Genomic DNA, 56,926 nt, shown 5'->3' with positions numbered 1-56,926 from the left:
GGCCCCCTGGTCCTTGACGAGTTCGATGCCCATGAACAGGCCGTCGCCGCGAACATCGCCGATCCAAGGATGCTTGCGCGCCATCTCGCGGAACTTATCCCGCAGATAGGCGCCCGTGCGCGCCGCGTTTGCCTGCAGGCCTTCGTCCTGGATGACATCCAGCGTCGCCAGCGCCGCCGCGCTGGAGACCGGATTGCCACCGAACGTGTTGAAGTAGCGCGCGTCGCGGCCGAAGCGTTCGAAGATCTCGGGACGCGCCACCACACCGGCTATCGGATGGCCGTTGCCCATGGGTTTGCCCATGGTGACGATGTCGGGCACCAGGCCATGGCGCTGGAAGCCCCACATGCATGAACCGGTGCGCGCGAAACCCGCCTGCACTTCGTCGGCGATGAACAGGCCGCCGGCGGCGCGGATGGCCTCGACGGCGGGCGCCAGGAACGGCGCGGGATCGGTATAGACACCATCGCTGGAGAAGACCGTATCCACCAGCAGCGCCGCCGGACGTATGCCATGGCGCAACATATCGTCGATGGCCTCCTGCACCCGGGCGGCAAACCACGCGCCGATCGTCGCGGGATCGTGCCGGTAGGTGTCGGGCGCGCTCACGGCACGCACGTCGACGCCCAACGGCACGGTCTTGCCCAGCGAGGGCGACACCGCCGCGACAGCGGCCGTGACGCCGTGGTAGGCCAGTTCCGTCACGATGACGCCGCTGGCGCCCGTGTGGCTGCGCGCAATGCGCAGCGCCAGGTCGTTGGCCTCGCTGCCGGTGCACGTGAACATCGCTTGCGACAGCGCGGACGGAAACGTGGCCACGAGGCGCTCGGCGTATTCCACCACGCCGTCGTGCAGATAGCGCGTATGCGTGTTGAGCACCGCGGCCTGCTCGGCAATGGCCGCGACCACGCGCGGATGGCTGTGGCCCACCGACGCCACATTGTTGTAGGCGTCCAGGTAGCGTTCTCCGGCGGCGTCATAAAGCCACACGCCCTCGCCGCGCACGATGTGCAGCGGATTGTCATAGAACAGCCGATAGGCCGTTCCGAGAACGCGCTGGCGCCGTTCGATCAGGGCACGCTCGGCGGCGGGCAGGCTGCCGGCGGCAGCGGGGTCGAATGCGTTCAACATGGCCTTGTCTTTGCTCATGCGGGATTCTCCAAAGTGGCGCCGCAGGCCCGCGACAGAATGTCCCGGGCGCGCCCTTGCGGCAAGGCCGCGAGTCGCGCCAGGCCGATCCAGGCGGGGGCGTTGTTGCGCAGGATGTAGGTACGGTTTTCGGGGTGCTGCTTGGCACGCCAGCCCGTGATGGCCACGGTAAGAAGCAGGCGCGTGGCAATCAGGTCCGGCAGCAGCGCGATCTCCGGATCCGTCAGCGGATTCAAGCGGTGGTAGCGGGCCACGCACAGTGCAGCGCGATCCAGCGGGCTGGCCGAATCTTCCAGCAGGTACGAGCAGGCCACTGCAAGGTCCTGCACAAGCGGCGCCTGCACCATGTCGCCGAAATCGAGGATGGCCGAAATACGGTCGGGCTGCGCCGCGTCCACGAGGACGTTGTAGGGGTTCAAATCATTGTGGATGACCTGGCGGCGCAGGCCCGGCAGCGCCGGCCGGACATGCGCCATGAACCGCGCCAGGGTGCGCTCGGCCAGCGCGCGCTGGCCGGCGTCTTCAATGCCGGCCAGCAGATCCGCCACCTGTTCCGCGTGCTGCAGGTCCCACAACAGCGTGTGGTTCGCAGTCGGATGTTCGAACCCCCGCAAGGCCAGATCGAAGCCCGCCAGCGCATGGCCCAGGGCTTGCGCCTGCGACGCGCTGCGTGGGGTCCTGTAGAGCGGCGTGCCGGATAGAAAGGTGATCACCCGGATGGCGCGGCGTACGCCCGCCGGCCCGTCGTGCCGATGCACGTGGCGGCCGTCGCGCGTCAACAGCAGGTGCGGTACCGGCAGGCTGCTGTCGGCGCGCATCAGGTGAAGCTGTGCCTGCGTCTGGAAGTCCGTCACCGCCGGATCCTCGGCGGGATGAGTGGCTTTCAGGACATAGGCGCTGCCATCGTCCAGGCGCAGGTGAAAGTTCTGGTCGCGCTCGCTGCTCAGCAATTCCGCCTGGGTACGCAGCCCGAAGACGTCCCAGGCAATCGCCCGGGCATCGTCGATGGTCAGTTTCGGGGCTTCGGCCGCAAAGAGCGCCTGTTCGGCCGTCGGGGTCGCCGTGCTGCGGATCGTCATGCGGCGATCTCTTCCAGGCCGCACCATTCGGCAATGAACAATGCGATGGTCTGCGTCACCTTGCGCACCGATTCCAGGTTCACCGACTCGTCGTTGCCGTGCGGCATGCGGCATTCCGGGCCGTAGACGATGGCCGGCGTATCGGCGTAGAGGCCGTAGAACCGGGCGTCGGTCGCGGCCGAGGTGACGTATTCCTGCAGCGGCTCGTTGAAGACCGCCTCATGGCTGACTCGCAGCGCCGCCTCGACGTCCTCGGAATCCTTCAGTTCATAGCCTTCGGCCATGAAGCCGTGGTAGATCACCTTGGGCGGATGCTTGGCGAGGAAGGGATCACGCGCGGCCACTTCCGCGACGAACGCTTCGATCTCGGCACGGGCGGCCTCCAGGCTCTGGCCCGGGAACACCGCGACGCGCATGTCGAAGGTACACCAGGCGGGCACGCTCGAGGGCCAGTCGCCGCCGGCGATCTTGCCCAGGTTGAAGCGGATGGGATGCGGGTGGTCGCAGAAATGGGTGTGCTCGCATTTGCGGCCGTTCCAGCGTTCCTCCAGTTCGTCCATCGCCTGGATCATGAAGATGGCTTTCTGGATGGCGTTGGCGCCTGCGCCCGAAAACGCCGCCGACGCGTGCTGCGGATCGCCGTCGACCTGCACCTGGAACCACATGGGCCCGACCTGGGCCCGCATCAGCATCGGCAGCAGGGGTTCGGGAATGAATGCGGCATCGGCGCGGTAGCCGCGCTGCAGGCAGGCCAACGCGCCGTTGCCGGTGCATTCCTCTTCCACCACGGATTGCAGGAACACGTCCGCCGCCGGCTGCAGCCCGACCCGGCGCAGCGCGTCCAGCGCCGCCATGCAGGCGACAAGGCCCGATTTCATGTCGCCCGCGCCGCGTCCGTGCATCCAGCCGTCGATGATGGCCGGGTCATAGGGGTCGCGGCTCCATTGCGACCGGGGCCCCACGGGCACCACGTCGATATGGCCGTTCAGGATCAGCGACCGGCCCTGGCGCGTTCGCGAGCGGTGGGTGCCCACCACGTTGAACGCGTTGTCGTACGAGATGGCTACCGGCGAGAAACCCGGCATGTGCTTGATGGCATCGATGTCGATCTGCCAGCGGTCCACCTCATAGCCCCGCGCCGCATACTGCGCCGCCATGAAATCCTGCGCGGCCGCCTCTTCGCCGCGCTGGGACGGGATTCGGACCAACTGCGCCAGCGTATCGGTCTGGTCGGCATAGCCGTCATTGACGGCCGCGAGAATGCGCGCTTTCAGCGCTTGGGTCAGCTCGGGCATGGATGTTCCACGGTTAGGGACAATGCCAAAGATGATAGGGGAAACTGGCGCTAAGTCAGATAGCCAATCCCAAGCATTTCATATAGCCACTTTTGGGTATTCCCCTCACCGTCTCCCGCATGCCCGTCCGCCTGCCGCGCGCGGTGTGGGCGGCGCCGCGCAAAGCTCGGCCTGCGCCACACCGCAACGCGGATGATGGCGCCGCGGCCCTGCGCCGGGATCTCATCCGTGCGCAGGGTCACTGATAGCGTTCGCGATAGCCGACGGGCGACATGCCGCAGTATTTGTTGAAAATGTCGCGAAACGCCTTGGTGTCGTTGTAGCCGACCTCGTACATCACTTCCGACACGCTTTTGCGCGAGCTCTCCAGCCGCTTCTTCGCGGCCTCGACACGGACCCGCTGCACGTATTCCACGATGCTGTTCCCCGTGGCTTGCCGGAACCGGCGTTCCAACGTGCGACGGCCCATCGCGTGGCGGTCGGCCAGGTCTTCCACGGTGATCTTCTCCGTGTAGCGGCCTTCGATGTCAGTCTGCACGGCCCGCACGACGTCGTCGGCGTGGCCCTTCTGCCCCGTGAACACCGAGAACGGCAGCTGGCTCTGCCGGCTCCAGTCCAACTGGAAGTATTTGGCGCACCAGATGGCGGTGTCGCGGTCAGTGTATTTTTCGATCAGATGCAGCACCAGGTGCGCGGCCGAAAACGCGCCGCCGCTCGTGTAGATGCCGTTGTCGGCCATGACGACGCGGTCGCTGACCCACTGCACGTTCGGGAACAGGCTGGCGTACAGGTTTTGCGCCACCCAATGCACCACGGCTTGCTGCCCGTCCAGCACCCCGCCCGCCGCCAGCAGCGCGGCGCCCATGCACAGGCTGGCGACTTCGCCGCCCTCGCGGTGATGGCGCGACAACCAGTCGATCAGTTCGCGGTTGGACAGGACCGCATCGGACACGGCGCCCAGCAACGGCGGTGCGATGCAGATATCGATGTCAAGCGCGTCGGCCAGCACCAGGTCGGCCTGCACTTTGATACGCCCGTCGTCCAGGCTGACCTCGCGGGTCAACGCCAGCGTGCGCACCCGGAAACGCGGTTCACGGCCATGCGCGGCCAGGTATTCGTTGGCGACCAGGAAGCCATGGCGCGCAGTCTCCAGGGAAGCGATGTTCGCTCCCGTCGGCAGTAGGAAAGCGACGTTTTTCATTGGGGCGGAAAGTCCGGGCGGCGGGAGCCGCGGAGCGGCGTTTTTCATGACGCCAAGCATACGCTTGTGCACTGTCGCAATCCACCCGCAAGAATGTCGCAATCCCCTATCTGAAACCTGCCCCAATCCCGATACAGTGACATCTGCCGGCTTCAAGGCCGGACGGCTGCGGGCGTGACCAGCGGGCACGCCTGGCGCCGGATAGAACAACATGGATCAAAGGAGTGTTTGATGGAAAAGTACATAGATGGTTACCTTCTCGCCGTCCCCAAGGCGAACCTGCCGGCGTACAAGAAAATGGCGGAGCAGGCCAAGGTCGTCTGGATCGAGCACGGGGCGCTGGACTACCGCGAATGCGTCGCCGACGACATCGACATGGAAGGGTTCGGCTCGTTCACGGCGGCCGCTGGCGCGAAGGCAGACGAAACGGTGGTGTTCGCCTGGGTCTTGTTCGAAAGCAAGCCCGAGCGCGACCGGATCAACGCCAAAGTCATGGCGGACCCCCGGTTGAGCAACATGTCCTGCGAAGGCGTGTTCGATTTCAAACGCATGTGCCTGGGCGGCTTCAACACGCTGGTCGCCAAGTAAAAAAAACCGGGCGCCCTGTCGAAACCGGCATCGCCCGTTCGTCGTATAGGCAGGAGCCGCTGGACCGCACCGGCCCCGGCGCTCCGTCCCCCCGACAGTCAACGATTCTGGAGACTCACCATGGCCACCCCTGCAAAACAGCCCATTCCCGACGGCATGCACACGCTGACCTCGCATATCGTGTGCGAAGGCGCGTCGGATGCCATCGCCTTCTACAAGAAGGCCTTCAACGCCGAAGAGCTCGCGCGCCTGCCCGGGCCCAACGGCAAGATCATGCATGCCGCCATCCGCATCGGCGATTCCGTGCTGATGCTGATGGACGACTTCCCCGAATGGGGCAGCCTGGGGCCCAAGGCATTGAAGGGCTCGCCCGTGACGCTGCACCTGTACATGAACGACGTGGACGCCGCGATGAAGCAGGCCGTGGCCGCCGGCGCCACCGTGACGATGCCCGTCGCGGACATGTTCTGGGGCGACCGTTACGGCCAGGTGGTGGACCCGTTCGGCCACCGCTGGTCCATCGCCACGCACAAGTTCAACTACTCGCCCGAGGAAATCCAGCAGAACATGGCCAAGATGGGCGACATGACCGGCTGCGGCGATGCCGCGGCAGCCGCGGCCGCCAAGCAATAAGCGCGTCGCGCCGGCACGCAGGAAAAAGCCCGCAGCGGCCGGACTCGAAAGGATCCGGCCGCTGCGGGCTTTTTTACGTCTGCCCGAGACTTACTGCGAATATGGGCCCAGGAAATCCAGCTTGCCGATCTTCACGCCGGCGTTGCGCAAGATCGCATAGGCGGTCGTGATGTGGAAATAGAAGTTGGGCAACGCGAACGTCAGCAGGTAGCCGTCGCCCTGGAATTCCGGTTTGAAGTCGCCGAAGTTCACGACGATCTTGCGGCTTTCGGCGCCCTCCACCTGGTCAGGCGTCACGCTTTGCAGATAGGCGATGGTGTCGGCGATGCGTTGCTGCAACTGCTCGAACGTCGTCTCTTCGTCGGGAAACTTCGGCGCCTGCCCCTGGGACAGTCGCTGGACCGCGAATTTGGCGGCGTCGCTGGCGCGTTGGACCTGGCCTGACAACGGATACATGTCGGGCGCCAGGCGCGCATTGACGAGCGCGGCGGGATCAAGCCCTTCGGCCTGGGCATGGGCGACGGCCTTTTCCAGCAGGTCGGCCAGCACGGTCATGCCGCGAACGAAGACGGGCACGGATGCCTGATAGATAGAGAGGGACATGGCGCAGATTTCCAAAAAGCCAGCTTGGGCAGGGCACGCGCTCCGCCTGGATCTGGAATGCGGCGATCTTACCGCCGCACCGTGTCGTTTCCATAGCCGCCGGCCTCGACAACTGCATTCCCGATTCGCGAACAATGGCGACGGCCCGATGGCGCCTGCCCACGGATACCTATGCTTCCCGCTGCTCCGCGCCCGTCCGGCGCAAGCCCTGAAAAAACCGCCATACCAGAGCCGAGGCGTCGGGGCCGCCCCGCGCGTGGTACTTCACCGACGCGTCGCCGCCGCTCCAGGCATGCTCCAGGCGCGTGATTTCGCACAGGCGCAATACCGTCTTGCGCCCGCGCAGCAGGTCCATGCGGCGATACGCCTTGTCGGTGCCCAGCCCCAGCACGCGCTCGACCGGAAGAGCTTCCGGACCCAGGCCGTTCAAGGCGCGGAACTGTTCGAACAACTGCTTGCCGTTGCGCGGTGCCACCGCCGGATCCAGCTGCCCCTGCAGGATCAAGGCGGGCATGCCCAGGCGGAATACGGCGGGATCCGCCACGCCTTCCAGCAACGGCAGCAACGGTTTGAGGCTGCCGCGCCGCATCGTGCCGATGCCGCTGGCCGCGCTGTGCGCGTCGCCCACGACGGGGCCGGAATGCATGGCCACCGCGGCAATCAGCGAGGGATGCCGCAACGCCACCAGCGCCGCCATGCCCGCGCCCGCCGACAACCCCGCGATGTAGACCCGTTCCGGATCCAGGTCATGCCGTGCGACTTCCGACCGGATCAGCGCCGCGATCAGATCGGCCTCGGCGCCGCCATGCTGGGCATCGGGCTGGAACCAGCGCCAGCAGCGCTGGACCTGACGGGTCATGGACTGCTGCGGATACAGCACCATGAAGCCGCCGGCATCCGCCCATTGGTTCATGCGCGTGCCGCGCGCGAACGCCAACGACGTCTGCCGGCAACCATGCAGCATCACGACCACCGGCATGCCGGCGCGTGGCGCGGGCGCCGGCGTATAGCGCGCGAAGGCCAACTGGCGTCCCGCGCCGTCGGAGAACTGCCGTGACGCCTCCCAACGCCCGCCGCCCAGGGACGACACGGCCGGTGGGCGGGGGGTTGCAGCCGGCGGCGCAAGCTTGACCGCCGTCTTGCGCGCCGATGCGGTGCGTTTCCTGGTGGCTTTGGGGGCCGCCATGCGCAGCGCCGCGCGCTGGAGTTTGCTTAGTTTCTTTGCGGCTTTGAAAAACAGACTGGTAAAACTGCGCGCCATTGCTAGGCCTCGGCCAGTAAACCTTCTTGACTTCGCGCCGGCGCCGTGGCGCCGCGGGGCCGCTCGCTGCGGCACGCCGGCCATCGCGCCCGCACGGTCACGGACGCCTGGAACTCAGAATCTTGGAGCCGGACCGGCGCCACCCGTCAACAATTGCAGACAGGACATCAGCGCCACGGCGATGGTCAGTATGGACAATACCCTGACCACTTTACTGGCGTCGGGACGCGTCAGCATGGCGGTCATCCGAGTGATGATGTATGCGCCCACCATCAGGCCGATTGCCGGAATCATCAGAGTCTCCCCTTAGAGTATCTGTTGCGCGGGCGCGCACGCGCAGCCGCGGACGCGAGCCTGGGACAAGAACATGCGCCGCCTCTTCGGGCGGATTTATTTGTGCGTGAAATGTATCACAGAGTAACTTCCTACCTGCATATTTCCTTGCGCCGGACATGGGTGGCATTTGAACAAAATCAAGCCGCGCCGCATCAGCCTCGCCGAGCGCCTGCGGCCCCTTGAGCGCGCGGCGCAAAGCGCCTATGGTGTAAGCCTCGCTTCAACAAGACGCATTCATGTTCCCCAACGACAGACCCCAGACCCTGGGCGAAGAAATCGCCAACACCATCAGCCACGGCGTGGGCGCGGCCGGTGCCGTGGCCGCCGCCCCCTTCCTGATCATCGCCGCCGTGCGCCAGGGCGACGCCGCCTTCATCGCGGGCGCCGCCGTCTTCGCCGCCTCGATGTGCCTGCTGTATCTGGCATCCACCATCTATCACGCGCTGCCGCTTTGCCGTGCCAAGCAGATCTTCAACGTGCTGGACCATTCGGCCATCTACCTGCTGATCGCCGGCACCTATACGCCGTTTGCGCTGGGCGCGTTGCGCGGCCCATGGGGCTGGACCCTGTTCGGCCTGGTGTGGGGGCTGGCCCTGCTGGGCGTCGGGCTGAAGGCCAGCAAACGCCTGAACCGCCCGGCCATCTCCACCGGGCTGTACCTGGCGATGGGCTGGCTGGTGATCATCGCGGTGAATCCGCTGATCGAACGCGTCCCGACCGGCGGGCTGTGGTGGCTGGTGGCGGGCGGCCTGGCCTATACCGGCGGCGTAGTGTTCTTCGTATTCGACAACCGCTGGCGCTACAGCCATTTCGTGTGGCACCTGTTCGTGCTTGCCGGCACCGTCTGCCATTTCTTCGCGGTGCTGTGGTACGCCGCCTGACGGCGATTCAACGGCGGCGGGCCGCTTCCGCTTCGGGCATGGCCAGCAAGCCGCGCTTCATCAATCCGCGAACCCCGGGCACCAGCAGCGAGCCGCCGAACAGCAGGTCACGCCACAGCCCCGGCCCCGAAGACTGGAAACACGGCGTCAAGGCGCGGCTCAAGGTCTGGTACATGCGCGACGGCAGCAGCCGGCTGCGCGCATAGCGCGCCGGCCCCTCGGCCGCGCCGTACTGCCCCAGCGCACGAGCCAGCGCCAACGCATCCAGCACGGCCAGCGTCGCACCCAGACCCAGTTGCGGGCTCATCGCGTGGCCGGCGTCGCCCACCGCGCAATATGGCCCGGCGGCCAGCCCCCGCGGCCAGGTATGGCGGTAGGTGGCCACCGCCAAATCCTCGTGCCGGGATACTTGCTGAACCACCGGCGCCGCTTCAGGCCACAATGCCAGCAGTTGCTTCTTCCATTTCCCGATCGGCGCCGCACGCCAGGCGGGCAATGCGTCGTGGCGGATGCTCCAGAACAGCGACAGCCGGACACCCTGCGGGCCGATCTCGGTGGGCAGCAGGCCCATCATTTGCCGGGTGCCGCGAAAACGCTGCAGCAACTGCGTCGCGCCCGGCCAGTCCGGCGCCCAGAACTGCCCCCACAACGCGCCCCACTGGTAGACGCGGGAACGCGAGGCCAGCCCGACCTGTTCGCGCAGCGCGGACGCGGCGCCGTCGGCCACCACGAACACGTCGAACGCGGATTCTGCCTGGCCGCTGCCCTCGCCATGGACCACGCGCGCCCTGCCCGCCTGGCTAGCCAGCGTCTGGACCGGACAGCCGAACGAGAACGCGACCCCCGCTCGCTGGCAAGCGTCGAACAACACGCGGCCCAACGCCGCCCGGGTCACTGCGCGCGCGCCGTCGCCCACGTAATCGATATCGACGATGCGCCACCCGCGATGCGACAGGCCCAGCAGGCCATCGATCGGCGCGCCGACGTTCAGCGCGGCCACGTCCACCCCTAGCGTGCGCAGCGCGCGCACCCCCGGCGGCTGAAGCAGCAAGCCCGCGCCCATCGTCGTGAAATCCGGGTGCTTTTCAAAGACGCGCACCTGATGCCCGGCCTGGGCCAGCGCCAGCGCGGTCGCCAGCCCGGCGCTGCCCGCGCCGGCGATTCCCACGGAAAGCGGAGATTGCGGCAAGGTTTGGAATCCGTATCGGCGGCGGGCCCGGCATGGGCCGCCCTTCGTGCCGCGATAGTACCAACAGACTAGTCCTGCCGCAGGTACTCGGTAGGAGGCCGCCCCAGCACGCGACGGAACATCGTGGAGAACGCCGCCGGGCTTTGATAGCCGAAGTCCAGCGCGATGACGGTCACCGGTTGCCCGGCGGCCAGCCGCGCCAGGGCCAGCACCACGCAGGCACGCTGCCGCCACGCCGAAAACGGCATCCCCGTCTGCTGGCTGAAGTGACGGCTGAAGGTCCGCAGGCTCATGTGCAGGCGGTCGGCCCAAGCCTGCGGCGGCACCCGCGCGTCGGGCGCGGCGATGAAGGCCCGGCACAGCGGCGCCAGCCGCTTGTCGCGCGGCAACGGGATATGCAAGGGCAGCACCGGCGCGCGATCGACCTCATGCAGCAGCAGGGCCGCCAGCGCCCCGTCGCGCCCATCGGGGTCGTAGGCGGCGGGCATGTCGACGGCTTCCAGCAGCAGTTGCCGCAACAGCGGCGACACCTCGATCACTTCGCAGGCGTCCCGGCCCGTCCGCGCGGCGCCGGGTTCGATGTAGGCGCTGCGCGTGCTGACGTCCAGCATCCGCACCTGATGCGTCACGCCGGCGGGGATCCACACGGCGCGCTGTGGCGGCACGACCCAGTTGCCGTCGCGCGTCTCGACCTGCATGACGCCGGTGGCGCCGTACAGCAGTTGCGCGCGGCGGTGGGCGTGCGCCGGCAGCAGGTGGCCCGGCGGGTAGTCGTTGCCGATGGCGACCACGGTGCGGTCCAGCGAGTCGTAGCGGTCGATATGGGTATTGCGCATGGGCGGAATGGACGGAATGGGGGCAAAAGCGCCGTCCGGTCTGGCCGAAACTAAAACATTATTGTCCCATCCTATAAAGCAGGCCAACCCGGCACGCCTTACCGTGACGGTTTTCCCGCGAAAGGAAGGACGGCATGCTGTATCTCATATTGGCCCTTTTCGGCTGCGTCAGCGGTGTCACCACGGTCCTGTTCGGCTTCGGCGGCGGCTTTGTGGTGGTGCCGGTGCTGTACGGCGTGCTGACGGCCACGCATGGCGCCGGCGACCCCATCGGCCAATCCGCCATGCATATCGCGGTGGCGACTTCAACTTGCGTGATGATCGTGAATTCCATCGCCGCGACGCGCAAGCACCGGCGCGCCGGCAATATCGTGCGCGCCTACGTCTGGCCGCTGGCCGCCTTTATCGCGGCGGGCGCGCTGCTTGGCGCGTGGGCCGCCACCCGCGCCAGCGGCGACCTGGTGCGCGGGGCCTTCATCGCCTATCTGGGCGTGACGATCCTGGACTGCCTGCTGCGCCAAGGCTTCCTGGCGCAGCACGACGCGCAAACGCCGCAACCCCTGGGGCAAGGCGTCGTGGTGGGCGGCGGCGTGGCCATCGGCGCCATCGCCACCTTCCTGGGCGTGGGCGGCAGCGTGATGACCGTGCCGCTGCTGCGCCGGCGCGGGCTGCCCATGGCCAAAGCCGCCGCCATGGCGAACCCGCTGACGCTGCCGGTGGCCATCGTGGGCACGCTGGCCTACATGGCGGCCGCGCGCGGGCTTCCCGCCGCGCTGGCGCCATGGATCGTCGGGTATGTCGACCTGCTGGCGTTCGCGGCGCTGGCCCTGGGTTCGCTGGCGGGCATCCGCCTTGCCGCGCCGCTGATCCCCCGGATCCCCGACCGCCTGCATGCCCGGGTCTACGTCCTGCTGCTCGCCCTTGTCATGCTGAGCATGCTGCTGATCTGACAGCGTGCTGATCCGACTGCGGGCGCGCAACCGGCGCCGCCCGCGCAAACCTAAGGACACATCGCGGCCAGCAGCGACTACGAAACCGCGCAAAACGTTTCCGGCGCCCGCCCTGGGGCCGCCCTCCCACGCCGCGCCCGGATCCCGTGGCCTGCCGACACAGGAAAACACATCGCGAAACTTGTCCCGCGCCGGGTCCCGTCGTCATCATGGTCGGACATTAACCGGAACAAGGAGGTTTCATGCAGCGTTCCACTTACGCATTCCTATCCGCCGCCATTCTGACGACGGCGCTGTCCGGTGCCCCCGCCCTGGCGCAGAACGCTAGCCAGCCGCCGGCTCAACCGCAAATGGCCCCCGCCATCACCCAGCCCACCGACCAGCAGCTGCAACGCTTCGCTTCGGCATCGCAGAAGGTGTCCGGCGTGGTCGACGAATACCGTCCCAAGGTCGACGCCGCGAAGTCGGACGACGCCAAGCAGAAGGTCGTCCAGGAAGCGGACGCCAAGATGGTGCAGCTGGTGCGCGCGGACGGACTGACCGTCGAAGAATTCAATGGCATCGGCCAGGCCGTGCAGCAGGACCCGCAGTTGAAGCAGCGGGTCATGAACATGAGCCAGGGCGCGCCGAAGTAACCCAAGGCCGGACCGGGGATTGTCCGGCCTGCGCCACGCGACCCTCGGGCGCGTGGCGCTTTTTCGTTGCGCGTTTTCGTGGCGATTTTCTTTGTACGCCGCCACGCCGGGAACGGCGTTATCCTGACGGCCATCCCCTTCCACAGGCAAGCCCCGAGGAGCGCGGCATCTTGACCCCGGATCTCACCCTCTACGATTTGGCCGGCGCCGACGCGTCGCTGCGCTTCAGCCCGCATTGCTGGAAAACGCACATGGCGCTGGCCCACAAGGGCCTGTCCGCCAAGACCGTGCCCTGGCGCTTCACCGAAAAGGAAGACATCGGCTTTTCCGGCCAGAAGCTCGTTCCGGTCCTGGTGCACGACACGCACGTCGTCAGCGACTCGTGGCAGATCGCCTGCTACCTGGAAGACACCTTTCCCGAACGGCCGTCGCTGTTCGGCGGACCGGGCGGCCGCGCGGTCACGCTGTTCACGAACGCCTGGGCCGACACCACGCTGGTGCCGGTGCTGGCGCGCCTGCTGCTGCCCGCCATCCACGGCCTGATCCACGAGAAAGACCAGGACTACTTCCGCGCTTCGCGGGAAAAGCGCTTCGGCAAGCTGGAAGACCTGCCCGCGGGCTACGCCGACCAGATCGCCGCGCTGCGGGCCGCGCTGCTGCCGCTGCGCCTGACGCTGGGCAAGCAGCCGTTCCTGGCGGGCAGCCAGCACGGGTATGCCGACTATGCGGTGTTCGGCATGTTCATGTGGGCCCGCTGCACCAGCCCGCTGGAACTGCTGGCCGAAGACGACCCCGTCCATGCATGGCGCGAACGGATGCTGGATGCCTTTGACGGCATGGCCCGCCGCGCGCCCCTCGCCGCGGGCTGATCAGGTCTTCAGCCGGTAACCCGTCTTGAAGATCCAGCGCACGCCGATCAGGCACGCCACGAGGAACACCAGCGTCATGCCCACGCTGACGCCCAAGCTGACGTCCGACACGCCGTAGAACGCCCAGCGGAACCCGCTGACCAGGTAGACCACCGGATTGAACAAGGTGGCGGTTTGCCAGAACGGCGGCAGCATCTTGATGGAATAGAAGGTGCCGCCCAGGAAGGTCAGCGGCGTGACGATCATCAGGGGAATGATCTGCAGCTTCTCGAAACCGTCGGCCCAGACGCCGATGATGAAGCCGAACAGGCTGAACGTGACGGCGGTCAGCACCAGGAAGCCCAGCATCCAGATAGGATGCGCGACCTCGAACGACACGAACAGGCGCGCCGTGGCCAGCATGATCAACCCGAGGATGATGGACTTGCTGGCGGCCGCCCCCACGTAGCCCATGACGATTTCCACATACGAGATGGGCGCGGAATGGATTTCGTAGATGGTGCCCGAGAACCGCGGCATGTAGATGCCGAAGGACGCGTTGGCGATGCTTTGGGTCAAGAGCGACAGCATGATCATGCCCGGCACGATGAACGCGCCGTAGCTGACCCCGTCGATCTCGACCATGTGCGAGCCGATGGCCGAGCCGAACACCACGAAGTACAGCGACGTGGAAATCACCGGCGACAACACGCTTTGCATCAGCGTGCGCCAGGCGCGGGCCATTTCAAACAGGTAGATAGCGCGGATGGCGTAGAAGTTCATGATTGACCGTGTACCAGGCTGACAAAGATATCCTCAAGCGAGCTTTCCGATGAATTCAGATCCGTGAATTCGATCTCGAGCCGGCTCAGGTCGTGCAGCAGCTGGGAAATCTGGCCGCCACCCTGGTTGTCGTAGGTATAGACCAGCTTGTAGCCGTCGGTGGACAAGTCCAGCTGATAGGCGTCCAGCGCGGTCGGGATGCCCGGCAACGGCGCTTTCAAGGTCAGGCTCAGCTGGCGCTTGCCCAGCTTGGCCATCAGCGCGTCCTTTTCTTCCACCAGGATGATCTCGCCCTTGCGGATCACGCCGATGCGGTCGGCCATTTCCTGCGCTTCTTCGATGTAGTGCGTGGTCAGGATGATCGTGACGCCGCTTTCGCGCAGGCGCCGCACCATTTCCCACATGCCCCGGCGCAGCTCCACGTCGACGCCCGCCGTGGGCTCGTCCAGGAACAGGATGGCGGGCTCGTGAGACAGCGCCTTGGCGATCATCACGCGGCGCTTCATGCCCCCCGACAGCGCCATGATGCGGCTGTCCTTCTTGTCCCACAGCGACAGGTCGCGCAGCACCTTTTCGATATAGGCGGGGTTGGCCGGCTTGCCGAAGAGGCCGCGGCTGAACGTGACGGTGTTCCAGACGCTTTCGAACGCGTCGGTCGAGATCTCTTGCGGCACCAGGCCGATCTTGGAACGCGCGGCGCGGAAATCCGACACGATGTCGTGGCCGTCGGCCAGCACCCGGCCGTCGGTGGGATTGACGATGCCGCAGATGATGCTGATCAGCGTCGTCTTGCCCGCGCCGTTTGGTCCGAGCAACGCGAAGATCTCGCCACGCTGGATTTCCAGGTTGACGCTCTTTAGCGCCTGGAACCCCGACGCGTACCGCTTGGATAACCCTTGAACTGATATGACCGGCTGCACTCGAGCCCCCGACGTGATCGATAGCCGGAGATTTTACCCGCCACGCCGTTACCGCTTGTTCGGCGTGGCGGAACGCAGTGTTCAGGTTTTGGCGATTAACGTCCCCAGCGCAGCACCAGGGGATCCAATCGGCGGGCGGTTTCCAGCAGGCCCTGGCGGACCTCGGCGCGCATGGGCGGGAACGGATGCCTGGGCGCCTCGCAATCGATCACGCCGCCCGCCTTCATCAGGGCCTTCGCCGTCAGGATGCCGCCCTGGCGGTTTTCATAGTTGATCAGGGGCAGCCAGCGCTCGTACAGGCGGCAGGCCTCGTCGCGCCGGCCCGCGCGGTGCGCCTCGATGATGGGGCGGATGCCGTCGGCAAAGCCGCCGCCCGTCATCGAACCCGTGGCCCCCGCCTCCAGGTCGGGCAGCAGGGTGATGGCCTCTTCACCATCCCAGGGCCCTTCCACCGCCGCCCCGCCCAGCGCGATCAGGTCGCGCAGTTTGGAGGCGGCGCCCGCCGTCTCGATCTTGAAATACGACACCTGCGGGATCTCGCGCGCCATCTTCGCCAGCAGCGCGGCCGGCAACGGCGTGCCCGCCACCGGCGCGTCCTGGATCATGATGGGGATGTCCACCGCGTCCGACACCTGCTGGAAAAACGCCTCGACCTGCGCTTCCGGCACGCGGATCGTGGCCCCGTGGTACGGCGGCATGATCATCAGCATGGCGGCGCCCTGCTCCTGCGCCCGCCGGCTGCGCGCCGCGCAGACGCGGGTGCTGAAGTGCGTGGTCGTCACGATGACGGGCACGCGGCCCGCCACGTGTTCCAGGATGGTCCGCGTCAGCACCTCGCGTTCCTCGTCCGACAGCACGAACTGTTCGGAGAAGTTCGCCAGGATGCACAGGCCGTCCACGCCCGAATCGATCATGAAGTCGACCGCGCGCTTCTGGCTGGGCAAATCCAGTTCGCCCGATTCGGTGAAGGGGGTGGGCACCACCGGAAAGATGCCGCGGTAGCGCGGCGCCTGGGTCGTCGGGGTCGTTGTCGGAATCATGGCGGCCCTATTCGATGATGTTGAAATCGTTCAGGTAATCGGTTTTGAGCGTCAGCCCCAGGCCCGGCTTGTCGTCGTCCAGGTCGATGAAGCCTTCTTTGGCCACCGGCTCGCCGTCGAAGATGTAGTAGAACAGCTCGTTGCCGACCTCCACGTCGAACATCGGGAAGTACTCGCTCATCGGCGACGCCAACGTGCTCATCGTCAGATGGTAGTTGTGCATCTGCCCGGCATGCGGCACGACCGGCACGCTGTAGGCCTCGCACAGCGCGTTGATCTTGTGCGCCGCCGTAATGCCGCCCACGCGGTTCGTGTCGTACTGCACCACCGACACCGCCTTCCGGTCCAGCAGCTGCTTGAATCCGTACAGCGAGAATTCGTGCTCGCCGCCCGAGATCGGGATCGACGTCAGCTGGTTCAATTCCGCGTAGCCGTCGATATCGTCGGCGATGACGGGCTCCTCCAGCCAGCGCGGCTCGAACTTTTCCAGCTTGGGCAGGATGCGCTTGGCGTATTCCACGTTCCAGCCCATGTAGCATTCCAGCATCAGGTCCGTGTCGTACCCGATGACTTCGCGCACGGCCTCGACCGACTTCAGGTTCTCGGCCACGCCCTTCTGCAGGTGCGCCGGCCCATAGCCGAAACGCATCTTGAACGCGGTGAAACCCTGATCCAGGTAGGTCTGCGCCTCTTCCTGCATGGCCTTCAGGTCCGTGCGGTACAGCTTGGAGTAGTAGACGGGGATCTTCTCTTTGGTACGGCCGCCCAGCAGCTTGAAGACGGGCTTGCCCACCGACTTGCCCAAGATGTCCCAGATGGCCAGGTCCACGCCCGAAATCGCGGCCATGGTCACGCCCTTGCGGCCCCAGGCGTGAGTGGCGCGGTACATGCGCTGCCACAGGTATTCGTAGTCCCAGGGGTCATGGCCCACCACCAGCGGCGCCAGGTACTGGTCGATGATGGCCTTGGCCACGCGCGGGGCCAGCGCCACATTGCCCAGGCCCACGATGCCGTCGTCCGTCTCCACTTCGACGACGGTCCAGCCGTGGAAGCGGAACGTGCTCATGGTCTCTTGCCTGGAGTACAGCAGGTCCATGGCGTTGGAGCAGAAGTTGCCTTGCGGCGGCACGGTCTTGCCGGTCCATTCGAAAACGCGGGCGCGGACGGATTTGATCTTCATGTCGAGTTCCTACTTGGAAGAAGCGAAGCGGTGCGACGCACCCATGCGGCAGGCGATCAGGAAGGCCTGCCAGGTGGCCTCCACATTGGCGCGGCCCTGGCCCGCGATGTCGTAGGCGGTGCCGTGGGCAGGCGTGGTGATCGGGATCGGCAAGCCGCCCTGCACCGTCACCCCGCGCGAAAATCCCAGCAGCTTGATCGCGATCTGCCCCTGGTCGTGATACATGGTGACGATCGCCTGGAATTCGCCCGCCTGCGCCCGCAGGAAGATGGTGTCCGCCGGGAAAGGCCCCTGCACGGGCAGCCCTTCCGCATTCAACTCGCGCACGGCGGGCGCGATGATGTCGACCTCTTCTCGCCCGCAGGTGCCGCCGTCGCCGCCATGCGGGTTGAAGGCGGCGACCGCCACGCGCGGCTCGGCGATGCCGTTGGCCTGCAGCGACCGGTAGATCAGCCGCGTCGCCGCCTTGATGCCGTCGACGCTGAGCGCCGCCGCGGCGTCTTTCAGCGGAATGTGCGACGACACGCGCGACGTCCACAGCTCACCCAGCGTGTTGAATTCGCAGAAGTAGCCGGTGACGCCCAGATATTGCGCGAAGTGGTGCAGTTCGTCATCGTGGTTCAGCCCGCCCAGCTTCATCGCGTACTTGTTCAGCGGCGCGAAGCAGATCGCGTCGGCGTGCCCGGCGCGCGCGGCGTCCATGCAGGCGTCCAGCACGCGCAACACCGACGCGCCGCCCGACGCCTGCGCCTGGCCCACCGTCACCTGGCCGGGCGCGATCGTGTCCATGTCCAGCCAGGCCGGCAGGCGCGTGTCCGGCCGATCGCGCACCGCTTCGAAACTGTCCACGGGCTGGGTCTCCACCTGCACGCCCGCCACGCGCTGGCCTTCGCGCCAGAGCCAGGCGTCGCCCACCAGCACGATGTTGGCGCGCTGGCAGGGTTCCGGCTTGGCCAGCAGGCGCGCGATCAGTTCGGCGCCGATGCCGGCGGGGTCGCCCAGGGTCAGGGCAATAACGGGTTGTGGCTGCAGATTCATGCTGAGGTCATTCCACGGAAATGTTGTTTTTCTTGATGATGCCGGCATAGCGCTGGTTCTCGGCCTTATGGAACTGCGCAAACTGCTCCTGGCTCATCGGGGTGATGTCGGCGCCGATCGCCAGCAGGCGCGTCTGCGTTTCAGGCAGCGCCAGGATCTGGTTGACGTCGTCATGGATGCGTTTCTGGATGGCGGCGGGCGTGGCGCTGGGCATGTAGATGCCGTACCAGGCGCTCATTTCCACGCCCGGCACGCCGGCTTCGGCCATCGTCGGCACATCGGGCAACTGGGCGTTGCGGCGCGCGCTCAGCACCGCCAGCGCGCGCACCTTGCCACTCTTGATATGCGGGATGACCGACGACGCGGTCTCGAACGCGATCTGCACCTGGCCGCCCATCAGGTCCACCATGGCCGGGCCGCTGCCGCGATACGGGATATGCGTCATCTGCACGCCGGTGGCGTCCTTGAACAGTTCGGCCGCGATGTGCTGGGTGCTGCCCGATCCGCTGCTGGCGAAGTTGTAGTCGCCGGGCTTGCGCTTCAACAGCGCGATCAGCTCCTGCACCGATTTCGCAGGCACCTGGTTGTTCACCACCAGGATGTTCGGCACCGCGCCCACGAACACCACAGGCGTCAGGTCACGGTCATTGTCGTAGCCCAGTTTCAGCAGATGAGGCGCGATCGCGTGGGCGGTCGACACACCCATCACCATGGTGTGGCTGTCCGCCGACTTCGCCGCCAGATCGGCGGCCAGCGTGTTCGAGGCGCCGGGCTTGTTCTCGACCACGACCGTGTGCTTGAGCATCGGGCCCAGCTTGTCGGCCACGGCGCGCGCCATGGCGTCGGTGCCGCCCCCGGGCGCGGACCCGACCAGCAGGCGCAGCGGTTTGGTGGGCCAGTCGGCGGCTTGCGACTGGGCCTGTGCCGGCCCCGAAGCCAGGGTGGACAGACACAGGGCGCCCGCCGCAATGGCGGCCAATACGCGGATCTTCATGGTTGTCTCCTTGATGGATTCTTTGCCGTTGACGGGCAATTTGTTGTGAAAGCATCTTATGAAGAACATCCGTTTCCGTAAAATGAAACTTTTGCACCAACCGTTCACCTCAGGCGATCAATCATGGAACGCAACCTGAACGTCCCCGCCCTGCTGGCCCGGCTGCGCATGCGCCAGGTCGTGCTGCTGCTGGCCATCGACGACCGCGGCACGCTGCGCGCCGCCGCGCAGCAACTGAACATGACGCAGTCCGCCGCCAGCAAGATGCTGCACGAACTGGAATCGGCGCTGGGGCAACCCTTGTTTGAGCGCGTGGGCCGCGGGCTGGCGTTGACGCCAGCTGGCGAATGCGTCATGGGGCATTTCCGCGGCATGCGCGGAACGGTGTCGTCGCTGGCGCGCGAACTCGATGAATTGCGGCTGGGCAGCGCCGGCAAGCTCTTCATCGGCAGCATCATGGCGGCCTCGCCCAGCCACTTGACCGACGCGCTGCTGCGCCTGAAGCAGACGTATCCGCTGCTGGCCGTGGAAATCTCCACCGGCACCAGCGACTTGCTGATCGCGCAGTTGAACGCGGGCAAGCTGGATGTGGTGATCGGCCGCATGCTGACCCTGTCGGACCGCAACTACGTGTTCCGCCCCATCGGCGACGAGGCCCTGTCGGTGATCGCGGCGGTGGACCATCCGCTGGCCCGCAAGCGGCGTGTCGGTTTCGAGGCGATGCAGGCGTATCCCTGGATCCTGCAGCCGCAGGGCAGCCCGATGCGCGAAGTGATCGAACACGAGTTCCGCACCCACAATACGGCCATGCCGGCGGGGCTGATTGAATCCGCGTCCATCCTGACGACCACCAACCTGTCCATGAAGTCGCACATGCTGGGGGTGATCCCGGAATCGGTCGCCAGCCGCTATGCCCGGCACGGCCTGCTGGCGATCCTGCCCTATCAGATCCGGCACACGCTGGCGGCGTTCGGCAGCATCGTCCCGCGGGACCGCCCCTTAAGCGCCGCCGGGCAGCACTTTGTCGACTTGCTGCATGAAAATACCTGAAGATGAATACGCGTTACGGGCAAAAAGCAGTGCCCGGAACCGTACAATCATGCATTGCGCGATTCGCGCGTTTCACCTGAGGTCACCCCGTGAGTGCATTGCCCGCCTGTCCGATATGCCAATCCGAATTCACGTATGAAGACGGCGGCGGCTACGTCTGCCCGGAATGCGCGCATGAATGGTCGGCGCAAGACGCCGCGCCGTCCGACGACGACGCTCGCGTCTACCGCGATTCGGCCGGCAACGTCCTGCAGGACGGCGACACCGTCACCGTCATCAAAGACCTGAAGCTCAAGGGGTCGGGCGGCGTGGTCAAGATGGGCACGAAGGTCAAGGGCATCCGTCTGGTCGACAGCGACCACGACATCGATTGCAAGATCGACGGCTTCGGGCAGATGAGCCTGAAGTCGGAATTCGTCAAGAAAGTCTGACGCGGCGCCCGCCGGCCTGGCGGGCACCCTCTTGCTGCCGCACGCCGGGGCGGCAGGCTACAGCGGCTCGTCCTCGGCCGCTTTCGGCATCAGGAACGCCGTCAGCGCGCTGGACAGGCCGGCCATCACCCACAGCACGAAGAACGACACCGTGTAGAAGCCCATGCGCCCGGTGGGGACGTGCCCGAAGATCGATACGTCCAACGGGTCGATCAGGGCAAAAATGACGGCGCTTCCCGCCGCAGCCGCCAGGAACGACGGCCACAAAATCCACATCAATGAACGCAAGCCCATTTGTGCCCCCCTCAGGGATTGGCGCGCACGGCGCCTGCGCCTTCGCCGGCCTTCGGCGCGGCCTGTTCAATCACCAGGCCGCGTTTGACCACGCCGTCCAGGATCGGCTCGTGAGTGAAATTGGAATAGGCGAAATAGATCGTGATGAAGCATCCGATCATGGCGGCGAACGGGCCGGCCATGAGGATCCAGGGCCACGGTTCGTGGTACCAGGGCTTGGACGCCGGGGCGGTTTGTGCGAGGGTCATGAGGTTTGTCCTTTGCGTCGTCAATCGGGCACGTAGAAGCTGGCGGGTTCGTCGGTTTCGATCGGCTGGTTTTCACCGTCGTGGCCGCGCGCGCGCAACGTGATGGCATGCGCGCCGGGTTCGGCGCCGGCGGGCGCCCGGATCACCATGGGAACCAGCTTGTTGGCGGCGGGTTCCACGTCCACCACGTCCGACCCCTGCTGGCCCATCATCACGGCCAGTCCCGGCATGCCGTCGGCCGACAGCCGCAGGCGCATCGCGGTGTCCGACGTGTTGATGATCTGCAGCCGGTAGACGTTCTCGATCTGGCCGCCGGCCACTTCGCGGCCCAGCGCGCCGCGGTCGCGGATGATGTCCACGCGCAACGGGTTGCGCATGGCCAGCGACGCCACGAACGCCACCGCCATGATCAGGATAAGCGCGCCGTAGATCAGCACGCGCGGACGCAGCAGATGCGAACGCGCGCTTTTCGCCGACAAGCCGTCCTGCATGGCGCGGTCCGACGTGTAGCGGATCAGGCCGGAGTCATATTGCATCTTGTCCATGACCTGCTCGCAGGCGTCGATACAGGCGCCGCAGCCGATGCACATGTATTGCAGGCCTTCGCGGATGTCGATGCCGGTGGGGCAGACCTGCACGCACAGGCTGCAGTCCACGCAATCACCCAGGCCAGCCGCCTTGTGGTCGACCTTGCGCGACCGGCTGCCTCGCGGATCGCCGCGGCGCTTGTCGTAGGTGACGACAAAGGTGTCCGGGTCCACCATCACGCTCTGGAAGCGGGCGTAGGGGCACATGTACTTGCAGACGGACTCGCGCATGAAGCCCGCGTTGCCCCAGGTGGCGAAACCGTAGAACAGCATCCAGAACCATTGCCATGGCCCCAGCTGCAGCGTGAACAATTCGTGGCCCAGTTCGCGGATCGGCGCGAAATAGCCGATGAACGTGGACCCGGTCCACCAGGCCAGCGCGATCCACAGGAAATGCTTGGTGAATTTCAGGCGCACCTTGCGCCAGCTCCAGGGCGATTCGTCCAGGCGGATCCGCGCGATGCGGTCGCCTTCGACCTTGCGTTCGATCCACATGAAGATTTCGGTGTAGACCGTTTGCGGACAGGCGTAGCCACAGAACAGCCGGCCCGCCACCGCCGTGAACAGGAACAGCGCCAGCGCCGAGATCACCAGCAGCACGGCCAGATAGACGACGTCCTGCGGCCACAGCACCAAGCCGAACAGGTAGAACTTGCGTGCGCCCAGGTCGAACAACACGGCTTGCCGGCCGTTCCATTGCAGCCAGGGCAGCCCGTAGAAAATCAGTTGGGTGAGAAAGACGAAAGCGATGCGCCAGCGGGCGAAGACGCCACTGACGGATCGCGGATAGATCTTGCTGCGCACTCCCGCCAGGGTCTGCTCCAGCGTTTCCTGGCCGGGACGCGGCGGCCGCGAGTACGGCCGCCAGGGCGGCGGGTCGCCGCCAGGCTGCGTGCCGACGTTTGCGGTTGACCCATCTTCCATTTGCTGCTCCGTACGGTAAGTCCAATGATATGGGGGCCGCATGACGCGCCCCCCACTTAAGCACCGCGGTCCGTCTTACTGGGCGACGGCATTGCCCGCCGTGTTGGCGGCAGCCGGCGCGGCCGTCGCCGCAGCGGATCCCGGCTTGTTCGACAGCCCCCACACCCAGGCCGTCAGCACTTTGATCTGCTCGGGGTTCAGGATGTGTTCGTGCGCCGGCATGCGGTTGTCGCGGCCATCCAGGATCGTCTTGACGATCGTGGCTTCCGAACTGCCGTACAGCCAGACGTCGTCCGTCAGGTTGGGCGCGCCCAACAGCGGGTTGCCCTTGCCGTCCACGCCGTGACAGGCCACGCAGTAGTTGGCGAACTCGCGCTTGCCGCGGAACACGCGGATGTCATCCGATGTCAGGCCCGACAACGAGCGCACGTACTGGGCGATATCGCCGGCGGTCTTGGCGTCGATCGCGGCTTTCCAAGGCGGCATCACGCCATGGCGGCCCTTGGTGATGGTCTCCATGATGATTTCCGGCGATCCGCCATACAGCCAGTCGCCGTCGGTCAGGTTGGGAAAGCTGGGTCCGCCCTTCGCGTCCGAGCCGTGGCATTGCGCGCAGGTGTTCAGGAACAGGCGCTGCCCCATTTCCAGGGCGGCCGGGTCCTGCGCCACCTGCGGCACCGTCATGGTTTCGAAGCGCGCGTAGATCGGGCGCACGGCCTCGGCCATCTGCGCCTGGTGCCGCGCGACTTCCTCGGTGCTGCTGTAGCCCAGTTGGCCCTTGTACGAACCCAGTCCCGGCATGAAGAACAGGTAGCCCAGCGCGAACACGCACGCCAGCAGGTACATCCAGGTCCACCAGGTGGGAACCGGGTTGTTGAGCTCGGTCAGGTCGCCGTCCCAGACATGGCCCGTGTCTTCGACCTGGCCGTTGGCGGGCTTGGTGCCGAGCCAGCGGCGCTGCGTGTACAGCAGCCACAGGCACCAGACCACGCCGCCCACGGCGACGACCGAGATGAAATATCCCCAGAAGCCATTGACGAAATCGCTCATGACCGATTCGCTCCATCTTGTTGTTCCTGGCCGAACTCGTCGGGCAGGGCGAACGGCAGCATGGCCGATTCGCGGTTGGCGCCCTGGCGGCCGCGCGAGCAGGCCCACCAGACGATGCCGAAAAAGGTTGCCATCGAAATGGCGGTGACGATCGCGCTCAGGTAGCCCACCATGATCAGCCTCCCGTTGCCGCTTGCGCGGCGGGTTGCGCCGCCGACTGCGCGGTCGGCTGAGCGGCCTTCTTGGCGTCCTCGGCCTTTTTGGCGTCTTCAGCCATCTTGGCCTGGGCCTTGCGCACGCCTACGCCCAGCGCTTGCAGGTAGGCGACCAGCGCGTCCTCTTCCGTCTTGCCCTCGATGGCCTTGGGTGCGGCCTCGATGTCGGCGTCGGTGTAGGGCACGCCCAGGACGCGCAGCGCCCGCATGCGGTCGGCTACGTTCTGGCCGGTGATGACCGTTTTTTCCAGCCAGGGATAGGCGGGCATGTTCGACTCGGGCACCACCTTGCGCGGATCGCGCAAGTGGATGCGGTGCCAGTCGTCGGAGTAGCGCTCGCCCACGCGGGCCAGGTCCGGGCCGGTGCGCTTGGAACCCCACAGGAACGGATGGTCGAAGACCGATTCCGCCGCCGTCGAGTACGAGCCGTAGCGCTGCACTTCCGCCGCCAGCACGCGGATCTGCTGCGAGTGGCAGCCGACACAGCCTTCGCGGATGTACACGTCGCGGCCCATCAGCCGCAGCGGGCTGTAGGGCTCGACGCCTGGGACGGGCTGGGTCGTGCTGTGCTGGAAGAACAGCGGAACGATCTGGACCAGGCCCGCGAAGGACACCACCAGAATGCTGGCGATGATCATCCAGCCGATGTTCTTTTCAAGCGTCGTGTGAGAAAAGAAGCCAGGTTTCTTGTTGGCCATGATGTCCTCGTCAAACAGTAGCCGGCGCGGCGGTCGCAGCGACCGGCGGGCGAGCGGCATGGGGATCGTCTTGCGGAATGGCGGGGTTGACCGGTTGCGCACCGCGCACTGTCATCCACACGTTCCAGGCCATGACGAACACGCCGGACAGGAACAACGTGCCACCCAGCAAACGGATCAGGTAGTACGGGACGCGCGTCTTCAGTTCTTCGACGAAGCTGTAGACCAGCGTGCCGTCCGAAGCCGTATCGCGCCACATCAGGCCCTGCTGCACCCCGGCGATCCACATGGCGGCGATGTACAGCACCACGCCGATGGTCGCGATCCAGAAGTGCAGTTCGATCGCCTTCACGCTGTGCATCTTTTCGCGGCCATACAGGCGCGGGATCAGGTAGTACAGGGAACCGAACGAAATCATGGCGACCCAGCCCAACGCACCGGAGTGCACGTGGCCGATGGTCCAGTCCGTGTAGTGCGACAGCGCGTTGACCGTGCGGATCGACATCATCGAGCCTTCGAAGGTCGACATGCCGTAGAACGAGAGCGCCGTCACCATGAACTTCAGGATCGGATCGGTGCGCAGCTTGTGCCAGGCGCCCTGCAAGGTCATGATGCCGTTGATCATGCCGCCCCACGAAGGCGCCAGCAGAATCAGCGAGAACGTCATGCCCAGCGACTGGGTCCAGTCCGGCAGCGACGTATAAAGCAGGTGGTGCGGGCCCGCCCACATGTACGTGAAGGCCAGCGCCCAGAAGTGGACGATGGACAGGCGGTACGAATAGATCGGACGGCCGGCCTGCTTGGGCACGAAGTAATACATCATGCCCAGGAAGCTGGTGGTCAGGAAGAAGCCCACCGCATTATGGCCGTACCACCACTGCACCATGGCATCCTGCACGCCGGCGTATGCCGAGTACGACTTCCACAGCGACACCGGCATTTCGATGTTGTTGAAGATGTGCAGGATGGCGATGGTCAGGATGTACGAGCCGAAGAACCAGTTGGCCACGTAGATGTGTTTGGACCGGCGCTTGATGATCGTGCCGAAGAACACGATGGCGTAGGCCACCCAGACCAGCGTGATCAGGATGTCGATCGGCCATTCGAGTTCGGCGTATTCCTTGCTGCTGGTGAAGCCCATCGGCAGCGTGATCGCCGCGGCGACGATGACGATCTGCCAGCCCCAGAACGTGAAAGCGGCCAGCGGGCCACAGAACAGGCGGGCCTGACAGGTGCGCTGGACGACGTAGTATGAGGTCGTGAACAGCGCGCTGCCGCCGAAGGCGAAGATCACGGCGTTCGTGTGCAGCGGGCGCAGGCGGCCATAGCTCAGCCATGCGGTGTCAAAGTTCAACTGAGGCCAAATCAGCTGCGCGGCGATAAAAACGCCCACAGCCATGCCGACAATGCCCCAAACCACCGTCATGAGCGCGAACTGCCTCACGATCTTGTAGTTGAAGGTATCGGCCTTGCTTGCGATTGCGGCGCAATCGTTCATCACCCTTCCCCTAAAGTAACAAATAGCTCCAGGCTCAGATGATGGGACTAGTCACACAAGTCGGCGTTGATATGGATCAAGCGCGGATCGGACCGTCAGGGAACGCGGCGCGACCACAACGAAACCACAGGGAAATAAGCGGATATTGCAGCCAATCACCGCCAAACCGCCTTCACCCGCGGCTGGCGGGCCCGCTGTCGTCGTCGCGCAGGATGGCGGTTCCGGCGTTGTCGGTATCGTCGTACTGGCCGTTGAATACGGCCCACCACAGCGATATGCCGATGGCCAGCACGAACAGCAGGGACAGCGGCAGCAAGAGGTACAGGATGGTCATTGCGCGGCTTCCAGCATGCCGGACGGCGCGGCGCCGCCGGACCAGTCGCGGCGGCACAGGCGCCAGGAGTTGTAGGCCACCGCCAGCGACGACACCAGCATGGTGATCGCGGCCAGCCAGGGCGTGACCCAGCCCACCAGCGCAAGCGGCGTCATGAGCAGGTGCCAGACCAGCGACCCGTTGAGGTTCTGGCGAGCCTTGTGGCGCGCCTGCTGCAAGAGCGCGTCCAGTGAGGCGTCGGGCATGTTGGGATGCGCCGCCAGCGCCGAGTGCGCCGACGCCATGGCCGTGGGCACCGCCATCGACATGGCGCAGGGGCAGCTCATGACCAGCAGTGCCACCATGACCGGGATGCTGTGCGCGGGATCGATGTAGGCCCAGACGGCCCCCGCGGCAAGCGCCAAGGCCACCTGCGCCATGACGAAGCGCGATGCCAGGCGGTCGGCGCGGGCGCCCAGGTCCAGGCGCTGGGCCTCGACGCGCTCGTGCCGCAGGCCGCCTGAGGCGCCGCCGAAGGATTGGCGGGCGCAAAGCTCCAGATAGCGCGCAGTCAGCAGGAAGGCCACGAACATCGTGACGGAATCGAAATAGACCTCGCCGCGGCCCGTCCAGGTGGCGTGAACGCTGGGGAGGAAGGCGGCGACGATGCCAAGGGCGACCGGCACGTCCATGCCCGCGCGGCCGTGGCGCAGGTTATCGCCTGCATGGCGCCAGATGGGCCAGGCCGAATACAGCACCACGGGAATAGTCAGCGCGAAGCTGGCCCAGTTCATCAGCACGATGGCCCAATCCAGCGTTTCGAGGGCGTCGGCGGGCATGCTGTCGTGCCGCAGGTAACCCGGCCACGCGAACATCATGACCTGCATCATCGCCAGCCATGCCAGCGACAGGCGCACCAGCGCATGGCGGCGCTGCTGGCGGTCGGCATCGGGCAGACAGGCAGGAACGGCGAAAATCGATTTTGCTCGCATGCGCCGATGCTACCCAGCGCCCCGGACACGCGCCTTGATCTGAATCAAGGTGCCCGCCCGGGGCGGGGCCGGATCAGGGGCGCTGCTGGCGCAGCACGTCCACCACGGCGCGCATCAACGCGGCCAGTTCGTCGTCGGCGATGGTCAATGCCGGCGTCAGATAGACCACATTGCCGAACGGACGCACCCAGACGCCGGCCTCGACCAGCCGGCGCTTCAGGGCTTCGCGGTCGGCGATGCCGTCCAGTTCCACCACGCCGATCGCGCCCAGCACGCGCACGTCGCGCACCCAGGGCAGGTCGCGGCAAGGCGCCAGACCGGCCGCCAGCGCCGTCGACAGGGCTTGCGCCTGCGCCAGCCGGGGCTCGGATTCGAACAGGTCCAGCGACGCGTTGGCGGCGGCGCAGGCCAATGCGTTGCCCATGAAGGTGGGGCCGTGCATCAGTGCGTGCGCCGGATCGTCGGACCAGAACGCGTCGAACACCCGGTTGCTGGCCACCGTGGCGGCCAAGGGCAGCGTGCCGCCCGTCAGCGCTTTGGACAAGGTGATGATGTCAGGCCGGATGCCGGCCTGCTCGAACGCGAACATCGTGCCCGTGCGCCCGAACCCCGTGAAGATCTCGTCGAAGATCAGCAGCAGGCCGTGGCGGTCCGCCAAACGGCGCAGGCGGCGCAGCACTTCCGGATCGTGCAGCAGCATGCCGCCGGCGCCCTGCACCAGCGGTTCGACCAGGATACCGGCCAGTTGCGGCCCGCGCGTCTCCAGGAACGAGTCCAGCGCCGCCATCGCGGCCTCGTCGCGCGGCAGGTCGACGATATCGTGTTCGGCCAGCATGCCCCGGTACAGGCTGTGCATGCCTTCGTCGGGATCGCAGACCGCCATGGTGCCGAACGTGTCGCCATGGTAGCCGCCGCGGAACGCCAGGAAGCGGCTGCGGCCGCGTTCGCCCTGGTTCAGCCAGTACTGCACCGCCATTTTCATGGCGACTTCCACCGCGACTGAGCCGGAATCGGTATAGAAGACCCGGTCCAGCCCCGGCCCCAGCAGGCCGGCCAGCCGGCGCGCCAGTGTCAGCGCGGGTTCGTGGGTCAACCCGCCGAACATCACGTGCGGCATCGCGTCCAGCTGCGCGCGCACCGCCTCGGCGATGTGGGGATGGTTGTAGCCGTGGCAGGCCGTCCACCAGGACGCCACGCCGTCGATCAGGCTGCGGCCGTCGGCCAGTTCCAGCCGGCTGCCGTGGCTGCGCACGACCGCGAGCGGCGGCGTGGCCGTCTTCATTTGGGCATAGGGAAGCCAGATGTGGGGCTGGCCCTGGGCCACCCAGTCGGGCGTGTGCATGATTGGACTCCGCGAAAACCGGCGGCGGCCCGGGTGGTTCCAGAGGGGTTTGCCCCCGAAAACCGCCGCGCGCGCCTCCACTACAATGGCCCGCATTCTACGGCCTGGCGCGGGCATCCCCCTCTGCCCGGCCGCTGCCGGATCGATTGATGTCAAAGCTGGATTCCCTGTTTTCCTCCGAGTTGGCCGCCGCCGACGCCCGTCGCGTACGCCGCCGCCTCCGCACCGCCACGGCTGCGCCGCCCGGCCGGATCGTGCTGAACGGCACGCCCATGCTGAATTTCTCAAGCAACGACTATCTGGGCCTGTCCAGGCACCCGTTGCTGGTCGAACGCGCCCGGGAATGGGCGGCGCGACATGGGGCCGGCGCCCAGGCCTCGCGCCTGGTCTGCGGCAATCTGGACCTGCACGAACAGGTGGAAGCCAAGCTCGCCCGCCTGAAAGGCACCGAGGCCGCGCTGCTGCTGGCCTCCGGCTGGCAGGCCAACGCCGCCGTGCTGCCCGCCCTGCTGCGCGCCGCCGCGACCCAGGGCGAGGTCGAGCTCTATGCCGACAAGCTGAACCACGCCAGCCTGCACCATGGCTGCCAGGCGGCCGGCGTGAAGCAGATCCGTTTCCGGCACAACGACCTGGACCATCTGGAGCAGCTGCTGGCGGCCAGGGCTGAACCAGGCGGGGACAAGCCCGTCGCCAGATTCATCGTCACGGAAAGCGTGTTCAGCATGGATGGGGACCGGACCGATGTCGTCCGGCTGGCCGATCTGGCCGACCGCTATCAGGCCTTCGCCTATCTGGACGAAGCCCACGCCACGGGCGTGCTCGGCCCCGGTGGCATGGGACTGGCCGGCTTGGCGCCGGGCCGCATCGACCTGGCCATGGGCACGTTCAGCAAGGCGTTGGGCGGATTCGGCGCGTATGTGGCGGGGTCGCGGGCGCTGTGCGATTACTTGATCAATGCGTGCTCCGGCTTCATCTACACCACGGCGCTGCCGCCCGCGGTGCTGGGCGCGATGGACGCGGCGCTGGACCTCGTGCCCACGCTGGATGCGGAACGCGCCCGGTTGGCGGCCGCGGGCGACCACTTGCGCGCCGCCCTCCAGGGCCTGGGGTTGGACACCGGCGCGTCTTCCACCCAGATCGTGCCCGCCATCGTGGGCGACGAAGGCCGCGCGCTGGCAATGGCCGCCAGCCTGGAACGCCAGGGGCTGTTGGCCGTGGCGATCCGCCCGCCCACGGTGCCCGCGGGCACCAGCCGGCTGCGCGTGACGCTCAGCGCCGCGCACCGCGACGCCGACGTGGCGCAACTCGTCGCCGGTTTTGCGGCGGCGCTGGCATGACGGGCGCCCGCGCCCTGCCCGCGCGCCCCACCTTGCTGTTCGTCCACGGCTGGGCCTTCGACGCCTCGGTCTGGGCGCCGCTGCGCGCCGAACTGCGCGATTGGCCGCACATGACTACCGACGCCGGCTACTTCGGGCCCGGCCACGAACCGAAAGCCGATGGCCCGGTCATTGCCATCGGACACTCGATGGGCCTGCTGCGATTGCTGCGCAGGCTGCCCGCAGGCTGCATCGGCCTGGTGTCGATCAACGGCTTCCCGCGCTTTGGCGCCGGGCCGGACTTCGACGCCGGCGTGCCGCGCCGCATGCTCGACCGCATGGTGAAGCGCCTGTCCGCCGACCCGTCCGCCGTCTTGCAGGACTTCCGCCAGCGCTGCGGCGATGCCTCCGCCTTCGGCGAGCCGCGGCTGGCGCCGTTGTCGCAAGACCTGGAAGCCCTGCGCGACGAGAATCAACGCGACGCGCTGGCGGCCCTGTCCGTCCCGCTACTGGTCCTGGCGGGCCAGGACGACCCGATCGTCCCGGCGTCGATGACGCAGGCCGCATTCGGTGGACGGCCAGACGACGAACACCATGAGCGGGAACAAGGCGGCCACCTGTTGCCAGTGTCGGACGCGCCGTGGTGCGCACGGCATATCGCCGGATTCATCGCGCGATTGACGCACGCTCCGCGCGCGCCGCGCAAGCCGCAAGTCGCCGCCCGCTTCGGCGCGGCCGCGCACCGGTATGACGACCATGCGCCCATCCAGCGCGTCACGGCGCAACGGCTGGCCGGCGATATCGCCCGGCTTCGATTGCCCGCCCGCCCCCGCATCCTGGAAATCGGCTGCGGCACCGGACTGCTGACCCAGGCGCTGGCGCGCCGGCTGGGGCCGGCCGACTGGACGGTCACCGACATCTCGCCCGCGATGCTGGCGGCGGCCCAGCGCGGGCCGGCGCTGCCCGGCACGGCCAGGTACCAGGTACTGGACGGCGAACATCCCGGCGCCCTGACCGGGCCCTACGATCTGATCTGCTCCAGCCTGGCCGTGCAATGGTTTACGGATTTGAACGCCGGCCTGGGCAAGTTGGCCGCGCTGCTGGCGCCGGGCGGCCATCTGGCCGTGGCGACGCTGGCCGACGGTACCTTCGGCGAATGGCGCGCCGCGCATCGGGCCGCGGGCCTCGTGGCCGCCACGCCACACTATCCCGCCCGCGCCGCCATCCATCCGGCCATGGGCAATCTGGCCGGTGGCGTGCACAGCGAACGGCTGATACAAAATCATCCTGACGGCCTGACTTTCCTGAAAGGCCTGAAAGGCATCGGCGCCACCACGCCGGCCCCCGGACGCCCGCCGCTCGGCCCGGCGGCCCTGCGCCGCGTGCTGGCGGCATTCGACGAACAAGGAGCCACGGTGACGTATCACCTGGCCTACGGTATGTGGAAAAAATCGACGCAACGCCCCGCGGGGGTTTTCGTGACCGGGACGGATACCGGCATCGGCAAGACGCTGGTGTCCGCCATCCTTGCGCGCGCCTGGAACGCCGACTACTGGAAACCGGTGCAGACCGGCGTATCTGAAGATCCCGGCGACACCGAGACCGTCGCCCAACTGGCCCAACTGCCGCCCGAGCGCCTGCATCTGCCCGCCTACGTGCTGCAGGCGCCGCTTTCGCCCTGGGCCGCCGCCACGCTGGAAGACACGGTCGTGGATGCGACCACCATCGTGCCGCCGTCCACCCGCGCCCCCTTGATCGTGGAAGGCGCAGGCGGCCTGTACGTGCCCATCGACGACACGCACATGATGATCGACCTGATCGCCCGCCTGGACATGCCGGTGGTGCTGGCCGCGCGCAGCGGCCTGGGGACCATCAACCACACGCTGCTGAGCCTGGAAGCGCTTAAGCGCCGCGGCATCCCCGTGCTGGGCGTCGTCATGAGCGGCCCGCTGTCGGCCGGCAACAAGGAGGCCATCGAGCGCTTCGGCGACGTGCGCGTGCTGGCCGAGATCCCGCCCTTGGCCAAAGTCGACGCCGCCGCCGTCGACGCGCTGGCGCGAGATATTCCCCCGCTGGAAGAATGCCTGGCGGCATTGGGCGGAACTCCCGCGGTGGCGGGCTAGGCGTTCGGCCTCATCCCAGCGCGCCGCGGTCTCGCAATGCCGCCACCCGCTCCGCCGACATCCCCGCCTCCGCCAGCACCGCCTCGCTGTGTTCGCCGAACGCCGGCGCGGCGCGGGGCGTGTCCGGTTGGCTGCGGCCGAACTTGATGGCCTGGGCGAATCCCCGGTAGCTGCCCACCACGGGGTGCGTGAAGGTCGAAACCATCTGCTCGGCCTGCACCTGCGGAAAATCGAACATGTCTTCCACGCCGCGCGCGGCGGCGCAGGGGACCTCTTCGCCGAACCATGCTTCCCACTCCAGCGCGGTGCGCGCGCGAAGCGCCTCGTGCAGGCGCGGCACGATCTCGTCGCGGTGTTCGGCGCGCTTGCGCACGGAATCGTAGCGTTCGCTGGCGGCAAGTTCCGGCAAGCCGGTCTTGGCGCATAGCGCCTGCCAGAAATGCGGCGTGTTCGCCGAGATGTACAGATAGCCTTCGCCGGTGGGATGGATGCCCGTGATGCCGCCGGAACGCATATCGCGGCCGACGTCGCGCGGTTCGCCTTCGGCCCAGACGAGCCTTGCCGACTGCAGGGCCAGCGCGCTGCGCAGCAGCGATACCCCCACGAACTGGCCCCGCCCGCTGCGTTCGCGTTCATACAGCGCCGAGGCCACGCCGGCCGCCACCATGGACGAGGCGTAGTAATCCACCACCGATCCGTACAGGATCTCGGGCGGCCCCTCGGCCTTGCCCTGCAAGGCGCACATGCCCGTCATCGTCTGCAGCACCTGGTCATAGCCCGCCTTGTCCTTCAGCGGCCCTGTTTCGCCATAGCCGGTGACGGCGCAGTAGATCAGGCGCGGGCTGATGTCGGCCAATTGCTCATAGGCAATGCCCAGGCGCGCCGGCACGCTGGGGCGGAAGTTGTGCACCAGCACGTCCGCCTGCCGCGCCAGGTCGCGCAGCACGGCCAGCGCATCCGGATTCTTCAAGTCCAGGACCAATCCGCGCTTGCCGCGGTTCACGCCCAGAAAGGCGCGGCTCTCGGCCTCCAGCGTGGACGGGTACTTGCGCAGGTTGTCGCCACTGGGGGGCTCGACCTTGATGACGTCCGCCCCCTGATCCGCCAGGAGCGCGCAGCCATACGGCCCGGCGATATAGGCGCTCAGGTCCAGCACACGGACGCCCGCCAGCGGGCCGCCGGCCGATTGCGTGGCGGGGGCCGTCATTGGGCCTGCGCCGGGTTGGCCGCTTCCGCAAGTCCCAGACCCGCCGCTGCCCGCAATATCGCTTCAGCGCGGCGCAGGAAGGGGCCGTCGATCATGCGCCCATCCACCACGAACGCGGCCACGCCCTGGGCGGACGCGTCCCGCGCGGCCCGTACCACCCGGCCGGCGTGCGCGATCTCTTCATCGGTGGGATGGAACGCCGCATTGGCCAATGGCACCTGGCGCGGGTGGATGCAGCTCTTGCCGATATAGCCCAGGCTGCGGGCCAGTTCCGCTTCGGCCCGATAGCCGGCTTCGTCGTCGATGTTGGCGAAGGCGGAGTCGTAGGCGAACACGCCCGCCTCGGCCGCCGCCATGCGCAGCGCGAACATCGCCTGCTGCACCGCGGCCGGTTCGCGGCGGGCGATGCCGGCAGGTTCGAACAAGTCGCCCAGCCCCAATTGCAGACCCGCCACGCCGGGATGCGCCGCCGCCAGGCTGGCCGCCCGGCGCAATGCGCGCGGCGACTCGATGTTCAGCAGCAGCCCCACCGGGCTGTCCACGCCATTGGCGCGGCATGCTTGCTCGACGGCGCTGGCTGCCGCCACCACATCGGCCTCGCATTCCGCCTTGGGCAGGTTCACCAGATGCAGCCCCGGCCGCACGACCGCCTGCACATCGGCATGGAACTGGCCGGAATCCAGCGCATTGACGCGCACGATCAGCGTCTTGCCCGATGCGGCGGCTTCAGGCTGCGCCAGCATGCGGGCCAGATGGCCGCGCGCCTCGGCCTTGCGCGACGGGGCCACGGCGTCCTCCAGGTCGAACGACAAGGCGTCGGCGGCGCCCGCCAGCGCTTTGGCGAACAACTCGGGGCGCGATCCGGGTACGAACAGTTTGCTTCTCATGCTTGCCACTCAAGGAATCAGGGGTTGATGCGGACAGGTCGTCTACTGGATGGAGATGTTGCGGTCGCGGGCCACCTGCTTCCACTTGGCGGCGTCGGCCTGGACCAGTTCCGCGAATTGCGGCACGGTCAGTTCCGCGGGCACGGCGCTTTCTTCCGCGAACATGGCGCGCATCTTCTGGTCGTTGACGATGCCGCGGATCTCGGCGTTCAGCTTGTCCACCAAGGGCGCGGGCGTGCCCGCAGGCGCCAGCACGCCCCACCAGAGCTCCACCGAATAACCCGGCTGGCCTTCGCCGATCGTGGGCAGAGCCGGATAGAACTTCGACCGCTCGGGCGAGGTCACGGCCAGCACGCGCAGCTTGCCGCCCTTGAGCAGCGAGGCCGTCGACGCGAAGCTGCCGATCACGAAGTCGACCCGCCCGCCGGCCAGGTCGTTCAGCGCATGCGACATGCCTTTGTAGGGCACATGCGTGAACGACGTCTTTTCGCCACCCGCCAGGATTTCGCTGGCCATCTGGTTGACCGACCCCAGGCCGGCGCTGCCGTACGTCAGCTTGCCGGGTTCCTTGCGGCCGGCCGCCAGCAGGTCGGCCATGGACTGATAGGGCGAGTCCTTGCCCACCACCAGCGCCATCGGGCTGCGCGCCAGCATCGCCACCGGGGCAAAGCTGCGCACCACGTCGTACTTCAAGTTGGTCTGCACGGCGGCGTTGGTGGTCAGCGTGGACGACGACAGCATCAGCACGGAACCGTCCTTGGGCGCACGGGCCACATACTCGGCGCCGATCGCGCCGCCCGCGCCGGGCCGGTTTTCGACGATCACCGTGGTCGACAGGCGAGCGCCCAGCTTTTCCGCCAGCACCCGGGCGAACACGTCGTTGCTGCCTCCCGGCGGGAACGGCACCACCATCGTGATGGTCGCGGGAACGGCAGGCGCAACCTGCGCCGCGGCCAGGCCCGGGGCGCCCAGCGCAACGGTCAACGCCAAGGCGGGCAGTAAGGGGGACAGCAAGGCGGCGCGTAAGCCGGCAAGGGTCTTCGTCATGGGGGTCTCCTCGATCGCGATCTGGCCGCCCGGCGTCACCCGCCTGCGATCCTGCCGCTTGTCGTTTTGTCTGAAGCGAATACTAGGGCCCGCGCCTGATGATATAAAGCGAGGATTCTTAAAACACTACGTGAGGATTTCTGATGAAGATCGAATCTTTCCGTACGCTCAACGCCGTGCTGCGGGGCGGCAGCTTCGCGGCGGGCGCGGCGGACATGAGCCTGTCGCCTAGCGCCGTCAGCCTGCAGATGAAGCAGATGGAGGAGTACTTCGGCCAGCCGCTGTTCGACCGCTCCGCGCTGCAAGTGCGGCCCAACGCCTTTGCGGCCGAAGTGGACGCCGTGCTGCAGGACGCGCTGGCGCGGCTGGACGAACTGCGGCGGCGCAGCACGCCGGCCGTGGAAGGCCGGGTGCGCCTGGGCACCATCGAACCGCTGCAGGTGACCCTCTTGCCGCCGCTGCTGCGCACGTTGCGTGAACGCTATCCCCTGCTGGACGTGCGACTGGTGCGGGGACGCGCCACGGAACTGACCGACAAGCTGAAAAAAGGCGAGATCGACGCCGCCATCATCACGCAGCCCGAAACGGGCGGCTCCAGCCGCCTGGCCTGGACACCGCTGTTCCGCGAAACGCTGGTGCTGATCGCGCCGCCCGACTCGCACGGAACGCGCATCGCCGATTTGTTCCAGCAGTACGAATGGATCCGGTTCGACAAGACCACCATCGGCGGCCGGCTGGCCGCGCGCTATGTGGCGCAGCACGCGCCGCACGCGCGCTGCCGCATCGAGATGCAGTCGCTGGCCGCGCTGACGGCGTTGGTGTCGGCCGGGCTGGGCGTGTGCGTACTGCCCGAACCCGGTCCGAACCTGCTGAACGTGCACCCGGTGCGCGTGCTGCCGCTGGGCAAACAAGCGCCCTACCGCCAGATCTCGTTCGTATGCCGCCAGACGGATCAGGACAACCGACTGGTGCAGGCCTTGCTGGAAGGCGCGCGGCCGGGCCCGTAAAACGTCAAGGCACGGCCGTGCTCAGCCGCCGCCCTCCAGCCTGGCCATGTCGATGAACGCCCGCAACGCGGACGACACCCGCCGCTGGCGCGGGTAATACAGCATGAAGCCCGGGATCGTCGGGCACCAGTCTTCCAACAGGCGCACCAGCCGGCCTGCCGCCAGCAGATCGTTCACGTAGTATTCCGGCACGCTGCCGATCCCGATGCCGTCGACAGCCGCGCGCACCTCGGCGTGCACATCGCTCAAGGCAATGCGCCCCGGAACATCCAGTTCGATGGCCACGCCGTCTTTCTCGAATTCCCATTTGTAGAACCGGCCGCTGGCGAAGCGGTAGCGCACGCACTCGTGCCGCATCAGTTCGTGGGGATGGCGGGGAATCTCGCGCCCTGCCAAATAGGCCGGCGACGCCACGACCGCCGAACGCAGGCTGGGGCCGATCTGCACGGCCACCATGTCTTCAGGCACCGCCTCCAGCAGACGCACGCCCGCGTCGAAACCCGAGGCGACGATATCGACAAAGCTGTCGTCTTCGCCGATGTCCAGCCGGATGTCCGGATAGGCCGCCAGGAAGCGGGCGGCAAATGGCATCAACAGCATGTAGGACGCCGCGCGCGACGTATTGATGCGCAAGGTGCCGGAGGCCGAGCCGCGGAAGTGGTTCATTTCTTCAAGCGCGTCGCCCAGGTCGTGCAGCACCGGCAGCAGGCGCTCTGCCAAACGCTGGCCGGCGTCGGTCAACGCCACGCTGCGCGTGGTCCGGTTGAACAGGTTCACCCCCAGCCGTTCCTCCAGATTGCGGATGGCGTAGCTGACCGCCGAGGTCGACAACCCCAGTTCCTCTCCCGCGCGGCGAAAGCTGCTGTGCCGGGCGACCGCCGAAAAAGCGGCCAGGTGCGACAGGTTATCGGGCAGCATGATTATGCGAATTCTTCGAACAAAGCATGCGGAAATTCTACCTTGATCCCCGGGTTTCACCGGAATATTGTGAACACCTGCTCAATAGAATTCATACGAGACCCCCATGATCCAAGCCCGAGGCTATGCCGCCCACAGCACCGACACCCCGCTGGTTCCGTTCAGCTTCACCCGGCGCGAACCCGGCGACGACGACGTCCTGATCGAGATCCTCTACAGCGGCATCTGCCATTCCGACCTGCACCAGGCTCGCGGCGATTGGGGCAATTCCGTCTACCCGATGGTGCCGGGCCACGAAATCGTGGGCCGCGTCGCCCAGGTCGGCAAGAACGTCACCAAATTCAAAGCCGGCGACTACGCGGGCGTCGGCTGCATGGTGGATTCCTGCCTGCACTGCAAGGCCTGCCGCCTGAACCTGGAGCAGTACTGCGAGGAAGGCGCCACGCTGACCTACAACGACCGCGAGCGCGGCAGCGACCAATTGACTTTCGGCGGCTATTCCGACCGCATCGTCGTGAAGCAGCACTTTGTCGTGAAGGTATCCGACACGCTTGATCTGAAGGCGGTCGCGCCGCTGCTGTGCGCCGGCATCACCACCTATTCCCCGCTGCGCCACTGGAAGGTCGGGCCAGGCCAGAAGGTCGGCGTTATCGGCCTGGGCGGCCTGGGCCACATGGGCGTGAAGTTCGCCCGCGCGCTGGGTGCGCATGTCGTGATGATCACGACATCGGCCGACAAGGGGCGCGACGCCAAGCGCCTGGGCGCCGACGACGTCCTGGTCTCGCGAGATCCCGAGGCGATGGCGAAGCACGCCGGCACGTTCGACTTCCTGCTGAACACGGTGCCCGTCAGCCACGACGTGAACCCGTACATGGCGCTGCTGGGCTTGAACGGCACCATGGTGCTGGTGGGCGCGCTGACGCCGCTGGACCCCATCCCGGGCGCAAACCTGATCATGGGCCGCAAGACGTTGGCGGGATCGGCCATCGGCGGCATGGAAGAAACGCAAGAGATGATGGATTTCTGCGCCGAACACGGCATTGTCAGCGACGTGGAGATGGTGCCGATCCAGTCCGTCAACGACGCCTACGAACGCCTGTTGAAGAACGACGTGAAGTACCGCTTCGTGATCGACATGGCATCGCTGGCCGCGGAACCGGCCGCAGCCTGAGGCGTGCGCAAGCCGCGCGGCGCCCTGCCGCGCCGGCCGTGATTTCGGGGCCGGGCCGTTACGCATGCAAACAAAAAAAGTCCTGGCCCGGCCGCCAAGCCAACGCGGCAGACGGTTGGTATCCCTAAGCGGATATGCCGCGACTTCGGGTTGAGAGTTCACTTGAACTTTGCGGGGGAACGCAGTGCCGGTTCCACCCAAAACCCCCATCCGGGCACGGTTTTCAACACCTGGCCCGCTATCCGCCCCCCTCACCCTCGCTGTCGGCGACGCGGAAACCATGCCGCTCGCGATCTTGACCACTAACGCGACTGGGCGATAGATTTCCGCCACTAATGCAGTTCGATTCGCAGGTAGCAGGACAAGCAGGGATTGAATTCCGTTGTTCCTTATTTGCAGGAGAACTGGCATGGCCACCAGAAAGCCTCGTCCCGCCTCCGTGGCGGGCACGGCAACCCGGCGCCCGGCGGCAACGCGCGGTGCGTCCGTGACGGGCGGCATCGTCGTCCGCATTCCTCCCGGCATCCCCAGCCTCAACCCCGATCCCAATCGCAATTTCTTCGACGGCACGCGTCCCGGCCAACCCGTGCTGCGGCCCGCCGATCTTCTGGCGTTGCGGATAGAGCTGCGCAACCTGAGCGTGGCGCCCGGCCAGCCGCCAAGGCTGAAAAAGAGCGGCGGCGGCGCAGCCACGTTGATCCTGCACTTCCCCCCCCAATCGATTGCCGAAGAAACGTTCTTCGCGACGGCCGCCTCGGACATCCCCAATCCACCGCCGCCGCGCACAGGCACGCCGGACAAGCCCGAGCCTGCGGGCGGGGGCGAGGAGACGCCATCCCCGCCGCCGGTGCGCGCGCGGATCGCAGGCGAATCCCGCCTGGCGTTTACGGTACCTGATGACTTTGACGTGCCGTATACGCTGGAGGGCGTGCTGGCCGCGATAGAGTCGTTGCCGCTTGCCGTGCCCGCCAATGCACGGGCGCCCTCGCCCGGCGCGCGCCGCCAGGTCTTCAGCCTGCGCGACCTGCTGGACAGGCCCTTCAACAACCGCGTCGCCAAACTGGCGCCCGCACAGCGCGCCGCCCTGGCCAGCTTCGCCTTGCGCAGCATGCGGCTGGCGATTCAACCCGGCGCGGCCGCCGCGTCGCTGTTGCTGCGGCAGGCCAGCGGCAGCCCAGGACTGCGGGCAGTGCGTCTGCCGGCTGCAGCGCCGGCAGACGCCGCGATACGCGCGGGCAGTATCGCCATTCCCGCGCCGCGCGGGCCCCGGCCCGCCCTGCCCGGGCCACAACAAACCGCGATCGAACTGCCCTGGCGGCTGATCCTCAGCCCTTACGCGCAAGAGCGCTGGCGCCATGCCAAAGCGCCCGCCACCTCGCCCGACACGCGTCACACCGAGCTATGGCATTCGCGTTTGCTGGCCCCGCCGACGCCTGATCCGGACATCGAACCGCCCCGCGCTGATGCGACGCGCACGGTTCGCGCCGTCTGGGCGTTGTCGGGGGAAGGCTCGCAAAAGCCCATGCAGGCGGCCTACCCCGTGCCCATGGAAACGTCCCTGCCCAGCCCGGGGACCATTCCGTTCCGGATGCCGATGGACGATTTCGACCGATTCCAGATCGCTCACCTTTCGTCGAATTTTTCGGTTGCCGACTACACGCCGCAAGCCATCGACACCCGCCTGCTGATGCTCTCGGCGCTGGGCGCCTGGCTGGACTCGCGCGGCAACTGGGACGCCCCGGGCCTGTCCGTCGAAGAATGGACGCACCGCGGGGCGATGGGCCGCGACCATTATGTGCGCGTGGTCTACAAGGGCCTGCTGTATCCGTTCGGACATCGCGCCTCGTTGATCAAGGTCAGCGAACGCAAGTTCCATCATGACCGAACCGGCAGCCCGGCCTACCTGCGCCAGCGACTGTTCATCATCGTGCGCGAACGCGAACGCGTGTACGCCCATCCGGACTTCATCACGCAGACCGCAGGCCGCACCGTCTTCCTGCATCGGCAGATGCCCTTGACCAGCGTGCGCATCCTGACCACGGTCACGCCCAGCCTGGATTCGCCCGGTTCGGCGGGCAGCGCCATCGACAATCAGTTCCTGTTCTGGCCATATGTGAACAATGCGCCTTTCCGGTTCGCCTGTTCGGCCACGGATATCGACGGCCGTACCCTGCAGTTCGACTTGCCCATGATCTTCATGGACGGTGGTCGCGCCAGCCCGCGCACGCAAACCGGACGTTGGCTGAACCCGTTGTACGACCAGGCCGAGGCCTTTGCGGCCCGGGCGAAAAAGGCCTGGGGGGAAGCGCCGAAAGAAAAGCGCCAGGCGCCGATGCGCCAGCAGCAAGTGACGCTGGCGCCCAGCGAAAAGGCGGGCGACACGGCCGCGCAAGCCGACTGGCTGGAGTTCGACGCCGTGGTCGACCCCGGCAACGCGCAATTGCGCGCCTACAGCGACAATCTGAACGGCCCCGTCTTCTACCCCTATGTCCGGCGCGCGGCGTTGCGCATCGCGGCGCTGGCCAAATTGACCGGAAGCGCCAAGACCAGCACGCTCAGCTGGAACGCCTATTACCTGGCTAACGGTTTCGATGCGGGCAACGCCGGCCAGGTCTTCGGCGATATCGATGCGGAGCCGGGCTTCGAAGGCGGCGCGTCATTGGATTTCTCGGCGCAAGGCGACCGGGCCGGAGGGTTCGTCCAGCCGAATCTGCGGCCCAGCGCCTTGTCCCGGATGGCAGGACCGGTCAGCGGCAACGTGGACGAGTTTGTCGGCGGCACGTTCAATGCCGCGCAAGCGTTCTCCGCGAACACGGGCGGCCTGCCTTTGCCTTTGCTTTTCGGCTGCATCCCGCTGGGAGATGTGATCAGCACCGTCACCGATGTGGCAGGCCAATCGGACAAGGTGCCGCGCTTCGTCGCCGAAGCGTGTTCGCAGTTGGAAAGCCTGGTCAACGACGCCGGCAGGTTGTACGGAATGGTCGCGGGCCTGGCGCAGGAACCCGGCCGTATCGCCCAAGGCGCACTGACTGCGCTGGACGGCACCCTGGCGGATTTGCAGGCGCAAGCGCAAGCCTATGCCGCGACCCTGGTGCAGGATGCGCGCGCCCGCGTGGACGAACTGGAGGCGTCACTGGACGCGGTGGCGGCGCAGGCTGCCCTGCTTGAAAACCAATCATTCGACGCCGCGCCGGCGCTGCCCGGCCTGCCTGCCGCGCTTGCCGCCGCACAGTCGGCGATCGACGCGCTGCGCGCCGCCGTGCAGCCGCCGACGGGCGGCCCGGCATTGCCCTCGGGATACCGCCAATCGCTGCTGCAGGCCGCGAATGTCGCCCAAGGCCTCATCACGGCGCTGGGCGTGCTGCCCGCGCTGCTGACGCAGGGCAAGACCCTCTACGATGCGCTGCACGCCGTCGTGGGCGACCCTGATCAATTGGGCGCGATCTTGTCGGATGCCGCCACGCTTGCACCGCGCCTGCAGGCCATCTCCACCGCGGCGCAAGCGCTGGCCGCCACCGTCGCGGGGGCGGCCCTGCTGGATGGCGCGCCACGGCAGTTGATGTCCGCCGCCTTGCAGGCGGTCAAGACGGCGGTCGATGCCGTGCTGGCCAGCGCCGAACTGCTGGCCATGCTGACGGGCGACGAATTGACGCTGCGTTTCGACTGGAATCCGGAGATCAAGAACTGGTCGTTGGAACCCGGCGGGCCAGCGCTGTTTCGCGCCAATGATCCCCACGGGTTTCGCGTGGCGGTCGAAGCCAAGGTACGCAAGAACGGGCAAAGCGCGCCGAAGCTCTCGGTCGTGTGTTCGCTCAAGAGTTTCGATCTGGTGCTGATCGCCCCCGCCAGTTTCATGGAATTGAACTTCGAGAAGATCGAGTTCCGTATCGGCACGGCCTCGAAGATGGATGTCGACGTGCTGCTGACCGACATCAAATTCGTCGGACCGCTTTCCTTCGTCGAGACATTGCGCGACCTGATCCCCCTGGACGGCTTTTCCGACCCGCCGCACCTGGACATCACGCCGCAGGGGATCGACGCGGGCTACAGCGTGGCCCTGCCGGCTATCGCCATCGGCGTCTTCAACCTGTCCAACCTGAGCCTGGGCGCGGGCTTCACCGTACCGTTCATCGGCCAGCCTCTCTCGGTCCGCTTCAACTTCTGCACGCGCGAACAGCCCTTCAACCTGTCGGTATGCCTGTTCGGCGGCGGAGGCTTCTTCGGCGTCACGCTGGACCCCAAAGGCGTTCAGATCATGGAGGCCGCCTTCGAATTCGGCGCCAGCGTTTCCGTGAACCTGGGCGTGGCTTCTGGCGGCGTGCATGTCATGGCGGGCATCTATTTCCGCATGGAGAAGAACGCCTGTTCGCTGGCGGGCTACTTCCGCATGGGCGGCTACGTCAGCGTGCTGGGCCTTGTCAGCGTTTCGATCGAGCTATACCTGGAACTTCGCTACGAGTTCGAAAGCGGCAAATGCGCCGGACGCGCCACCCTCACCATCGAGATCGAGATTTTCATGTTCTCGAAAAGCGTCCAGATCAGTTGCGAACGCAAGTTCGCCGGCGCCAATGGAGACCCGGGATTCCGCGACCTGATGGGTCCGCACCCCGACCTGCCATTGGACGAAGAACTGGCGCTCATCGGCAATGCCAGCCGCTACGCCTGGCGTGAATACGCCGAAGCCTTTGCCTGAGGACCTTCCCATGGCCAAGCAGACCATTCTGTGGACCGTCATTCCGAACGGGCGCGTGCCTGACGGCGACTTTGCCGGGCAGCTGCGGGTATCCATTGTGGCGTCGCCCCGGTTGACGCCCGAATCCGCCGCCGAACAGCAATTGGGCGCATTCGCGCAATGGGCCGATTGGCCCGGTACGTTGGGCGGCATCGGATTCGTGCTGGACACCGGCGCTGAGAAAATTGAATTGCAGGTGCTTCCCCAGGCGGATTCGGCGCTATGGGCTCGGTTGCTGCCGAAGACCACGCCGGTGGCCGGTTTCGAATTCCGCGACATGAGCCAGGTCAATTTGTTGTCGTACTCCGTGGCCGGCGTGCTGGGCCTGATCCGCGAGCACTACGGCCGCCTGGCGGTGGAATCCACCACCACGCATCCCACGCTGCTTCCCTGGCGCAACGCCCATCCGGCGCTCCGGACGTTTCTGACCGCCTGCGGCACCCCGGACCGGCAGCGGGAAGACGGCGAGAACTTCAAGAACACGGGCTTCGACCGGTTCTTCGATGAGCGCGGCGGGGGCATCGATCGCGTGTTGCGGGACCTGGTGTTTGGCAAGCGCAGCGTCTACCCGGGCCAGACGGCCGGCCCGGGCGCGGACGCCGACGGCCATGCCAAGGCCGGCCCGACCTTCGCGTTACGCGCCTTGCCGGGCAAATGGCAGGACCAGAACCACCAAGGCGTGGACGCGAGCCTGATGAGCAACTGGCGCAATCAAGGGGAATACACCCTGTTCCAGGCAAACCGCTTCTACCGGCGTGATCCCCCCACCGGCAAGCAGCGCGAATTATCGCGACCCGACGGCAAGGACGTGCCGCCCGCCCCCGGGCTGCCCGACATGGACTTTCACGCCATCGTGGCCTCCTACGGAGAGTACCCCGCCTTGCTTCGTCAACTCGGCCTGGTGATCGATTGCGTCCTGCCGGCGGGTTCGCCGCTGGATCAGAGCCTGGCCGCGGGACAAGGCGCCCAAGGCCTTTTCTGGTTGATGCTGCGCGGCGACGACGCGCCGGAGGGCGAACACACGTTTCCGGCGACCGCGTGGATGGGCGACGCCGATCGGTTCACCGCCCGTTCGCGCAGCCCGGATCACGAACGCGGCATGCTCAGGCTGCGGATGGCCGATGACCGTTGGAATCTGCGCGAACCCAGGAATCCGCAGTTCGACGTCTATCAGGTCGATCCGGACGGGGCAGCGTTGAAAACCGTGAATTTCGTGCTGACCGCCCAGAACCTGATCGGCCGCAGCCTGGAACGCGGGGCGGACGGCGAGGTGACCTACACGACCGGTGACAAGCAACCTGTTGCGGCGTTGCGTTCCGCCGGCCTGGGCGTGGCCCGGCGCGACCGCGCGCGAGAGGTCGCCCAGAACGCGGCGTCGGCGGCCTTGAAAAACGCGGCGCTGGCCGGCGGGCCCGGCAGCATCGTGCTGTACACCGAAGACCTGCTGCGCGGCTATCGCGTGGACGTGCAGCCCTATCCGCCCGACGACCCGCAACGCTGGCAATCGCTTTGCCGGCGCCAGGGCGCCTACCGCTGCACCGATGGCGGCCCGGACCTGGCGTTGGCGGACGACGAGGGCTACGTCAAAGGCGCATCCGCCACCGGCGGCGGCGCAGAATCCGACGACCATTATCTGCACGAATCGCTGTTCCGCTGGACCGGCTGGAGCCTGGCAGCGCCGCGCCCGGGACGCACCTTGCGGGATCAGACCGACGCCGCCAGCGGCGTGCAAGGCGAACATCCGGAATCCGTGTCGGACACCGTCAGCGTCAACGGCAACGGCCTGGCCGTGGCATTCAGCGCCGTCAAGGGCAGCCTGCCCCGCCTGCGCTATGGCATGCCCTACCGCTTGCGCGCGCGGCTGGTCGACCTGGCCGGCAACAGCCTGGCGTTCGACGATCCCTCCCTGGAGAAGGACGGCAACGTCACCCAGCCCGTGACCTACTGGCGATTCGAACCTGTCGACCCGCCAGCGTTGTCGCACCGCACGCGCACAAGCGAAGGGGAATCGCTGGAACGCATGGTGATCCGCAGCAATGGCGGCCAAGACCCCCAGACCTATCTGTCCAGCCCCGACTTTGTGGACGCGTCGGCCGGCTCCACGGACTTCGCCTACAGCGCCGTGGACGAACGCCACGTGGTGCCGCCAAAATCATCGCAATCGCAATGCGAAACGCACGGGTTGTTCGACGCCATGTTCGGCGACGCGGACGGCATCAAGAAAGCCTACGAGATCTCCGCACGCGACACGGGTACGCTGTTCGACAAGCTGCCCGGCGCCGACGTCGAACTGGTGACGCCGCAAGCGCTTGCCGGCGTGGCCACGACAGACGCGGTGCCGCCACAGCAGCCAAGCCCGGCCGACCCCACGGGCGAGCGGTTGGCGGCCGGCCAGTACGTGATTCATCGGGAAGCCCAGGTGCGCACGCCCTACCTGCCGGACGTCGCGGCGTGGGGGGTTTCGCTGCGCGCGCAAGCCGGCCACGCGTTACCCGGCGTCACGGGCCCCATGGTGCTGGGCGACGGCGTCGTGGTGCTGGCCGCGCCTTCCGGAGAATTGGTGCTGCTCGTGACCTACGGCGGCCAATGGCCCGACACCGTGGGGCTGCGCATCGCATTGGCGGAGCGCGCCGCCACCCTGACGGATCCCCCCTGTGCGGAAACGTATCCGGACGACGGCGCGCCAAAATGGGACAAGGACAAACGCGTCCTCACCTTCTTCCTGCCCAAGGGCAGGATTGCGCGGCTGCGCTATTCCAGCTTTGTTCATCATGGGGTGCTCAATACCTTCGGCCTGTCCGACTGGGTCACCGGCGACGCCAACCGCAAGGCGCTGCAAATGGCGGCGATGCTGGGCAACTGCTGGATGCTTACCCCGTACCGCCCGTTGGTCCTGGTGCACGCCACGCAACAGCCCGTATGCGAGCCCGTGCTGCTGTTGCCGGGCGAACTGCAACGCGAGCCGGGCGCGCCCTTCGCCGACCTGCAAGCGCGCGTGCGGCTGCACGGGCCCACCACCGGCAAGATCGAAATCGAAGCCGATTGGCGCGAATGGCAGGACGACGTCGCCAAACCCCGCCCGGAGCGCCTGGACGGACATGGCGTGCTGGCCGAGATTCCGTTGGCCGAGAACTATCCCAATCTCTTTAGCCTGAGCAATGCGGTGGACGAGCAGCGGCAAGGTCCGGGCAAGCAACGCGCGCCCGGCAACCGCCATGAATTCGGCGATACCCGATACCGGCTGATCCAGTACCGCCTGCGCGCCACGACGCGCTTTCGCGAGTACCTGCCGCCCAAGCTGTATGGCCAGACGGACAAGGTCACGCGGCTGGGCCCCGTCGCCCAGGGCCCCTTGGTCCTGACTGGCGCCGACACGGACCCGGGCGCTCCGGTGCTGACGCAGGGCGGCGCGGCGCTGAACACCATCGTGCTCGCCAGCGCGCCACCCGACGCGCCGAACCTGATGTACGTCCTGCCGACTTTCCGTTGGCAACAAAGCGCCAGCGCCGGCAAGCTGGATAGCACCCGCCTGGGCAACGGGCTGCGCATATGGCTGGACCGCCCCTGGTTCTCGTCGGGCGACGGCGAGCTGCTGGGCGTTGTGATTTACGGAGACGGCCAGAACTTCACGGACATTCCCGATGAGGTCGCGCCCCTGGTCACCCAATGGGGTATGGATCCGCTATGGGATGCCCCGCCCCCCGCCCATCGGACGCGCGTCACGGACTTTGCCGCGCGCATCATCGACGAAGACGTGCTCCTGCAGGAATTCCCCACCCAAAAGGTGCGTGTGGTGGGCCACCGGGTGCACTGGGATGACGCGCGCGGGCGCTGGTACTGCGACATTGAACTGGATCCCGGCCGCAGCTACATGCCGTTCGTGCGGCTGGCATTGGCGCGCTATCAACCCAACGCCATTGACTCGGCCAAACTCTCCCGCGTGGTGCTGGCCGAGTTCGCGCAGGTGTTGCCGCGCCGGCGCGCGATGTTTGAACGGCAACGCGGCAAGCTGGCCTTCACGCTGCGCGGCGTGGTGCCGGCGCATGGCCCGATGCAGTTCCCGATGGAATCGGAGTTCCTGGACATTTCCTTCCACCCGGTGCCGGGTCAGCCCGTGGAAACCGGCCGCAACCGAATCGAGCTCGTGCTGCAGACCCGCGACCCGGCGATCGACAGCGACCTGGCATGGAGCGACGGCCCCGTGCTGGCGTCGGGATTGCTCGATCCCGGCGGCAGCAGCACCAGCAGCGCCGCCCCCGTCGCCAACGGACCGGCCATCCGTTTCCCGCCCGTGTTGCAGGGCCCGACCCTGAGAGACTTGCTTGACCCCGTCATCTGGTCCGCCAACGCCGCAATCCCCGATCCGGGCGGCAAACCCGCGCGGATCGCGCTGCGCGAATACGAACGCTACTACACCGACAACGCCGTTGCCGAACGGCGCGGCGGCGCGGTGCGCCAACGACGAATCGTAGAGGAACGCCTGGTCTATTCCGTGTTCTTCGACCTGTAGGCGCCCAAGCCGTCGCCTGCAAAAAAAAGGGTGCCCGAAGGCACCCTGAATCCACCCTACAACAGCACCTGCAACTGCAACTTCAACTTCAAACCTTCAGAACTTGATTCAGGCGATCAGGCCACCTTCTGCGTCTTGCCGTGTTCGAACTGGGCCTCTTCCGTCGAGCCGGTCAGCGCGGTGGTCGAGGACTGGCCGCCTTCGATCGTCTGCGTGACGGCGTCGAAGTAGCCGGTGCCCACTTCGCGCTGGTGCTTCACGGCGGTAAAGCCCATTTCGGCGGCGGCAAATTCCTTCTGCTGCAGTTCCACGAACGCGCTCATCTGGCGGCGGGCGTAGCCGTGGGCCAGCTCGAACATGCCGTAGTTCAGCGAGTGGAAACCGGCCAGCGTGATGAACTGGAACTTGTAGCCCATGGCGCCCAGCTCGCGCTGGAACTTGGCGATCGTGCCGTCATCCAGGTTCTTCTTCCAGTTGAACGACGGCGAGCAGTTGTACGCCAGCAGCTTGCCCGGGAATTGGCGATGGATGGCGTCCGCGAACTTGCGGGCGTATTCCAGGTTGGGCGTGGACGTTTCGCACCAGATCAAGTCGGCGTACGGCGCATAGGCCAGACCGCGGGAGATCGCCTGGTCGATGCCGGCCTTGGTGCGGAAGAAGCCTTCGACCGTGCGTTCGCCGGTGATGAACGGGCGGTCGTTGTCGTCGACGTCGCTGGTCACCAGGTCCGCCGCATCGGCGTCGGTACGGGCCAGCAGCAGCGTGGGCGTGCCCATCGTATCGGCCGCCAGGCGGGCCGACACCAGCTTGGCCACGGCCTCGCGGGTGGGCACCAGCACCTTGCCGCCCATGTGGCCGCACTTCTTCACCGACGCCAACTGGTCTTCGAAGTGCACGCCCGACGCGCCGGCGTCGATCATGGCCTTCATCAGTTCAAAGGCGTTCAGCACCCCGCCGAAACCGGCCTCGGCATCCGCCACGATGGGCGCGAAATAGTCGATGTAGCCATCGTCGCCCGGGTTCTTGCCTTCCATCCACTGGATCTGGTCGCAACGGGCCAGCGAATTGTTGATGCGGCGCACCACTTGCGGCACCGAGTTGGCGGGGTACAGCGACTGGTCGGGATACATTTCGCCGGCCAGATTGGCGTCGCCCGCGACTTGCCAGCCCGACAGGTAGATCGCCTTCAGGCCGGCTTTGACCTGCTGCATGGCCTGGTTGCCGGTCAGGGCGCCCAGCGAATTCACGAAAGGCTCGCTATGCAGTTGCTCCCACAGACGGGTGGCGCCGCGCTGGGCCAGCGTGTGCTGCACGCTGATCGAGCCGCGCAGGCGGATGACATCCTCGGCGCTGTAGTCGCGCTTGATGCCCTGCCAGCGGGCGTTCTCGGCCCAGTCCTTCTGCAAATTGCGGATTTCGGTTTCGCGAGTGGTCATGGTGATGCTCCTGGTCAGTGATGGGAAGACTTCAAAAGATTCACGTCTTGCATTGCGTGAATCGTTGGACAAAGTCTATGCCTCTGCTGCGGAGCAATGCAGGCTTATGTCTTATAGAAGATGAAAAATGTTCTTCTTTTAAATCATCAACTTATAAGTTTCATTTCGCATTATGGAACGATATTGTCGTCTGTGAAATGGGTGCTCGTTGCAGAGCAGCAGGGACTTTCACATGACGAGACTTACATTTCACAATATGAAAAAACGAGCATTTTCGGACCGCCTACAATGCCTCCATTCCCGCTGATTTCATGATTTCGCCATGACCTTGTCTCACGGCCCGCTGGGCCAGAGCGTGGCCTACGCCTCGCAATACGACCCTTCGCTGCTTTTCCCCATCGCGCGTTCGCACAACCGCGCGGCGCTGAACCTTACCGCCGGCAATCTGCCCTTCACGGGCGTGGACTTATGGAACGCGTATGAGCTCTCGTGGCTGGACGCCAAGGGCAAGCCGCGCGTGGCCATGGCCACCTTCTCGGTACCGGCCGACAGCCCCAACATCATCGAATCCAAGTCGTTCAAGCTCTACCTGAACTCGTTCAACCAGACGCGCCTGGTCAATTCGGCCGCCTTGCGGGGCCGCCTGGAACGCGATCTGAGCGCCGCCGCCGGCGCCCCCGTAGGCCTGGACTTCTTCCTGCCGCAGCGCTTTTCCGAATTGCGCATGGACGAAATGGACGGCATCTATATCGACAAGCTGGATATCGAGATCGATACCTACGAACCCGCGCCCGAGGTGCTGCGCACCCGCCCCGGCGACATCGTCGAAGAGACGCTGGCCTCGCGCCTGCTGAAGTCGAACTGCCCGGTCACCGGCCAGCCGGATTGGGCCAGCGTGCAGATCCGCTACCGGGGCGCGCCCATCGACCGCGAATCGTTGCTGCGCTATGTCGTGTCGTTCCGCCAGCACGCGGAATTCCATGAGCACTGCGTGGAACGCATCTTCAGCGACATCATGCAGGCCTGCGCGCCCGAGCAACTGACGGTCTACGCGCGCTACACGCGGCGCGGCGGGCTGGACATCAACCCGTGGCGCAGCAATTGCGAGTCCGCGCCACCGGCGGACGTTCGCACCGTCCGCCAGTAGGCGCGCCTTGCCCTGCCCGGCCTACTTCAAAAAGGGCTCGGGCCGGGGCGTGTCGTCTTCAGACGGCGGCAGCACCGGGTACTGGATCGCGGGCTGGTCGCCCGTCAGCGTCTTCAGGAACGCGACGATGTCGGCGTTCTCTTCCGGCGTGAACTTGCGGCCCAGCTGCAAGCGGCCCATCACATCCACGGCCCGCGTCAGGGTAGCGGCCTCGCCGTCATGGAAGTACGGATAGGTCAGCGCCACGTTGCGCAGCGTCGGCACCTTGAAGTTGAAGCGGTCGGCGTCCTTGCCCGTCACCCCGGCCCGGCCCTCGGCCGTGTTGTCGGTCTTGTAGGGTTCGACCAGCCCCATCTTCTGGAACGAGTTGCCACCCACGGCCACGCCGTTGTGGCACGCGACGCAGCCGCTGTTCTTGAATAGCGTGTAGCCCGCCAGTTCCTTGACCGTCAAGGCGCGGTCATCGCCTTTGAGCCATTGGTCGAAACGCGAATTCGGCGTCACCAGCGTTTCCTCGAAGGCGGCCAGCGCGCCGGTCACCTCGTCGATCGTGATGCCGTCCTTGCCGAATACCTGCTTGAACTCCGCCCGGTAGCCCGGGATGGAATTCAGCACCTGCACGGCCAGCTCATGCGAAGACGCCATCTCCATCGGATTGGCGATGGGGCCGCCCGCCTGCTCGCGCAGGTCCTTCGCACGGCCATCCCAGAATTGCGCAATGTTGAGGCTGGAATTCAGCACCGTGGGCGAATTGATCGACCCCTGCTGCCACTTGTGGCCGATGGACGCCTTCAGGTTGTCGGACCCGCCCATGCCCAGGTTGTGGCACGAATTACAGGAAATGGCGCCCGAGCGCGACAGGCGCGGATCGAAGAACAGCTTCTTGCCCAACTCCACCTTGGCCGGGTCCTTGACCACCGCCGCTTCAATGGGCTGGATCGGTTCCTGCCTGGAGTTCCCCATCGCGTGGCCCGCCCACAGCCCGAGGACGACGCCCGCCGCCAGCAACGCGCTCTGCTTTCTCATGTGCTTTCTCCTGTTGAATAACCACCACTAATTTATGGTTATTACATCGGGAGCCATCCGCCACGACGTTGCGGCGCGTCAATCCGCACGGTGGACCGGTGATGGACCCGTTGCCGGTTTGATTTGCCGCAACAGGCGGATCAGTTTGAGGATGGCGGTCAGTCGAGCGGCGCGTGGCTGCGCAGATGGGCTTCCAGGAAGTCGACGCACACCCGCACCTTGGCCGACGCGTTCAGGCGCGTCGGGTACACGGCCCACACGTTCGCTTCCTGGCGGTACTGCGCCAGCACCTGCACGAGCTTGCCCTGGGCGATCAGCGGCCCCACGTCCCACATCGAGCGCAATATGATGCCGCGTCCGTCCACGGCCCACTGCACCACCATCTCGCCGTTGTTGGCGGACAGGGGCCCGCGCACTTTCACGGTATGCGCGCGGCTTCCGCGATGCACGCGCCACACGCCGAAGGGATGGTCGCGCTCTTTGATGGCCAGGCAGTCGTGCGCCGGCAAGTCGTCCAGCGTGCGCGGCACGCCGCGCTGCGCCAGATAGGCAGGCGCCGCGCACAGCACGCGGTGGTTGGTCGCGATCTTGCGCGCGATCACATGCGGGGCGATATCGTCGCCGACCCGCACATCCAGGTCATAGCCTTCCGCCGCTACGTCGATCAGGCGGTCGGCCACGTCGAAGCGCACTTGCATGGCGGGATGCTGCCCGACGAACGCCGACAGCGCTGGCGCCACCACGCGCCGGCCGAAGCCGAAGCTGCTGCATACCCGCAGCAGGCCGCGCGGTTCGCGCCGGGCGACGCTGACTTCTTCGACCAGATGGTCCATGTCGTCCAGCACCCGCTGCGCCCAGTGATAGACACGTTCGCCCGCCTCGCTGATGACCACGCGGCGCGTGGTGCGGTGGAACAGCTTGATGCCCAGGCTTTCCTCCATCAGCCGGATGCGCTTGGTGACATAGGCGGGCGACATGCCCAGGTCTTCCGCGGCCTTGGAAAAGCTGGAGGCGCGCGCCACGGCGTTGAAAACCCGGAGGTCGGCGGGAAGCAGATCATTATTCACGATATGTGCATAGTCATTTCACGACATGCTCCATTGTAGATCGCCGCCACCTCCGCCTACGATGGCCCGTTCCGTTTTCAACCCTGTTCCCCCGATATCCATGACCCAAGTCTTCAAAATCGCAGCCATCGCCGGAGACGGCATCGGCAATGAAGTCATGCCCGAAGGCCTGCGCGCCGTCGACGCCGCCGCCAAGCGCTTCGGCCTGGCGCTCCAGATCGACACGTTCCCCTGGGCGAATTGCGAGTACTACGCCGAACACGGCGAGATGATGCCGGCCGACTGGAAGGCCCAACTGCAAGGCTATGACGCCATCTTCTTTGGCGCCGTGGGCTGGCCCGCGACCGTGCCGGACCACATTTCGCTGTGGGGTTCGCTGTTGAAATTCCGGCGCGAATTCGACCAGTACATCAATCTGCGCCATGTGCGCCTGTTCGACGGCGTGCCCTGCCCGCTGGCTGGCCGCCGCGCGGGCGACATCGACTTCTTCATCGTGCGCGAGAACACCGAAGGCGAATACACCAACCTGGGCGGCCGCCTGTTCGCCGACACCGAACGCGAAATCGTCATCCAGGAATCGGTGTTCACGCGCCACGGCACCGACCGCGTCATGCGCTACGCCTTCGAATTGGCCAACCGCCGTGAACGCAAGCAGCTCACCGTGGCCACCAAAAGCAATGGCATCGCCATCAGCATGCCGTGGTGGGACGAACGCGCCGACGCGATGGGCAAGCAGTACCCGGACGTCAAGACCGACAAGCAGCACATCGATATCCTGGCGGCGCGCTTCGTGCTGCAGCCACAGCGTTTCGACGTGGTGGTGGCGTCCAACCTGTTCGGCGACATCCTGTCGGACCTGGGCCCCGCGTGCACGGGCACGATCGGCATCGCGCCATCCGCCAACCTGAACCCGGAACGCAAGTTCCCGTCGCTGTTCGAACCCGTACACGGTTCGGCGCCGGACATTTACGGCCAAGGCATCGCCAACCCGATCGCCATGATCTGGTCGGGCGCGCTGATGCTGCAGTTCCTGGGTAGCCAGGACGCGCACGACGCCATCCTGGCGGCGATCGAGCACTGCCTGAAGGACGGCCCCCGCACGCCGGACCTGGGCGGCAGCGCCCGCACCGAAGACATCGGACGCGCCATCGCCGCGCACATCGAGGCGCACGGCTGACCGCGCGCAAATGAAAAAAGGCGCATCCGGGATCGTCCCGGCTGCGCCTTTTTTCTGTCCGGTTTTCCGGATCAGGAACGGGCAGCCACCCCGCCCGCGATGGCCGGATCCGCGCGGCGCGCCTGCACCGCGATCCATTGCGCCAGCAACGCCGCCACGGCGAACGCCACGCCGGCGCCCACCCACGGGCCTTGGCTCAGCCCCGCATCCAGCAACAGGCCGAAGGCCAAGGGCCCCAGCGCCGAGCCCACGTCCATGCCGGAATACACCAGGCCGTAGACCGAGCCGGTCGAACCCTTCGGCGTCACGCGGCGGATCAGCATGTCGCGGGACGGCGCGGCCACGCCCGAGCAGAAACCGGCCAGGCCCACTACGGGCGCCGCCAGCGCGGCAGGCACCAGACCCAGCGCCAGCACCACCAGCGTCAGGCCGGCCAGCATCAGCGCCACCATGACCGTACGCTCGGTGCGCGGGTTGGCCGACACCAGGAAGCCGCCGGCGGCCATGCCCACGGCGGATGCCACCATGTAGCCCGACAGCGCCGAACTGGCCAGCACTTCGGACAGGCCGTACAACTGGTCCAGCAACGGAATCGTGTAGTTCTGCACCGAAGACAGCGCCACCGACGTGCAGGCGAAGAACAGGAACGCGCCCCACAGCGCCGGCTTGGACAGCAGCGTCGCCAGCGTGGTCAGCACGCTTTCCTGCGGCCTGGCCGCCGGCTTCGGCGCCTTCGTGTCGCCTTGAACGTCCGTTTCCAGGCCCGTGGGGCCGCCAAGCAGGTCCCGGCCCAGCACCGTCAACAGCAGCACGGCCGCCACCAGGCCAGCGGCGCTGTACGCCGCCACGCGCCAGTCGGCCAACAAGGTGATCGTGGTCATGAAGACGGGCGTCAAGGCCCAGCCCAGGTTGCCCGTCAGCCCGTGCGCGGAAAACGCGTGGCCCAGGCGGGATGCCGTGATGCGGTGGTTGATGATGGAGTAGTCCGCCGGGTGGAAGACGGAATTGCCGATGCCGCCCACGACCGCCGCCGCCATCAGCATGGTGTAGCCGTTGGCCGAGCCGATCAGCAGGCCGGACAGGACGAAGCACGTCAGTCCGAACCAGAGCACGGGCCGCGCCCCGATGCGATCGACGATGAAACCGGACGATGCCTGGCCGATACCGGACACCACGTAGAAAGTCGCCACCAGCGCGCCGACCCGGGCGAAGTCCAGGCCGAACGCGTTGGCGAGCGAGACGTTGAGCAGGGGCAGCACCAGTTGGAAAAAGTGCGAGGCGGCGTGCGCGACGCCGATCAGCAGGATGGTCTTCCAATCGCGCCGACGGATGTCGGCGTCCGAAGGCAAGGTATTCGCAGCGGTGTTCATTGCAAAAGGCCGCGGCAGCGGCAAGTGGCGCGCGCCGGGGAACGGTGCGCGGATTGTCTCCGGCGACGTCCGGGCGGCCCGGGCGTCGTGTTCTCGGCGAATGCGGCGGCAAAGCCGGGCCGGATCATGCCGGCCATCGCTCTTCTGCTATCACGGCGGCCGCCTTGCGCGAGCCGGGCCGCCGGTTGGGAATCTACGTCGTGCGAAGCGCCTTACAGCGCCTTCTCGCGGATGGCGGGCCAGGCGCGCTGCAGGTAATACAGCATCGACCAGACCGTCAGCACCGCCGCGACAATGATCAGCACGTCGCCCAGCAGCTTGGTGCTGACGCCGTAGACGGGCTGGTTGTACAGCAGGCAGGGAATGGCCACCATCTGGGCCGCCGTCTTGAACTTGCCCAGGCGGTGCACGGCCACGCTGGCGCTGGCGCCGATCTTGGCCATCCATTCGCGCAACGCCGAAATGGTGATTTCACGGCCGATGATGATCAGCGAAATGAACGCGTCGACGCGGCTCAAGTCCAGCAGGACGATCAGCGCGGCGCAAACCATCAGCTTGTCGGCAACGGGGTCCAGGAACGCGCCGAAAGCCGAGGTCTGGTTCCAGCGGCGGGCCAGCCAGCCGTCGAACCAGTCGGTCAGCGCCGCAATGATGAACGCCCACGCGGCGAACGTGTCGCGGGCGGGGACCGATATCCAGCTTTCGGGCAGGTAGAACAGCCCGACCACCAGCGGAATCATGGCGATGCGCAGCCATGTCAGGATAATGGGAACGTTAATTGGCATAGTGTCCGTATGCTACATCAGCCGGATGACGCTGGCTGTATCGGCGCGGCCCGGCGGCCGCCCGCTGGCCGCCCCTGGCCATCCTCGGGCCATTCCCGGGAAAAACTCGGGATGAACCCCGGCGGCTATCCACGCAAGGCCTCATAGATGCGTTCGGCCAGATCCTGGGAAATGCCGTCCACCGACGCCAGGTCTTCGATGCTGGCGGACGCCACCCCCGAAAACCCGCCGAACCGGGCCAGCAGCCGCTGGCGCCGCCGGGCGCCCACGCCTTCGATCTCTTCCAGCCGAGACACGTTGCGCGTCTTGGCGCGCCGCGCGCGCATGCCGGTAATGGCGAAACGGTGCGCCTCGTCGCGCACCTGGGCGATCAGCATCAGCGCGGCCGACTCGCCCCCCAGGGCGACCGGAGGCCGTTCGTCGGCGAACACCAGGGTTTCCAGGCCGACCTTGCGCCCTTCCCCCTTGGCCACGCCCACCAGCGTCTGGATATCCAGGCCCAGTTCCACGAACACCTTGCGGGCGACTTCCACCTGGCCCTTGCCGCCGTCGATCAGCACCAGGCCGGGCATCGGCGCGTCGCCGTCGGCCACCTTGGCGAAACGGCGCGTCAGCACCTGGCGCATCGCCGCGTAATCGTCGCCCGGGGTGATGCCGGCAATGTTGTAACGGCGATACAGCGACGGCTGCATGTCGTGATGTTCGAACACCACGCAGGACGCCTGGGTGGCTTCGCCGGCGGTATGGCTGATGTCGAAGCATTCGATACGCAAGGCGTCCAGCGCGGCTTCGTCGGTATCCAGGTCCAGCGCTTCGGCCAGCGCCAGCGTGCGGCCCGCGCGGGCGCCGGATTCGGTCAAAGCGCGGGCCAGCGCCATCTCGGCGTTTTTCAGCGCCTGCTCCAGCCACGACCGGCGCG

General features: G+C 66.6%; 51 protein-coding genes (2 of these 51 only partly in view). 16 read left to right on the top strand and 35 right to left on the bottom strand.

Features of this window, described 5'->3' with window-relative positions:
• From A9973_RS07390 to A9973_RS07375, 4 genes are all read right to left on the bottom strand, one after another.
• On the bottom strand, positions 1-1,149 hold the 5' portion of the coding sequence (locus A9973_RS07390) for an aspartate aminotransferase family protein (protein WP_183013072.1). The gene continues 180 nt to the left of window position 1, outside the view; 1,149 of the gene's 1,329 nt are visible here — the first part of the coding sequence; the start codon lies at positions 1,147-1,149; its stop codon lies off the left edge, out of view.
• Positions 1,146-2,228, bottom strand: coding sequence for a phosphotransferase (locus tag A9973_RS07385; RefSeq protein ID WP_183013071.1), 1,083 nt, complete (start codon positions 2,226-2,228; stop codon positions 1,146-1,148). Before A9973_RS07385 ends, A9973_RS07390 begins: the two co-directional genes overlap by 4 nt.
• Complete coding sequence (locus tag A9973_RS07380) at positions 2,225-3,523, bottom strand: ArgE/DapE family deacylase (protein WP_183013070.1); 1,299 nt, start codon at positions 3,521-3,523, stop codon at positions 2,225-2,227. The genes A9973_RS07385 and A9973_RS07380 overlap by 4 nt, the downstream gene beginning before the upstream one ends.
• Before the next feature lie 238 nt (positions 3,524-3,761).
• Complete coding sequence (locus A9973_RS07375) at positions 3,762-4,724, bottom strand: GlxA family transcriptional regulator (RefSeq protein ID WP_183013069.1); 963 nt, start codon at positions 4,722-4,724, stop codon at positions 3,762-3,764.
• Between the two features lie 231 nt (positions 4,725-4,955).
• Between A9973_RS07375 and A9973_RS07370 the strand changes: the two genes are divergently transcribed.
• Complete coding sequence (locus A9973_RS07370) at positions 4,956-5,312, top strand: DUF1428 domain-containing protein (protein ID WP_183013068.1); 357 nt, start codon at positions 4,956-4,958, stop codon at positions 5,310-5,312.
• 120 nt (positions 5,313-5,432) lie between these two features.
• Positions 5,433-5,945 carry a VOC family protein gene (locus A9973_RS07365; RefSeq protein WP_183013067.1) on the top strand — a complete coding sequence of 171 codons (513 nt, stop codon included), beginning with the start codon at positions 5,433-5,435 and terminating at the stop codon, positions 5,943-5,945.
• 90 nt (positions 5,946-6,035) lie between these two features.
• Here A9973_RS07365 and A9973_RS07360 read toward each other — a convergent pair whose 3' ends face one another.
• The 3 genes from A9973_RS07360 to A9973_RS07350 all read right to left on the bottom strand — a co-directional run bounded on the left by A9973_RS07360 (position 6,036) and on the right by A9973_RS07350 (position 8,103).
• Entirely contained in the window at positions 6,036-6,548 is a 513-nt protein-coding gene (locus A9973_RS07360) for a DUF1993 family protein (protein WP_183013066.1), read from the bottom strand.
• Positions 6,549-6,717: 169 nt separating this feature from the next.
• Positions 6,718-7,734 (bottom strand): PHB depolymerase family esterase, encoded by a 1,017-nt coding sequence (locus tag A9973_RS07355; RefSeq protein ID WP_255469049.1) that lies wholly within the window; start codon positions 7,732-7,734, stop codon positions 6,718-6,720.
• A gap of 189 nt (positions 7,735-7,923) precedes the next feature.
• Positions 7,924-8,103 carry a hypothetical protein gene (locus tag A9973_RS07350; RefSeq protein WP_183013064.1) on the bottom strand — a complete coding sequence of 60 codons (180 nt, stop codon included), beginning with the start codon at positions 8,101-8,103 and terminating at the stop codon, positions 7,924-7,926.
• Positions 8,104-8,381: 278 nt separating this feature from the next.
• Here A9973_RS07350 and A9973_RS07345 point away from each other — a divergent pair, with 278 nt between their 5' ends.
• Positions 8,382-9,026, top strand: coding sequence for a hemolysin III family protein (locus A9973_RS07345; protein WP_183013063.1), 645 nt, complete (start codon positions 8,382-8,384; stop codon positions 9,024-9,026).
• A 7-nt stretch (positions 9,027-9,033) separates the two neighbouring features.
• Here the strand turns inward: A9973_RS07345 and A9973_RS07340 are convergent, their stop codons facing one another.
• A complete protein-coding gene (locus A9973_RS07340; protein ID WP_183013062.1) occupies positions 9,034-10,215 on the bottom strand; it encodes an NAD(P)/FAD-dependent oxidoreductase in 1,182 nt (393 codons plus the stop codon).
• Positions 10,216-10,283: 68 nt separating this feature from the next.
• Positions 10,284-11,051: a helix-turn-helix domain-containing protein gene (locus A9973_RS07335; protein ID WP_183013061.1), complete on the bottom strand. Its 768-nt coding sequence runs from the start codon at positions 11,049-11,051 to the stop codon at positions 10,284-10,286.
• 134 nt (positions 11,052-11,185) lie between these two features.
• Here A9973_RS07335 and A9973_RS07330 point away from each other — a divergent pair, with 134 nt between their 5' ends.
• The 3 genes from A9973_RS07330 (at position 11,186) to A9973_RS07320 (ending at position 13,505) form a co-directional block, all read left to right on the top strand.
• Positions 11,186-12,001, top strand: a complete 816-nt coding sequence (locus A9973_RS07330; RefSeq protein WP_183013060.1) for a sulfite exporter TauE/SafE family protein — start codon at positions 11,186-11,188, stop codon at positions 11,999-12,001.
• Positions 12,002-12,243: 242 nt separating this feature from the next.
• On the top strand, positions 12,244-12,636 hold the full coding sequence (locus tag A9973_RS07325; protein ID WP_183013059.1) for a DUF4168 domain-containing protein: 393 nt from the start codon (positions 12,244-12,246) through the stop codon (positions 12,634-12,636).
• A gap of 170 nt (positions 12,637-12,806) precedes the next feature.
• Positions 12,807-13,505 (top strand): glutathione S-transferase family protein, encoded by a 699-nt coding sequence (locus A9973_RS07320; RefSeq protein ID WP_183013058.1) that lies wholly within the window; start codon positions 12,807-12,809, stop codon positions 13,503-13,505.
• On the opposite strand, the gene A9973_RS07315 is transcribed toward A9973_RS07320, so the two are convergent.
• The 6 genes from A9973_RS07315 to A9973_RS07290 all read right to left on the bottom strand — a co-directional run bounded on the left by A9973_RS07315 (position 13,506) and on the right by A9973_RS07290 (position 19,439).
• Positions 13,506-14,267, bottom strand: a complete 762-nt coding sequence (locus tag A9973_RS07315; RefSeq protein ID WP_183013057.1) for an ABC transporter permease — start codon at positions 14,265-14,267, stop codon at positions 13,506-13,508. It lies immediately after the preceding gene.
• On the bottom strand, positions 14,264-15,187 hold the full coding sequence (locus tag A9973_RS07310; protein ID WP_183013056.1) for an ABC transporter ATP-binding protein: 924 nt from the start codon (positions 15,185-15,187) through the stop codon (positions 14,264-14,266). Before A9973_RS07310 ends, A9973_RS07315 begins: the two co-directional genes overlap by 4 nt.
• Before the next feature lie 95 nt (positions 15,188-15,282).
• Complete coding sequence (locus A9973_RS07305) at positions 15,283-16,227, bottom strand: dihydrodipicolinate synthase family protein (RefSeq protein ID WP_183013055.1); 945 nt, start codon at positions 16,225-16,227, stop codon at positions 15,283-15,285.
• Between the two features lie 7 nt (positions 16,228-16,234).
• Positions 16,235-17,407, bottom strand: a complete 1,173-nt coding sequence (locus tag A9973_RS07300) for an L-rhamnonate dehydratase (RefSeq protein WP_183013054.1) — start codon at positions 17,405-17,407, stop codon at positions 16,235-16,237.
• Positions 17,408-17,416: 9 nt separating this feature from the next.
• Positions 17,417-18,445 carry a 4-hydroxythreonine-4-phosphate dehydrogenase PdxA gene (locus A9973_RS07295; RefSeq protein ID WP_183013053.1) on the bottom strand — a complete coding sequence of 343 codons (1,029 nt, stop codon included), beginning with the start codon at positions 18,443-18,445 and terminating at the stop codon, positions 17,417-17,419.
• 7 nt (positions 18,446-18,452) lie between these two features.
• A complete protein-coding gene (locus A9973_RS07290) occupies positions 18,453-19,439 on the bottom strand; it encodes a tripartite tricarboxylate transporter substrate binding protein (protein ID WP_183013052.1) in 987 nt (328 codons plus the stop codon).
• 123 nt (positions 19,440-19,562) lie between these two features.
• Here A9973_RS07290 and A9973_RS07285 point away from each other — a divergent pair, with 123 nt between their 5' ends.
• Together A9973_RS07285 and A9973_RS07280 are read left to right on the top strand one after the other, a co-directional pair.
• On the top strand, positions 19,563-20,489 hold the full coding sequence (locus A9973_RS07285; protein ID WP_183013051.1) for a LysR family transcriptional regulator: 927 nt from the start codon (positions 19,563-19,565) through the stop codon (positions 20,487-20,489).
• Between the two features lie 89 nt (positions 20,490-20,578).
• The gene (locus A9973_RS07280) at positions 20,579-20,920 is read left to right on the top strand and encodes a zinc ribbon domain-containing protein YjdM (protein WP_183013050.1); all 342 of its coding nucleotides are present in this window, start codon (positions 20,579-20,581) and stop codon (positions 20,918-20,920) included.
• 57 nt (positions 20,921-20,977) lie between these two features.
• On the opposite strand, the gene A9973_RS07275 is transcribed toward A9973_RS07280, so the two are convergent.
• From A9973_RS07275 to A9973_RS07230, 10 genes are all read right to left on the bottom strand, one after another.
• A complete protein-coding gene (locus tag A9973_RS07275; protein WP_183013049.1) occupies positions 20,978-21,214 on the bottom strand; it encodes a hypothetical protein in 237 nt (78 codons plus the stop codon).
• Between the two features lie 11 nt (positions 21,215-21,225).
• Entirely contained in the window at positions 21,226-21,462 is a 237-nt protein-coding gene (locus A9973_RS07270; protein ID WP_183013048.1) for a FixH family protein, read from the bottom strand.
• Between the two features lie 20 nt (positions 21,463-21,482).
• Positions 21,483-22,973 carry a cytochrome c oxidase accessory protein CcoG gene (gene ccoG / locus A9973_RS07265; RefSeq protein WP_183013047.1) on the bottom strand — a complete coding sequence of 497 codons (1,491 nt, stop codon included), beginning with the start codon at positions 22,971-22,973 and terminating at the stop codon, positions 21,483-21,485.
• Between the two features lie 75 nt (positions 22,974-23,048).
• On the bottom strand, positions 23,049-24,023 hold the full coding sequence (ccoP, locus tag A9973_RS07260; RefSeq protein WP_183013046.1) for a cytochrome-c oxidase, cbb3-type subunit III: 975 nt from the start codon (positions 24,021-24,023) through the stop codon (positions 23,049-23,051).
• The gene (locus tag A9973_RS07255; protein WP_105556505.1) at positions 24,020-24,196 is read right to left on the bottom strand and encodes a CcoQ/FixQ family Cbb3-type cytochrome c oxidase assembly chaperone; all 177 of its coding nucleotides are present in this window, start codon (positions 24,194-24,196) and stop codon (positions 24,020-24,022) included. Before A9973_RS07255 ends, ccoP begins: the two co-directional genes overlap by 4 nt.
• Positions 24,197-24,198: 2 nt before the next feature.
• Complete coding sequence (gene ccoO / locus A9973_RS07250; RefSeq protein ID WP_183013045.1) at positions 24,199-24,936, bottom strand: cytochrome-c oxidase, cbb3-type subunit II; 738 nt, start codon at positions 24,934-24,936, stop codon at positions 24,199-24,201.
• Positions 24,937-24,946: 10 nt separating this feature from the next.
• Positions 24,947-26,434 carry a cytochrome-c oxidase, cbb3-type subunit I gene (gene ccoN / locus A9973_RS07245; RefSeq protein WP_183013044.1) on the bottom strand — a complete coding sequence of 496 codons (1,488 nt, stop codon included), beginning with the start codon at positions 26,432-26,434 and terminating at the stop codon, positions 24,947-24,949.
• A gap of 172 nt (positions 26,435-26,606) precedes the next feature.
• A complete protein-coding gene (gene ccoS / locus A9973_RS07240) occupies positions 26,607-26,768 on the bottom strand; it encodes a cbb3-type cytochrome oxidase assembly protein CcoS (RefSeq protein WP_006225694.1) in 162 nt (53 codons plus the stop codon).
• On the bottom strand, positions 26,765-27,739 hold the full coding sequence (locus A9973_RS07235; protein WP_183013043.1) for a hypothetical protein: 975 nt from the start codon (positions 27,737-27,739) through the stop codon (positions 26,765-26,767). The genes ccoS and A9973_RS07235 overlap by 4 nt, the downstream gene beginning before the upstream one ends.
• Before the next feature lie 73 nt (positions 27,740-27,812).
• The gene (locus A9973_RS07230; RefSeq protein ID WP_183013042.1) at positions 27,813-29,081 is read right to left on the bottom strand and encodes an adenosylmethionine--8-amino-7-oxononanoate transaminase; all 1,269 of its coding nucleotides are present in this window, start codon (positions 29,079-29,081) and stop codon (positions 27,813-27,815) included.
• 149 nt (positions 29,082-29,230) lie between these two features.
• Here A9973_RS07230 and A9973_RS07225 point away from each other — a divergent pair, with 149 nt between their 5' ends.
• Together A9973_RS07225 and bioD are read left to right on the top strand one after the other, a co-directional pair.
• Positions 29,231-30,418: an aminotransferase class I/II-fold pyridoxal phosphate-dependent enzyme gene (locus A9973_RS07225; RefSeq protein WP_183013041.1), complete on the top strand. Its 1,188-nt coding sequence runs from the start codon at positions 29,231-29,233 to the stop codon at positions 30,416-30,418.
• A 656-nt stretch (positions 30,419-31,074) separates the two neighbouring features.
• Complete coding sequence (bioD, locus tag A9973_RS07215; protein ID WP_183013195.1) at positions 31,075-32,520, top strand: dethiobiotin synthase; 1,446 nt, start codon at positions 31,075-31,077, stop codon at positions 32,518-32,520.
• 10 nt (positions 32,521-32,530) lie between these two features.
• Here the strand turns inward: bioD and A9973_RS07210 are convergent, their stop codons facing one another.
• From A9973_RS07210 to A9973_RS07200, 3 genes are read right to left on the bottom strand one after another with little or no spacing between them, the layout of a single operon-like run.
• Positions 32,531-33,727, bottom strand: coding sequence for a CaiB/BaiF CoA-transferase family protein (locus A9973_RS07210; protein ID WP_183013040.1), 1,197 nt, complete (start codon positions 33,725-33,727; stop codon positions 32,531-32,533).
• Positions 33,724-34,614 carry a CoA ester lyase gene (locus A9973_RS07205; protein ID WP_183013039.1) on the bottom strand — a complete coding sequence of 297 codons (891 nt, stop codon included), beginning with the start codon at positions 34,612-34,614 and terminating at the stop codon, positions 33,724-33,726. The genes A9973_RS07210 and A9973_RS07205 overlap by 4 nt, the downstream gene beginning before the upstream one ends.
• A 42-nt stretch (positions 34,615-34,656) precedes the next feature.
• Positions 34,657-35,661, bottom strand: a complete 1,005-nt coding sequence (locus A9973_RS07200) for a tripartite tricarboxylate transporter substrate binding protein (protein WP_183013038.1) — start codon at positions 35,659-35,661, stop codon at positions 34,657-34,659.
• Between the two features lie 143 nt (positions 35,662-35,804).
• Here A9973_RS07200 and A9973_RS07195 point away from each other — a divergent pair, with 143 nt between their 5' ends.
• The gene (locus A9973_RS07195) at positions 35,805-36,668 is read left to right on the top strand and encodes a LysR family transcriptional regulator (RefSeq protein ID WP_183013037.1); all 864 of its coding nucleotides are present in this window, start codon (positions 35,805-35,807) and stop codon (positions 36,666-36,668) included.
• Between the two features lie 21 nt (positions 36,669-36,689).
• Here the strand turns inward: A9973_RS07195 and A9973_RS07190 are convergent, their stop codons facing one another.
• Positions 36,690-37,586: a LysR family transcriptional regulator gene (locus tag A9973_RS07190; RefSeq protein ID WP_183013036.1), complete on the bottom strand. Its 897-nt coding sequence runs from the start codon at positions 37,584-37,586 to the stop codon at positions 36,690-36,692.
• Between the two features lie 106 nt (positions 37,587-37,692).
• Here A9973_RS07190 and A9973_RS07185 point away from each other — a divergent pair, with 106 nt between their 5' ends.
• The 3 genes from A9973_RS07185 (at position 37,693) to A9973_RS07175 (ending at position 47,999) form a co-directional block, all read left to right on the top strand.
• A complete protein-coding gene (locus A9973_RS07185; protein ID WP_183013035.1) occupies positions 37,693-38,757 on the top strand; it encodes an NAD(P)-dependent alcohol dehydrogenase in 1,065 nt (354 codons plus the stop codon).
• A 409-nt stretch (positions 38,758-39,166) separates the two neighbouring features.
• Complete coding sequence (locus tag A9973_RS07180; protein ID WP_220805366.1) at positions 39,167-43,450, top strand: hypothetical protein; 4,284 nt, start codon at positions 39,167-39,169, stop codon at positions 43,448-43,450.
• A 10-nt stretch (positions 43,451-43,460) separates the two neighbouring features.
• Entirely contained in the window at positions 43,461-47,999 is a 4,539-nt protein-coding gene (locus tag A9973_RS07175) for a hypothetical protein (protein ID WP_183013034.1), read from the top strand.
• A gap of 116 nt (positions 48,000-48,115) precedes the next feature.
• Here A9973_RS07175 and aceA read toward each other — a convergent pair whose 3' ends face one another.
• The gene (gene aceA / locus A9973_RS07170) at positions 48,116-49,435 is read right to left on the bottom strand and encodes an isocitrate lyase (RefSeq protein ID WP_183013033.1); all 1,320 of its coding nucleotides are present in this window, start codon (positions 49,433-49,435) and stop codon (positions 48,116-48,118) included.
• A gap of 322 nt (positions 49,436-49,757) precedes the next feature.
• Here aceA and queF point away from each other — a divergent pair, with 322 nt between their 5' ends.
• The gene (queF, locus tag A9973_RS07165; RefSeq protein WP_183013032.1) at positions 49,758-50,582 is read left to right on the top strand and encodes an NADPH-dependent 7-cyano-7-deazaguanine reductase QueF; all 825 of its coding nucleotides are present in this window, start codon (positions 49,758-49,760) and stop codon (positions 50,580-50,582) included.
• Positions 50,583-50,603: 21 nt separating this feature from the next.
• On the opposite strand, the gene A9973_RS07160 is transcribed toward queF, so the two are convergent.
• Together A9973_RS07160 and A9973_RS07155 are read right to left on the bottom strand one after the other, a co-directional pair.
• Positions 50,604-51,608 carry a cytochrome-c peroxidase gene (locus A9973_RS07160; protein WP_183013031.1) on the bottom strand — a complete coding sequence of 335 codons (1,005 nt, stop codon included), beginning with the start codon at positions 51,606-51,608 and terminating at the stop codon, positions 50,604-50,606.
• A gap of 158 nt (positions 51,609-51,766) precedes the next feature.
• Entirely contained in the window at positions 51,767-52,675 is a 909-nt protein-coding gene (locus A9973_RS07155) for a LysR substrate-binding domain-containing protein (RefSeq protein WP_183013030.1), read from the bottom strand.
• A gap of 100 nt (positions 52,676-52,775) precedes the next feature.
• On the opposite strand from A9973_RS07155, the gene A9973_RS07150 reads away from it, so the two are divergent.
• The gene (locus tag A9973_RS07150; protein ID WP_183013029.1) at positions 52,776-53,852 is read left to right on the top strand and encodes a tartrate dehydrogenase; all 1,077 of its coding nucleotides are present in this window, start codon (positions 52,776-52,778) and stop codon (positions 53,850-53,852) included.
• Between the two features lie 71 nt (positions 53,853-53,923).
• Here A9973_RS07150 and A9973_RS07145 read toward each other — a convergent pair whose 3' ends face one another.
• From A9973_RS07145 to uvrC, 3 genes are all read right to left on the bottom strand, one after another.
• A complete protein-coding gene (locus A9973_RS07145) occupies positions 53,924-55,222 on the bottom strand; it encodes an MFS transporter (protein WP_183013028.1) in 1,299 nt (432 codons plus the stop codon).
• A gap of 212 nt (positions 55,223-55,434) precedes the next feature.
• Entirely contained in the window at positions 55,435-56,007 is a 573-nt protein-coding gene (pgsA, locus tag A9973_RS07140; RefSeq protein ID WP_183013027.1) for a CDP-diacylglycerol--glycerol-3-phosphate 3-phosphatidyltransferase, read from the bottom strand.
• A gap of 125 nt (positions 56,008-56,132) precedes the next feature.
• A protein-coding gene (uvrC, locus tag A9973_RS07135) for an excinuclease ABC subunit UvrC (protein WP_183013026.1) crosses the window boundary here: on the bottom strand, positions 56,133-56,926 show its final stretch. Its footprint extends 1,036 nt past the window's final position; 794 of the gene's 1,830 nt are visible here — the last part of the coding sequence; its start codon lies beyond the right edge, outside the window — the gene reads right to left on this strand; the stop codon is at positions 56,133-56,135.

Origin of the sequence: Achromobacter sp. UMC46 (assembly GCF_014170335.1) — a bacterium.
In the GTDB taxonomy this organism is placed as follows: domain Bacteria; phylum Pseudomonadota; class Gammaproteobacteria; order Burkholderiales; family Burkholderiaceae_B; genus Achromobacter.
Note: the sequence above shows the minus strand (reverse complement) of the source record. Positions and strands in the feature narration are given on the sequence as shown.

Excerpts from the sequence above, each read along its gene's own strand:
- A9973_RS07355 (WP_255469049.1), bottom strand. The coding sequence starts at position 7,734 with ATGGCGGCCCCCAAAGCCACCAGGAAACGCACCGCATCGGCGCGCAAG.
- A9973_RS07255 (WP_105556505.1), bottom strand. The coding sequence starts at position 24,196 with ATGGTGGGCTACCTGAGCGCGATCGTCACCGCCATTTCGATGGCAACC.
- A9973_RS07175 (WP_183013034.1), top strand. The coding sequence starts at position 43,461 with ATGGCCAAGCAGACCATTCTGTGGACCGTCATTCCGAACGGGCGCGTG.
- A9973_RS07385 (WP_183013071.1), bottom strand. The coding sequence starts at position 2,228 with ATGACGATCCGCAGCACGGCGACCCCGACGGCCGAACAGGCGCTCTTT.
- A9973_RS07315 (WP_183013057.1), bottom strand. The coding sequence starts at position 14,267 with ATGAACTTCTACGCCATCCGCGCTATCTACCTGTTTGAAATGGCCCGC.
- pgsA (WP_183013027.1), bottom strand. The coding sequence starts at position 56,007 with ATGCCAATTAACGTTCCCATTATCCTGACATGGCTGCGCATCGCCATG.
- ccoO (WP_183013045.1), bottom strand. The coding sequence starts at position 24,936 with ATGGCCAACAAGAAACCTGGCTTCTTTTCTCACACGACGCTTGAAAAG.
- ccoP (WP_183013046.1), bottom strand. The coding sequence starts at position 24,023 with ATGAGCGATTTCGTCAATGGCTTCTGGGGATATTTCATCTCGGTCGTC.
- A9973_RS07330 (WP_183013060.1), top strand. The coding sequence starts at position 11,186 with ATGCTGTATCTCATATTGGCCCTTTTCGGCTGCGTCAGCGGTGTCACC.
- A9973_RS07370 (WP_183013068.1), top strand. The coding sequence starts at position 4,956 with ATGGAAAAGTACATAGATGGTTACCTTCTCGCCGTCCCCAAGGCGAAC.
- A9973_RS07380 (WP_183013070.1), bottom strand. The coding sequence starts at position 3,523 with ATGCCCGAGCTGACCCAAGCGCTGAAAGCGCGCATTCTCGCGGCCGTC.
- A9973_RS07185 (WP_183013035.1), top strand. The coding sequence starts at position 37,693 with ATGATCCAAGCCCGAGGCTATGCCGCCCACAGCACCGACACCCCGCTG.
- A9973_RS07345 (WP_183013063.1), top strand. The coding sequence starts at position 8,382 with ATGTTCCCCAACGACAGACCCCAGACCCTGGGCGAAGAAATCGCCAAC.
- A9973_RS07180 (WP_220805366.1), top strand. The coding sequence starts at position 39,167 with ATGGCCACCAGAAAGCCTCGTCCCGCCTCCGTGGCGGGCACGGCAACC.
- A9973_RS07325 (WP_183013059.1), top strand. The coding sequence starts at position 12,244 with ATGCAGCGTTCCACTTACGCATTCCTATCCGCCGCCATTCTGACGACG.
- A9973_RS07160 (WP_183013031.1), bottom strand. The coding sequence starts at position 51,608 with ATGAGAAAGCAGAGCGCGTTGCTGGCGGCGGGCGTCGTCCTCGGGCTG.
- A9973_RS07375 (WP_183013069.1), bottom strand. The coding sequence starts at position 4,724 with ATGAAAAACGTCGCTTTCCTACTGCCGACGGGAGCGAACATCGCTTCC.
- A9973_RS07360 (WP_183013066.1), bottom strand. The coding sequence starts at position 6,548 with ATGTCCCTCTCTATCTATCAGGCATCCGTGCCCGTCTTCGTTCGCGGC.
- A9973_RS07290 (WP_183013052.1), bottom strand. The coding sequence starts at position 19,439 with ATGAAGATCCGCGTATTGGCCGCCATTGCGGCGGGCGCCCTGTGTCTG.
- A9973_RS07335 (WP_183013061.1), bottom strand. The coding sequence starts at position 11,051 with ATGCGCAATACCCATATCGACCGCTACGACTCGCTGGACCGCACCGTG.
- A9973_RS07230 (WP_183013042.1), bottom strand. The coding sequence starts at position 29,081 with ATGCACACGCCCGACTGGGTGGCCCAGGGCCAGCCCCACATCTGGCTT.
- A9973_RS07195 (WP_183013037.1), top strand. The coding sequence starts at position 35,805 with ATGAAGATCGAATCTTTCCGTACGCTCAACGCCGTGCTGCGGGGCGGC.
- A9973_RS07285 (WP_183013051.1), top strand. The coding sequence starts at position 19,563 with ATGGAACGCAACCTGAACGTCCCCGCCCTGCTGGCCCGGCTGCGCATG.
- A9973_RS07225 (WP_183013041.1), top strand. The coding sequence starts at position 29,231 with ATGTCAAAGCTGGATTCCCTGTTTTCCTCCGAGTTGGCCGCCGCCGAC.
- A9973_RS07205 (WP_183013039.1), bottom strand. The coding sequence starts at position 34,614 with ATGAGAAGCAAACTGTTCGTACCCGGATCGCGCCCCGAGTTGTTCGCC.
- A9973_RS07145 (WP_183013028.1), bottom strand. The coding sequence starts at position 55,222 with ATGAACACCGCTGCGAATACCTTGCCTTCGGACGCCGACATCCGTCGG.
- A9973_RS07210 (WP_183013040.1), bottom strand. The coding sequence starts at position 33,727 with ATGACGGCCCCCGCCACGCAATCGGCCGGCGGCCCGCTGGCGGGCGTC.
- A9973_RS07190 (WP_183013036.1), bottom strand. The coding sequence starts at position 37,586 with ATGCTGCCCGATAACCTGTCGCACCTGGCCGCTTTTTCGGCGGTCGCC.
- A9973_RS07300 (WP_183013054.1), bottom strand. The coding sequence starts at position 17,407 with ATGAAGATCAAATCCGTCCGCGCCCGCGTTTTCGAATGGACCGGCAAG.
- aceA (WP_183013033.1), bottom strand. The coding sequence starts at position 49,435 with ATGACCACTCGCGAAACCGAAATCCGCAATTTGCAGAAGGACTGGGCC.
- ccoS (WP_006225694.1), bottom strand. The coding sequence starts at position 26,768 with ATGACCATCCTGTACCTCTTGCTGCCGCTGTCCCTGCTGTTCGTGCTG.
- A9973_RS07235 (WP_183013043.1), bottom strand. The coding sequence starts at position 27,739 with ATGCGAGCAAAATCGATTTTCGCCGTTCCTGCCTGTCTGCCCGATGCC.
- A9973_RS07200 (WP_183013038.1), bottom strand. The coding sequence starts at position 35,661 with ATGACGAAGACCCTTGCCGGCTTACGCGCCGCCTTGCTGTCCCCCTTA.
- A9973_RS07305 (WP_183013055.1), bottom strand. The coding sequence starts at position 16,227 with ATGATTCCGACAACGACCCCGACGACCCAGGCGCCGCGCTACCGCGGC.
- A9973_RS07365 (WP_183013067.1), top strand. The coding sequence starts at position 5,433 with ATGGCCACCCCTGCAAAACAGCCCATTCCCGACGGCATGCACACGCTG.
- A9973_RS07275 (WP_183013049.1), bottom strand. The coding sequence starts at position 21,214 with ATGGGCTTGCGTTCATTGATGTGGATTTTGTGGCCGTCGTTCCTGGCG.
- ccoG (WP_183013047.1), bottom strand. The coding sequence starts at position 22,973 with ATGGAAGATGGGTCAACCGCAAACGTCGGCACGCAGCCTGGCGGCGAC.
- A9973_RS07350 (WP_183013064.1), bottom strand. The coding sequence starts at position 8,103 with ATGATTCCGGCAATCGGCCTGATGGTGGGCGCATACATCATCACTCGG.
- queF (WP_183013032.1), top strand. The coding sequence starts at position 49,758 with ATGACCTTGTCTCACGGCCCGCTGGGCCAGAGCGTGGCCTACGCCTCG.
- A9973_RS07270 (WP_183013048.1), bottom strand. The coding sequence starts at position 21,462 with ATGACCCTCGCACAAACCGCCCCGGCGTCCAAGCCCTGGTACCACGAA.
- A9973_RS07150 (WP_183013029.1), top strand. The coding sequence starts at position 52,776 with ATGACCCAAGTCTTCAAAATCGCAGCCATCGCCGGAGACGGCATCGGC.
- ccoN (WP_183013044.1), bottom strand. The coding sequence starts at position 26,434 with ATGAACGATTGCGCCGCAATCGCAAGCAAGGCCGATACCTTCAACTAC.
- A9973_RS07295 (WP_183013053.1), bottom strand. The coding sequence starts at position 18,445 with ATGAATCTGCAGCCACAACCCGTTATTGCCCTGACCCTGGGCGACCCC.